This window comes from Microcoleus sp. MOSTC5 (assembly GCF_036701825.1).
GTDB lineage: Bacteria > Cyanobacteriota > Cyanobacteriia > Cyanobacteriales > Microcoleaceae > Microcoleus > Microcoleus asticus.
The window spans coordinates 70,639-114,463 of record NZ_JAUBRK010000021.1; the positions used below are offsets into that span (position 1 = coordinate 70,639).

31 protein-coding genes and 1 pseudogene are annotated in these 43,825 nt (G+C 45.0%); 19 read left to right on the plus strand and 13 right to left on the minus strand.

Features of this window, described 5'->3' with window-relative positions; genetic code table 11:
- Positions 1 to 30: 30 nt before the first annotated feature.
- Together QUA54_RS13795 and QUA54_RS13800 are read left to right on the plus strand one after the other, a co-directional pair.
- Entirely contained in the window at positions 31 to 3,744 is a 3,714-nt protein-coding gene (locus tag QUA54_RS13795) for a hydantoinase B/oxoprolinase family protein (protein WP_333415079.1), read from the plus strand.
- Positions 3,745 to 3,781: 37 nt separating this feature from the next.
- Positions 3,782 to 4,897, plus strand: coding sequence for a three-Cys-motif partner protein TcmP (locus QUA54_RS13800; RefSeq protein WP_333415080.1), 1,116 nt, complete (start codon positions 3,782 to 3,784; stop codon positions 4,895 to 4,897).
- Here QUA54_RS13800 and QUA54_RS13805 read toward each other — a convergent pair.
- Positions 4,875 to 5,663 (minus strand): phage Gp37/Gp68 family protein, encoded by a 789-nt coding sequence (locus QUA54_RS13805; RefSeq protein WP_333302471.1) that lies wholly within the window; start codon positions 5,661 to 5,663, stop codon positions 4,875 to 4,877. The two genes, QUA54_RS13800 and QUA54_RS13805, sit on opposite strands and share 23 nt — an antisense overlap.
- 221 nt (positions 5,664 to 5,884) lie before the next feature.
- On the opposite strand from QUA54_RS13805, the gene QUA54_RS13810 reads away from it, so the two are divergent.
- Positions 5,885 to 6,532, plus strand: coding sequence for a sigma-70 family RNA polymerase sigma factor (locus QUA54_RS13810; protein WP_333415081.1), 648 nt, complete (start codon positions 5,885 to 5,887; stop codon positions 6,530 to 6,532).
- 184 nt (positions 6,533 to 6,716) lie between these two features.
- Positions 6,717 to 7,037, plus strand: a complete 321-nt coding sequence (locus QUA54_RS13815) for a 2Fe-2S iron-sulfur cluster-binding protein (protein WP_333415082.1) — start codon at positions 6,717 to 6,719, stop codon at positions 7,035 to 7,037.
- Positions 7,038 to 7,638: 601 nt separating this feature from the next.
- On the opposite strand, the gene treS is transcribed toward QUA54_RS13815, so the two are convergent.
- Positions 7,639 to 11,022 (minus strand): maltose alpha-D-glucosyltransferase, encoded by a 3,384-nt coding sequence (gene treS, locus QUA54_RS13820; RefSeq protein WP_333415083.1) that lies wholly within the window; start codon positions 11,020 to 11,022, stop codon positions 7,639 to 7,641.
- A gap of 437 nt (positions 11,023 to 11,459) precedes the next feature.
- Between treS and QUA54_RS13825 the strand changes: the two genes are divergently transcribed.
- A complete protein-coding gene (locus QUA54_RS13825) occupies positions 11,460 to 11,690 on the plus strand; it encodes a photosystem II protein, Psb35-related (RefSeq protein ID WP_172186008.1) in 231 nt (76 codons plus the stop codon).
- A gap of 218 nt (positions 11,691 to 11,908) precedes the next feature.
- Here the strand turns inward: QUA54_RS13825 and QUA54_RS13830 are convergent, their stop codons facing one another.
- Positions 11,909 to 14,860: an AAA family ATPase gene (locus tag QUA54_RS13830; protein ID WP_333415084.1), complete on the minus strand. Its 2,952-nt coding sequence runs from the start codon at positions 14,858 to 14,860 to the stop codon at positions 11,909 to 11,911.
- 276 nt (positions 14,861 to 15,136) lie between these two features.
- Between QUA54_RS13830 and QUA54_RS13835 the strand changes: the two genes are divergently transcribed.
- The 3 genes from QUA54_RS13835 (at position 15,137) to QUA54_RS13845 (ending at position 19,573) form a co-directional block, all read left to right on the plus strand.
- Positions 15,137 to 16,552 carry an MBOAT family O-acyltransferase gene (locus QUA54_RS13835; RefSeq protein ID WP_333415085.1) on the plus strand — a complete coding sequence of 472 codons (1,416 nt, stop codon included), beginning with the start codon at positions 15,137 to 15,139 and terminating at the stop codon, positions 16,550 to 16,552.
- Positions 16,553 to 16,557: 5 nt separating this feature from the next.
- Complete coding sequence (locus QUA54_RS13840; protein ID WP_333415086.1) at positions 16,558 to 17,529, plus strand: DUF459 domain-containing protein; 972 nt, start codon at positions 16,558 to 16,560, stop codon at positions 17,527 to 17,529.
- Between the two features lie 268 nt (positions 17,530 to 17,797).
- Complete coding sequence (locus QUA54_RS13845) at positions 17,798 to 19,573, plus strand: hypothetical protein (protein WP_333415087.1); 1,776 nt, start codon at positions 17,798 to 17,800, stop codon at positions 19,571 to 19,573.
- 108 nt (positions 19,574 to 19,681) lie between these two features.
- On the opposite strand, the gene gloA is transcribed toward QUA54_RS13845, so the two are convergent.
- The 4 genes from gloA to QUA54_RS13865 all read right to left on the minus strand — a co-directional run bounded on the left by gloA (position 19,682) and on the right by QUA54_RS13865 (position 23,239).
- Positions 19,682 to 20,110 carry a lactoylglutathione lyase gene (gloA, locus tag QUA54_RS13850; protein WP_333415088.1) on the minus strand — a complete coding sequence of 143 codons (429 nt, stop codon included), beginning with the start codon at positions 20,108 to 20,110 and terminating at the stop codon, positions 19,682 to 19,684.
- Between the two features lie 110 nt (positions 20,111 to 20,220).
- Entirely contained in the window at positions 20,221 to 20,733 is a 513-nt protein-coding gene (locus QUA54_RS13855) for a cupredoxin domain-containing protein (protein WP_333415089.1), read from the minus strand.
- Positions 20,734 to 20,752: 19 nt separating this feature from the next.
- Positions 20,753 to 23,008, minus strand: a complete 2,256-nt coding sequence (locus QUA54_RS13860; protein ID WP_333415090.1) for a heavy metal translocating P-type ATPase — start codon at positions 23,006 to 23,008, stop codon at positions 20,753 to 20,755.
- 36 nt (positions 23,009 to 23,044) lie between these two features.
- A complete protein-coding gene (locus QUA54_RS13865) occupies positions 23,045 to 23,239 on the minus strand; it encodes a heavy-metal-associated domain-containing protein (protein WP_333415091.1) in 195 nt (64 codons plus the stop codon).
- Positions 23,240 to 23,561: 322 nt separating this feature from the next.
- Between QUA54_RS13865 and QUA54_RS13870 the strand changes: the two genes are divergently transcribed.
- The 5 genes from QUA54_RS13870 to QUA54_RS13890 all read left to right on the plus strand — a co-directional run bounded on the left by QUA54_RS13870 (position 23,562) and on the right by QUA54_RS13890 (position 30,669).
- On the plus strand, positions 23,562 to 24,281 hold the full coding sequence (locus tag QUA54_RS13870) for a DUF305 domain-containing protein (protein ID WP_333415092.1): 720 nt from the start codon (positions 23,562 to 23,564) through the stop codon (positions 24,279 to 24,281).
- Positions 24,282 to 24,627: 346 nt separating this feature from the next.
- On the plus strand, positions 24,628 to 24,825 hold the full coding sequence (locus QUA54_RS13875) for a hypothetical protein (RefSeq protein WP_333415093.1): 198 nt from the start codon (positions 24,628 to 24,630) through the stop codon (positions 24,823 to 24,825).
- Between the two features lie 193 nt (positions 24,826 to 25,018).
- Positions 25,019 to 26,974, plus strand: coding sequence for an efflux RND transporter periplasmic adaptor subunit (locus QUA54_RS13880; protein WP_445301556.1), 1,956 nt, complete (start codon positions 25,019 to 25,021; stop codon positions 26,972 to 26,974).
- Between the two features lie 65 nt (positions 26,975 to 27,039).
- Entirely contained in the window at positions 27,040 to 30,153 is a 3,114-nt protein-coding gene (locus QUA54_RS13885) for an efflux RND transporter permease subunit (protein WP_333415094.1), read from the plus strand.
- Positions 30,154 to 30,192: 39 nt separating this feature from the next.
- A complete protein-coding gene (locus QUA54_RS13890; protein WP_333415095.1) occupies positions 30,193 to 30,669 on the plus strand; it encodes a hypothetical protein in 477 nt (158 codons plus the stop codon).
- A 91-nt stretch (positions 30,670 to 30,760) separates the two neighbouring features.
- On the opposite strand, the gene QUA54_RS13895 is transcribed toward QUA54_RS13890, so the two are convergent.
- The 4 genes from QUA54_RS13895 to QUA54_RS13910 form a co-directional block, all read right to left on the minus strand.
- Positions 30,761 to 32,233 (minus strand): ATP-binding protein, encoded by a 1,473-nt coding sequence (locus tag QUA54_RS13895; protein ID WP_333415096.1) that lies wholly within the window; start codon positions 32,231 to 32,233, stop codon positions 30,761 to 30,763.
- 88 nt (positions 32,234 to 32,321) lie between these two features.
- Positions 32,322 to 33,266, minus strand: coding sequence for an FTR1 family protein (locus QUA54_RS13900; RefSeq protein ID WP_333415097.1), 945 nt, complete (start codon positions 33,264 to 33,266; stop codon positions 32,322 to 32,324).
- Positions 33,267 to 33,353: 87 nt separating this feature from the next.
- Positions 33,354 to 34,382 (minus strand): helix-hairpin-helix domain-containing protein, encoded by a 1,029-nt coding sequence (locus QUA54_RS13905; protein ID WP_333415098.1) that lies wholly within the window; start codon positions 34,380 to 34,382, stop codon positions 33,354 to 33,356.
- A 164-nt stretch (positions 34,383 to 34,546) separates the two neighbouring features.
- On the minus strand, positions 34,547 to 35,551 hold the full coding sequence (locus tag QUA54_RS13910; protein WP_333195809.1) for a multicopper oxidase domain-containing protein: 1,005 nt from the start codon (positions 35,549 to 35,551) through the stop codon (positions 34,547 to 34,549).
- Between the two features lie 308 nt (positions 35,552 to 35,859).
- Here QUA54_RS13910 and rppA point away from each other — a divergent pair, with 308 nt between their 5' ends.
- The 6 genes from rppA (at position 35,860) to rpmB (ending at position 41,196) form a co-directional block, all read left to right on the plus strand.
- Positions 35,860 to 36,549, plus strand: coding sequence for a two-component system response regulator RppA (gene rppA / locus QUA54_RS13915; protein ID WP_333415099.1), 690 nt, complete (start codon positions 35,860 to 35,862; stop codon positions 36,547 to 36,549).
- Between the two features lie 86 nt (positions 36,550 to 36,635).
- Positions 36,636 to 36,866, plus strand: coding sequence for a hypothetical protein (locus QUA54_RS13920; protein ID WP_333195806.1), 231 nt, complete (start codon positions 36,636 to 36,638; stop codon positions 36,864 to 36,866).
- Positions 36,863 to 37,210 carry a type II toxin-antitoxin system PemK/MazF family toxin gene (locus tag QUA54_RS13925; RefSeq protein ID WP_333415100.1) on the plus strand — a complete coding sequence of 116 codons (348 nt, stop codon included), beginning with the start codon at positions 36,863 to 36,865 and terminating at the stop codon, positions 37,208 to 37,210. Before QUA54_RS13920 ends, QUA54_RS13925 begins: the two co-directional genes overlap by 4 nt.
- A gap of 20 nt (positions 37,211 to 37,230) precedes the next feature.
- Positions 37,231 to 38,562: a two-component system sensor histidine kinase RppB gene (rppB, locus tag QUA54_RS13930; RefSeq protein WP_333415101.1), complete on the plus strand. Its 1,332-nt coding sequence runs from the start codon at positions 37,231 to 37,233 to the stop codon at positions 38,560 to 38,562.
- A gap of 248 nt (positions 38,563 to 38,810) precedes the next feature.
- Positions 38,811 to 40,799, plus strand: a complete 1,989-nt coding sequence (htpG, locus tag QUA54_RS13935) for a molecular chaperone HtpG (RefSeq protein ID WP_172186028.1) — start codon at positions 38,811 to 38,813, stop codon at positions 40,797 to 40,799.
- A gap of 160 nt (positions 40,800 to 40,959) precedes the next feature.
- Positions 40,960 to 41,196 carry a 50S ribosomal protein L28 gene (gene rpmB / locus QUA54_RS13940; protein WP_006634309.1) on the plus strand — a complete coding sequence of 79 codons (237 nt, stop codon included), beginning with the start codon at positions 40,960 to 40,962 and terminating at the stop codon, positions 41,194 to 41,196.
- An 80-nt stretch (positions 41,197 to 41,276) separates the two neighbouring features.
- Here the strand turns inward: rpmB and QUA54_RS13945 are convergent, their stop codons facing one another.
- Positions 41,277 to 43,343, minus strand: coding sequence for an adenylate/guanylate cyclase domain-containing protein (locus QUA54_RS13945; protein WP_333415102.1), 2,067 nt, complete (start codon positions 43,341 to 43,343; stop codon positions 41,277 to 41,279).
- A 107-nt stretch (positions 43,344 to 43,450) separates the two neighbouring features.
- Positions 43,451 to 43,744: pseudogene (locus QUA54_RS13950) on the minus strand (adenylate/guanylate cyclase domain-containing protein).
- Between the last annotated feature and the right edge of the window lie 81 nt (positions 43,745 to 43,825).

Consider the following 43,825-nt stretch of genomic DNA (forward strand, 5'->3'; position numbering starts at 1 on the left):
GGCTGATTAACATTTATGATGGATAATGATATGAATACTGTTTTTGACGATCGCACTCGCTGGCAATTTTGGATCGATCGCGGTGGCACTTTTACCGATATTGTCGCCCAGAGCCCCGACGGTAAGTTAGTTATTCACAAGCTGCTATCAGAAAACCCAGAACGCTACACAGACGCAGCAGTCCAAGGAATTCGCGAAATCTTGGGAATTGCTGCAGATGTTCCCATACCCGCTGCACAAATTGAAGCGATTAAAATGGGGACGACGGTAGCGACAAATGCTTTGCTGGAACGAAAGGGCGATCGCACAATTCTGTTAATTACTAAAGGTTTCCGCGATGCGCTGAGAATTGGCTATCAAAACCGCCCGAATATTTTCGCCCGCCACATTGTTTTGCCGGAGATGCTGTACGATCGAGTTATTGAAGTTGCAGAACGCTACAGCGCTCAAGGTGAGGAGTTAACTGCTGTCAATCCCGAATTTATCCCGTGTTTGCAGCAAGCATACGATGAGGGAATTCGCAGTTGTGCGATCGTATTCATGCACGGCTACCGCTACTCGGAACACGAAAAACAAGTTGCTAAAATAGCCAGAGAAATTGGCTTTACTCAAATTTCAATATCTCACGAAGTTAGCCCGCTGATGAAATTAGTTTCGCGGGGAGATACTGCGGTTGTCGATGCTTATTTATCTCCGATTTTACGTCGATACGTCGAACAAGTAATCAGTCAGTTAATCGAGGCAGATTCTGGGAACGAGGGATTATTAATGCCCAATGCCCAATTCCCAAGGCCCAATTCCCAATTCCCCAAATTAATGTTCATGCAATCGAATGGCGGCTTAGTGGACGCCGCACAATTTCAAGGAAAAAATAGTATTTTATCCGGGCCTGCTGGGGGAATTGTCGGTGCAGTTCAAACCAGCAAAAAGGCAGGTTTTGATAAAATTATTACCTTTGATATGGGCGGAACTTCCACAGATGTTGCCCATTTTAACGGCGAATACGAACGCGAATTTGAGACGGAAATTGCTGGGGTGAGATTGCGATCGCCCGTGATGGCCATTCACACTGTAGCAGCCGGCGGCGGTTCAATTGTCTTTTTTGACGGGGCTCGCTACCGCGTCGGGCCGGAGTCTGCAGGAGCCAATCCTGGGCCCGCTTGCTATCGCAAAGGCGGCCCCTTGACGGTGACTGATTGCAATGTGATGTTGGGGAAAATTCAACCGGATTTTTTCCCGAAAGTATTTGGATTGAATGCAGATTTGCCGATCGCCCCTGAGGTAGTAAAGCAAAAATTTGGGCAATTAGCGGAGGAAATTGGGGGCGAGAGGACGGCCGAAGAGGTGGCGGAGGGTTTTTTGGCGATCGCGGTGGAAAAGATGGCAAATGCTGTCAAAAAAATCTCGCTTCAGCGCGGTTACGATGTTTCGGAGTATACATTGTGCTGTTTCGGCGGTGCGGGCGGCCAACACGCTTGTGCGATCGCCGATGCTTTGGGGATGAAACGGGTATTTATTCACCCTTATGCGGGTGTGTTGTCGGCTTACGGTATGGGTTTGGCTGATGTGCGGGCTATTCGCGAAAGGGCGATCGAGCAACAATTAAATGCAGAATTATTACCGGGTTTGCATCATATTTTAGCCGAATTGGAGGCTGAGGGAAAGAGGGAATTGAACCGCAGAGGCGCAGAGAACACAGAGAATGAGTCAGAGGTTTTAGTTATTAGCAAGTTGCGCTTAAAGTATCAGGGAAGTGACTCGGTTTTGGCGGTCAATTTGGCTGACAATATTGAGGCGATGCAGGCTGAATTTGAAGCAGCACACCGACAGCGTTACAGTTTTATTATGCCAGAAAAACCGCTGATTGTGGAAGCTGTTTCGGTGGAAGTTGTAGAAAGAATGGATGTGCCGGAAGCATCCACAATTTCCCCCTCTGGTGGGACGCGCATCTTGCCTGTGCAACCAATTTCAACCGTGCAAATGTATGTTGCTGGCGGGTGGCGGGCAACGCCTGTTTATCAGAGAGACGATTTGCGATCGGGCGATTGCATAGAAGGCCCTGCTATGATTGTTGAAGCTACGGGAACTAATATCATAGAACCGGGCTGGGAAGCGGAAATTACCGAAAATAACGATCTAATTTTGAACCGCCGATGCACGCAGATGGACGCAGATAATATCCGCGTTCATTCGGGTTTATCTGCGGTTAAATCAGATCCGGTTTTGCTGGAAATTTTTAATAATTTGTTTCGGGCGATCGCGGAACAAATGGGCGTCACATTGCAAAACACAAGTTCCTCAGTCAACATCAAAGAACGTCTCGACTTTTCCTGTGCAATTTTCGACAAAAACGGGCAATTAGTTGCCAACGCGCCGCACATTCCCGTACATCTAGGCTCGATGAGCGAAAGCGTTGAAGCTTTAATTTTAGCACAAGGCAATGCGATTCAACCGGGCGATGTTTATGTTTCTAACAATCCCTACAACGGCGGCACTCACTTGCCAGATATCACCGTTATTACTCCAGTATTCGATCGTGATTCCTCCCTTCCTTTGTTTTATGTTGCCTCGCGGGGACACCACGCCGACATCGGCGGCATCACTCCCGGTTCCATGCCTCCTAACAGTACAACAGTAACCGAAGAAGGCGTATTGCTTGACAATTTTCTGTTAGTAAGCGAGGGCTATTTTCGAGAAAAAGAATTACTAGAAATTCTGACTGCGGGTAATTTCCCTGTTCGCAATTACGCTCAAAATATAGCCGATTTGCAAGCACAAATTGCTGCTAACAAGCGCGGCGCAGAAGAACTTCTCAAGATGGTAGAGCATTATGGATTAGAGACTGTGCAAGCTTATATGGGCTTTGTGCAAGACAATGCTGAGGAGTCGGTGCGCAGGGTAATTGATGTTTTGCAAGATGGCGAGTTTACTTATCCCATGGATAGTGGCGGACAAATTAAGGTAGCGATTACAATTGACAAATCTGCGCGCAGTGCAAAAATAGATTTTACTGGCACTTCTGCTCAACAATCCAACAATTTTAATGCTCCCGCTGCGGTGTGCAAAGCCGCTGTTTTATATGTTTTCCGGACGTTGGTAGATGACGATATTCCTCTAAATGCGGGCTGTTTGAAACCTCTCGAAATCATCAATCCCGAAGGCTGTATGCTGAATCCTCGCTATCCAGCGGCGGTAGTTGCCGGAAATGTGGAAACATCGCAGAATATTACCGATGCTTTGTATTGTGCTTTGGGAGTGATGGCGGCTTCTCAGGGAACTATGAATAATTTTACCTTTGGAAATCAGCGCTATCAATATTATGAAACTATTTGTGGCGGTTCGGGTGCGGGCGCAAGTTTTGATGGTACTGATGCGGTACAAACTCACATGACTAACTCGCGTTTAACCGATCCCGAAGTATTAGAATGGCGGTTCCCCGTGTTGTTAGAAAGTTTTGCAATTCGCGCTAATAGTGGCGGTAATGGATATCATCGCGGGGGGAATGGAGTTGTGCGACGAGTACGGTTTCGGCAGGCGATGACGGCGGGGATTTTATCGGGGAGAAGGGTTGTTTCTCCTTGCGGTTTGAATGGGGGGGAAGCGGGGAAAGTTGGGCGGAATTATGTTGAAAAGATTGATGGAAAAGTGGAGGATTTGGGGAGTACGGCGACTGTGGAAATGCAGCCTGGGGATGTGTTTGTGATTGAAACTCCTGGGGGTGGAGGATATGGTACTATTATGTAGTATCCGTAAAAGGAACTAGAGTGTAGAGGTAACAGTGATGGCTGACAGTTCTTTCTTTGATGAGTCCAGAGATAATTCTTTAGTGAAATCAGAAATAGTTGCTAAATACTTTTGGGCTTGGGCAAAGGTAATTATACCAAGAGCCAAGAAATGGAATAGTAACATTGCCTATATTGATTTGTTCTCTGGGCCCGGTCGCTATCAAGACGGTTCTAAGTCTACTCCACTACTTATATTGGAACGTGCTATTGCCGATCCAGATATGTCAGAAATGCTAGTAACACTGTTTAATGATAAAGACTCCAATAATACTCACTCTCTCCAACAGGCTATAGCAGCCATCCCCAACATAGGTAGATTACAACATGAACCAAAAGTTTTAAATAAGGAGGTTGGAGAAGAAATCGTCCAAGAAGTTCGGCAAATTAATAATGTTCCTACACTCTTTTTTATTGATCCTTGGGGTTACAAAGGCTTGTCACTTAGACTAATTGGTTCACTAATCATTAGTTGGGGATGCGATTGCATATTTTTCTTCAACTACAACCGGATTAATATGGGGTTGAATAATGCAGCAGTAGAGTCCCATATGAACGCCCTTTTTGGTAAAGAACGAGCAGATCATCTGAGAGAACAGCTTGAGTCGAAGCAACCAGACGAGCGAGAGTTAATAATTGTGGAAGCTATCTGTCAGGCATTGAAAGAAATAGGTGGTTCATATGTACTACCTTTTGGGTTCAAAAATGAGAGCGGCAATAGGACTAGCCATCACCTGATTTTTGTATCAAAGAATGTATTGGGTTATTCAATTATGAAAGGTGTCATGGCTGGAGAAAGCTCTAGTTTTAAACAAGGTGTTCCGTCTTTAGAGTACAATCCAGCGCCACCCAAGTATCCTTTGTTATATGAACTTTACCGACCTCTTGATGAGCTTGAAAATATGCTTATGGATGAATTTGCAGCTCAGACATTAACTAGAGTAGACATTTATAATCGCCATCACGTTGGCAAGCGCTACATTGAGAAAAACTACAGGGAGATTTTGCTTAAACTGGAGGCGGAGGGAAAAATTATCACCGATCCACCTGTTAATAAAAGAAGAAAAAATACACTGGCAGAGACGGTAAAAATCACATTTCCAGCAAAGCAGTAACACCTACGTTGTTGCTTTTTCGATTGGGTTCCAGTGTGTGCTGTTTGCACTTTGTTAAATGCCGATCCAACACATCGGGCATCTCATCCCAAATTTTCCCATCCAACAGTCTCCCAGCAGCTTTAGGTGTTCTACCTCCCCATTGCTTAAAGAAAAACGCGACTCCAGCATCCTGACATTGATCCCGAATACTTTGTGCCCATTCGGCTTGCATCGGACGGTGTTTTTGCCCCGACTCTCCCCCAACTATTACCCAGTGAATTCCTGTTAAATCAAGCTGTAACGGCCCTAAAAGTGGTTCGCAGGATAAAAAGCGTACCTTTGCATTGACTTGTCGCAAATGATCCACACGATGAACATAGTTTTGATTTTCAACAGACACCCCCATCCAAATATTATCCGACCACTCAAGTTGAGGAGCTAACTCTACTAAACGCTCATGTCGCTTCGTAAGAATTTGATAAATGTGGTGAGGAGTTTCACGCATTACATCAAAGACTTGTTTCAGAAATTCAAGAGAAACATCTTCATGGAACAAATCGCTCATTGAGTTAACAAAAATGCGACTCGGCTTTCGCCAACTCTTAGGTTCGTTCAAGCGCTTTGGGTATTCGGTTAAAGTAAACCCGTTAGGAAAATTAGTATGAAACCGTTTTGTTAATGCTTCAGCATAACAATGCGTACAACCGGGACTGACTTTATCGCAGCCAGTTGTTGGATTCCATGTGCGATCGCACCATTCGATACCAGTATTAATGCTAGACATACAATAACCTTACCATTGAAACAACTAATTATTTTTTTAGGTGCGCTGGATACCTAGAGTTTATATGTATTAATTTAGATTAATGCAGCATCACCAACAACTCTATTATATAATTAATTGACTTAAATATCAACAGTTTTTAAGTAGTTGCATCAAATGTAGATCGTAGTGTAGAATCGGGCTGCACCAGCATATATTACCAAAACCGTTACAGAACTATTGTGCAAACACCTAATTTTTCAGAACTCAACCATCCTGTGGTCAAATCCCTGTTCCATCACAGCGACCAGGAATTATTGACTCTGTTTCAAAACCATCCCGATCAGGGTCGCTTCTTCACGGCGATTTTTTGCCGCTACGCTCAAATTGTCCACTCCCTGATTCGCCATTCCGTGCGATCGCCCGTACAAGGAGATTTCCTATTTGCCCACACTTGGCTGCACATCTATCACGAGCTCCGAGGCCTCGATTTGCGCCGCGAACTCCAAGAGTCTGAGGGCGGAAATCTTAGTCTCCAAAACTGGCTGATTAATGTTACAGCTATCTGCATCAATCAAGCCGACTTGCCCCCTGTTGAGTCGATTCACTACTCTTTGCAATCTGCTCCGCCCCCCCTTTGGTGTTACGTCAAACAAGCTTTAGAATTGTTAGCGCCGCTGCCGCGTTTAGTAGTGTTGATGGCTCAGACTTTCCGCTGGAGCGAAACTCGAATTGCAGCTTATTTGCAAGCAGAAGGCGAAGCTATTTCGCCCGCTCAGGTAAAGGCTTTGCTGCAAAAAGGATATCAAACTTTAGAATCCGGTTTGCCGGAGGATATTCGGGCTATTTATCTCGATGAAAATCTCGATTATCAAGAAGAACTTGCTTAGAGATTGGATACAATCGCGCCGAGTTTGTGTAGTCTCGAAAACCCGGTAGTTGGAAAATATCGGGTTTTTTTAGCTATTATATAGAGGGAAGCTGCCCGCTGCGCACCCTAGATTTCGATGTTTTGTGAAAGTTGTAATAATCTAATTTGGTTAAATACAAAAAATCCAAATATAAGAGGTGGAAATGACAATTTATCAAGTTCGGTTGGTGAATGAGGCTCTCGCGCTCGATCGCACGATCGCAGTACCAGACGACCAGTATATCTTAGATATGGCAGAAGATGCCGGCATCCGCTTGCCGAATGGATGCAAGCAAGGAGAGTGTTCTGCTTGCGTTGTCAAACTGCTGAGCGGTGAAATCGACCAAAGCGAACAAAAGTTTTTGAAGCCGTCAGAATTGCAAGCTGGCTACGCTGTTACTTGTGTGGCTTACCCGCTTTCTGACTGCACTTTGTTAACGCATCAAGAACAAGTTTTGTATCAAACAGCTCTTTATTTTAAGTAATAAGTATGGAGCGATTCAAAGATACTCGTGAAACAATCTACTCATTCCAGGATGAATTTCTGGTGCGATGCCCTTGTTGTGATTCATGTGCGATCGTGCGTTGTATCGATCCTGATAAGGTCGATTCGTTTGCTCCTCGCAGATTTTCCTGTACAGCTTGTGGTTCCTCAAAAGATTGGTCTGAGAAGAAGATTGAAAGATGGTATACCGTGGATGACTACTTCCACTATCCTCTGTGGCTTCAAACTTCCTGTTGCGGTAAGACACTTTGGGCTTACAATCTTCGACATTTAGAATTTATTGAGGCGTTTGTTCGGGCAAAGCTGAGGGAACGAAAACCTCATGAACTTCATGGCTGGTCTAATAAGAGTCTGTTCTCTCGACTTCCAAAATGGATACAATCAGGTAAGAATCGAGAAGAAATTATCAAAGCGATCGCAAAGATACGTGAATCAGTTGTCACTCTTACCTAAGATTCGCCGCTGGAAATGGTTGTTCAACCAGATTTCGTGTCATGTAAGGTGCGTGACTCTCAAGAATTGAGCTGCCACTTGAGTGGTTAGAAAGTCACGCACCCTCATGAGTATAGATAAACCCGCCCTTATAAATTCAGCAATTGTACAATCCGCTGAAGCGGAATGTGCGCCCAATCCAAGCGGTAATTAAGTTCGTAGGCTAGCTCGCCAACCGCTTTTTCCAAAATGTAAGCATCCAGCAAAACTTGTAGTTCCGGTATAGATTTGGGCAAGAAATTTGCATCGGCTGCTGTTGCCAAATAGCTCTTAACAAAAGTGAGGCTGACCCAGCGGTGCCAAACATTCGCCCACTGCTGCATCTCCGGGAGATTTTCAGGGCGAATCATGCCGCTTTCTACTTCATTGCGCAGTGCCAAAGTAACAGCGTAACTCAAAGATTGCAGCATTCCCGCAACATCTCGCAGGGGCGACCTCTTCATCCGCCGCTCGCTTAAGGGTCGATTCCGTTCTCCTCCGAAATCAATAATTACGAAGTCTTTGCCTGTATAAAGAACTTGCCCGAAATGAAAGTCCCCGTGACAGCGAATTCTATCAGCCGTAATTCTCAAGTTCAAAATAGACTTGAAACGTTCCATGAGCAAATCTTCGCGGTTGAGGAGCTTTTGCGCCGATTTTTGTATGTCTGGCGGCAGTTTGGTCAGCCGTTTTTTAAGCTCCAGCAAAGTTCTTCCTGCGACATTTCTCATGTGTTGATAGATGGAACGCTGGTAAAAGGAGGTGAAGCTTTCTGGGGCAAAAGCGGGATTTTCTATGTCTGAAGCTAAAGCGAGGTGAAGTTCGGCTGTCCGCTGGCCTAAAAGTTCGGCTGATGCTAAGTAAGAGCCGATGAGTTCGCGAGCTAATGCCGGAATTTCTAGGGATAAATCCGCTACTAGCGAGTTTGGCTGCCGCTGCGTTAGTCCGATCAAAGCGCTCGGTAAATAATTTTCGGGGGAAATAGATAAATTTTCGCCGGAATGCTTTGCTTCTACTGTCATTACTTGCTCGAAATAGTCGCGCAGTGTGTCTAATGTATAAGACCAAGCGTCTACGCTGTCGGGGATTAATTTTTGTAGTATTCCGACTGTAATGACTTGTTTTCCTGGTGTTTGATATTCCAATGCTCCGGCAATTGGAGCGTAGTGTTGGATCGAGTTGCGATCGGTTAAAAAGCGTCCGATTTCTAATTCGGGGTTGATTCCTTCCTCGACTTTTCGCAATATTTTCAGGACGAAGCGGTCGCCGTAAGCTGCGGATGTATTGCTTTGTTCTTTTTTGAACAGGTGAGGTTCGAGGTGCGATAAATCTTGTTCCGATCTGAATTCACCGTCGGCAATTCCTACGAGTTGACCTGCAACACCTCTGTGAGTACGAGAATTGGCGATCGCCCCCAGCAGCGCGCTCAGAAAACCTTTGTCCCCAGCAGCATCAAATAGTACCCCGACTTCCTTGTTGGTTTCTGGGAAGTGCAGGCGCGCGATCGCCCGATCGTCCGCATCGCCTTTCATCTCTTCCCAACCTAAAGGCAAAACGTAAGTTTCCGGCATACCTTCAGTATAATTCAACAGCAAAAACAGAATGTAAACTTTAGATTCCTCCCCGGCACTATCTTTACATTCAACAGGCAAAATCTCACTTATTTCTAATGATTGAATTGTCCTGTCTGTACCGCTATACCAGCGATTTCGCCGCAAGTATTCCGGCAAAATATTTAGCAGCATATCGCTTAACTGACTTGTAGAAAAAGCAGTTTTCCAAGTACCTATGACTGCCAAACTCGGCAAGTCTGTGTGAAAACCGTGCAGCGAAAAATCTTCGTGTTTAGCAGTAAGAGTAAACCAGTAAAATGTGTGAGAACTCAAGCTCAAAAAGTAAGGCGAGTCGCCAACCGCCGGAAACTCAGTACGGCCGAAAATCTCCTCCGGAACAGCACCTTTAAAAGGCGAAAGGTCTAATTCTGCCGTCTGCACGAAGCGCGACAAATTAGCCACTACGAGGATGTGTTGGTCTTGATAAGTGCGCACAAAGGCTAAAACTTTGCGGTTTTCCGGGTACAGAAACTCGCAAGTTCCGCGGCCGAATGCTTGGAAGCGCTGCCGAATTGCAATTAGGCGTTTCATCCACCACCACAGAGAACTCGGATTCGCCCGCTGCGCGTCCACGTTAATAGATTCGTAGTGATATTCAGGGTCAACAATTGGCGGCGCGTAAAGCCGCTGCGGGTTAGCGCGGCTGAAACCGGCATTGCGATCGCCGCTCCACTGCATCGGAGTTCTCACCCCGTTGCGATCGCCCAAATAGATATTGTCTCCCATACCAATTTCATCGCCGTAGTAAAGCACCGGCGTACCCGGAAGAGACAGCAGCAAAGCATTCATCAACTCGATGCGGCGGCGGTTATTTCCCATCAAAGGAGCTAAACGGCGGCGGATGCCCAAATTAATTCTCGCCTGAGTATCTTGAGCGTAAACCCGATACATATAATCTCGGTCTTCATCACTCACCATTTCCAGCGTCAATTCATCGTGATTCCGCAAAAATAATGCCCACTGACAGTTATTGGGAATCTGCGGAGTTTGCTGGAGAATATCGCTAATTGGGAAGCTATCTTCCATATACAAAGCCATAAATAAACGCGGCATCAGCGGAAAATGAAAGTTCATGTGACATTCATCCCCAGCAGCGTAATATTCAACCGCATCCTCCGGCCACTGATTCGCCTCAGCAAGCAGCATCCGGTTCGGAAATTTCTCATCTACGTGCTTGCGCAATTGCTTCAGAAATACGTGAGTTTCTGGCAGGTTTTCGCAGTTAGTACCTTCGCGCTCGTACAGGTAAGGCACCGCATCCATGCGCAGTCCGTCTACTCCCAGTGCCAACCAGAAATCTACCACGTCTAAGATGGCTTGGCGGACGGCCGGATTGTCGTAATTCAAATCTGGTTGGTGGGAATAAAAACGGTGCCAGTAATAAGCTTTTGCTACCGCATCCCAAGCCCAATTAGATGTTTCAAAATCTTGGAAAATAATCCGAGCATCTTGATATTTTTCCGGCGTGTCGCTCCACACGTAAAAATCTCTTTCGTTACTGCCTTTCGGGGCGCGGCGCGATCGCTGAAACCAAGCGTGCTGGTCGGAAGTGTGGTTGACAATTAACTCAATAATGACTCGAATTCCCCGCTGGTGCGCTGCTTCTAAAAGCTCTTTAAAATCCTCTAATGTGCCGTAAATCGGGTTGACGGTGGTATAGTGAGATGTATCGTAGCCGTCGTCTCGGAGCGGCGAGGGAAAAAATGGCAGTACCCAAATTGCTGTTACTCCCAAGTTTTGCAGGTAATCCAGTTTTTCTGTCAGTCCTCTAAAGTCGCCGATCCCGTCTGCATTGCTGTCGGCAAAAGCGCGTACTGGTACTTCGTAAATAATCGCGTCTTTGAACCACAAGGGGTCGTCATTTAACATTGAGTTTGGCATGATTTTTATTGGTGATTGGTAATTGGGAATTAGCCCTTGCAATTTGGTAATTGGGCTTTGTTAGTTCAAACCCAAACTGATAAATCATAACTCATAATTTGGCGGCGATTCCTCATGCCAGCGGCAGACTTTTAATCGTAATTTATTAACGCAAAACTTATAATTTCTTAATTATAAAATTCTAAAAATGTGTTTTGCTATTTCGGATACAGTTCACGATCCGGATACCTATTGGGGCGCGGTGCGCACCCTACATATCGTTGCGCGGTGCGCACCTTAGATATCGTTGCGGGGTGCGCACCCTACAGACTAAGTATTAGGGGCGGTATTTACTACCTGTCGGACGGTTGCCACGACATTACACTACCTTGACTTTGACGGCTAGCTTTTGTTACATTTGTTTACATAAAGCAACAAAAGTTAAGGAAAAAGCAAAAATGGTTCTTGTAATCGCTCTTTTAATCGTCGGTTGGGTCGCAGCAGCATTAATTGGCACTCAAGCATATTTCCTGGGCGAACAGTCAAAGCCCATCCACGAGCGGAATTGGAACGATGAATCTTTTGAAAAATTGGCTGTAGCAATCACAGCAAAAGAGATAGATTACAGCGTTCGCGTTCCCGCCTACAGCATGGATGCTTACGGCAGCCGCACCATCTCGAATTCCTGATATCAAGTAACAGGTTTCACCATTTTCAATAACAGACCCGACGGCCTGTTCCTAATTTTAAATAACAGGCAAGATGCCTGTTCCACAAGAGAATTGATGGTTTGTGGAACAGGCATCTTGCCTGTTCCTAATTTTAAATAACAGGCAGGATGCCTGTTCCACAAGAAGATTTATGGTTTGTGGAACAGGCATCTTGCCTGTTCCTAGCTGTTGGGCAACTACAAACTATTACCTACTAGCGCTGGGCGAAATTCTTTTTTGCGAAATTGCAAAGTGTTATTTTCGCAGTCGATCGCAATTGTATCGCCCTCCACAAACGCATTTTCCAGAATCTTGTTAGCCAGCGGGTTTTCCAGCTCCCGCTGGATAGCGCGTTTCAAGGGACGAGCGCCGTAAACCGGGTCGTAACCGACATCTGTGATATGGTTTTTCGCCGCATCCGACAGTTCCAAAGTGATTTTTTGCTCGGCCAACAAACGCTCGAGCCGCTTGACTTGAATGCTGACGATTTGCCGCAGTTCGATCTTGCTCAAAGTGTGGAACAAAATTGTCTCGTCTACCCGCTGAAGAAATTCCGGCCGGAAGTGCGATCGCAGCGCTGCCATCACTCGTTTTAACATCTGTTCGTACTCTTGATCTGTCTCCCGTTCTTGAGTCAATAAATTTTCATTTTCACTCTTGTTTTCAGCCTTGTTTTCACTCTTAGTTACAGTATCAACATCAACTCGCTGGGCCGACACCTCAACAGTACCGTCGGCAGCCACTTTATAATCTGTCTTTTGACTTGACAAATCTTTCGTTTCCTGCTTCCGACTAGGAGGTTTTTTGACGCTTTTTTCCTTCTTAGTAAACACGTCTAAAATGTGATCGCTGCCGATATTGCTGGTCATCACAATTACGGTATTTTTAAAGTCAACCACTCGACCTTGAGAATCGGTAATTCTGCCGTCATCCAACACTTGCAACAAAATGTTAAATATATCGGGGTGCGCCTTTTCCACTTCGTCAAACAGCACTACCGAATAAGGGCGTCTCCGCACTGCTTCGGAAAGTTGTCCCCCTTCGTCGTAACCGACATATCCGGGAGGAGCTCCTACTAACCGGGAGACGTTTTGCTTCTCCATGTATTCCGACATATCGATGCGGATCATCGCATCATCGCTGTCAAACAAAAACTCCGCCAACGCCCGGGCTAACTCAGTTTTTCCGACGCCTGTGGGGCCCATAAACAAGAAAGAGCCGATCGGCCTCCCGGGGTCTTTCATGCCCGCCCTAGCGCGCCGAATTGCCGCTGCCACGGCTGTTACAGCTTCCTCTTGACCGATGACTTTTTGGTGCAAGTGTTTTTCCAATTGCAGCAATTTTTGGCGTTCGGATTCTAACAATCGGTTAACGGGAATGCCCGTCCATTTGGCGACAATTTCCGCAATATCGCCCTCAGTAACTTTTTCGCGCAGCAGGGAAGAACCTTGAGCTTGCTGTTTCAAAAGTTCCGCTTCTTTCGCTTCGCGATCGCGCACCGCAGTTTCCAACTTCCCATACTTTAACTGTGCGGCCTTATTCAAATCGTAAGCCCTTTCTGCCTGTTCAATTTGGACTCGCAGTTGGTCTTCTTCTGCTTTCAATTTATTGATTGCATCCAACAACTGCTTTTCGCCCAACCACTGAGAGGACAATTTTTCCTGCTTGACTTTTAAAATGTCAATCTCAGATGTGATGCGTTCGACGCGGAAGCCGAGCCCAGGGGCTAGAGCACCTTTTCCTTCGCCTTCGATCGACAATTTTTCCATTTCCAACTGCATCACCCGGCGGTCAATGCCTTCCAATTCCACAGGTTTAGAGGTAATTTCCATTTTCAAGTGGGCGGCCGCTTCATCTACCAGGTCGATCGCCTTGTCTGGCAAAAAGCGATCGGAAATATAGCGAAAAGACAAAGTTGCAGCAGCTACCAAGGCCGAATCAGTAATTTTTACCCCGTGGTGGCGTTCGTAACGGTCTTTCAAGCCGCGCAAAATCGAAACAGTATCTTCAACGCTGGGTTCGCCGACAAATACTTGTTGAAATCGGCGTTCCAGTGCAGGATCTTTTTCAATATTCTTGCGGAATTCGTCAAGAGTTGTAGCGCCGATGCAGCGCAATTCGCCTCTCGCCAACATGGGTTTTAACAAATTTCCCGCATCCATTCCCGAACCGGAACTGCCGCCGCCGCCAGTGCCGACAACGGTGTGCAATTCGTCAATAAATAGGACAATTTGCCCGTCGGAATCGATAACTTCCCGCAGGACAGACCGCAACCGTTCTTCAAATTCGCCCCGGAATTTTGCCCCAGCAATTAAACTGCCCATGTCGAGGCTAAATAGCTGGCGATTTTTCAAAGATTCGGGTACGTCGCCGTTGACAATTCGCTGCGCTAAACCTTCGGCGATCGCAGTTTTTCCGACTCCGGGATCGCCAATTAACACTGGATTGTTTTTTTGGCGGCGGGAAAGAACTTGTACCACGCGGCGGATTTCCTCGTCGCGGCCGATTACTGGGTCGAGTTTGCCGGCTTTGGCGGCTTCTGTCAAATCGCGGCCGTACTTGCTGAGGGCGTCGGAGTTAGCTTCGCCATCTTGATCTTGGGCTTTAGCGCTGCTGCGGCTGCCTTTTCCCGTTTCGGAATTTTTTTCTTGGGTTTTAGCAGTGGCGCGAACTAATTTGATTGCTTCTTCGAGTTTTGGTCGATCGATCGTACCGGCTGGGGGTTTGCGATCGTAACCCGGGCGGCCCGGCGGGCCGTCGCCTTTTGTCAGCAACCTGCGGCCGACTCGTTCGTCTTCTACTAAGCCAATTAATAAATGTTCAACGGCGATAAAATTATCTTGCCAAGTCGCCCTGGTGGCCTCGGCAACATCTAACATCACTTCTAAGCCGCGGCCGAGGTATAGTTGGTCAGCGTTGGCAACTCTGGGCTGTCGTTTGGCAAAAGCATCTAACTGCTGGGCCAACCGGGGGGCATCGACTCCAGCTTTGCTGAGAATGCTGTTTGCCTGACCTTGCTGTTCGAGAAGGGCGATTGCTAAATGTTCAACCTCTAGCTGCTGATTGGCAAAGCGGCGGGCTACATCCTGGGATTTGACAATGGCTTCCCAGGCTTGATCTGTAAATTTGCTAGGGTCTGTTGGCTGCACGTTGCTTCCTCCCAATCAAGGGGATTCCTGTTGTTATCCATTAATACATCGTCTCACAACCATCATAATCTTTAAACAGGATTATGAATTTATGAGTGCGGTTAACTAGGGCGGAAGTTATGACCTAATTGACCTCTTGCAAAAGCTTACAGTCCGCAATCCACCCAAAAATTTGGTGCGGTCAGACCGACTCGGGCGATTCCCTTCGGGATAGCTTCCCTCGTGCTCACTTAGAAAAATATTGCCAGAAACAAGATTTTTTAGCGGCTGAGATTTATGCTATTTCCCACTTACCAATTTTTAGTATTTTTCCTAATTATTTTTAGCGCGATCGTCTCTGTGAAACCCCAAGTCGAGTTGTATAAAATTGTCTTGTTAGTTTCCAGTTTATTATTTTATTCCTTTTGGAGTTTCGACTTTCTCTTGCTCCTCGTTTTCTGTACAGTCTGCAATTATATCATTCTCCGAGTTCTCTGCAACGGTAAATATAAAAAACTTGCTTTAATCTCCGGCTTAATTGTCAACATTGCCTATCTCGGCATCTTTAAATATTGCAACTTCTTTGTAACTTCTTTATTTGAGGTACTAAACCAGCTACAAATTCCAGCCAGCTTTCAAGTTGTGCAAATAATCGCCCCCGTCGGCGTGTCGTTCTACACTTTTAGAATGATTTCCCATTTAATCGACTGCTACCAGCAAAAAATCCCCTGTCCGAAATTTGTAGACTACGCCGCCTACATTACCTACTTTCCGCAAATTGCCTCCGGGCCAATCTCGCGAGCTCGCGAATTTTACTTGCAGCTAAATTCCCCGGAAAAGTACGACTATCAAATCGAAGAAGTTATAGTTTTGATTCTGTCTGGACTCTTCAAAAAATATACTTTAGCCAGCTTTTTGTTTAACTTCACTGACTTGCCATTCAAAGTCCCCCAGCAGTACAGCAGCATCGATTTAATCCTCGCGGCAATTTCCTATTCCTGTTTAATTTACGTAGATTTTAGCGGCTATTCGGATTTAGCCAACGGCATCTCCTGTTTGCTGGGTTTCAAGCCCATTGCCAACTTTAATATGCCATACCGATCGCTCAGCCTGCAAGAATTTTGGAAAAGGTGGCACATCAGTCTCTCCGAGTGGCTGAGGGATTACCTTTACTTTCCCTTGGGCGGCAATAAATACGGCAAGTTGAGAAAGTACCTCAATCTATTTTTAACAATGGCGATCGGTGGATTGTGGCACGGCGCAGGTTTAAACTTTATTTTCTGGGGAGCAATTCACGGTTTAGGATTAATTGTCAACCATTTATGTAAAGATATCCCCCAAGCTATTCACTTTAAATTAGACTATGCCTTTCCCAGATTTGCTAAATTTTGCAGTTGGTTGTTAACATTTAGTTTTGTTACTTGTAGCTGGGTATTTTTCGGCACTTCCAACTGGGAAACTGCGGTGAGTTTTTTTGAAGGAATTGTCCATCCTGCAGTCGCAACTTTTCAATTTAACTTTTGGCAATTGTATTTAGTAATTGCAGTCATCGGCGCGCTCAACTTTTGGGGCGATCGCCTCGCTAAACTATTGCAAACCGTATTGTCATTAAAAAACATTTTCTTTCGGGTTGTCTTAGTTTCCCTACTCGTGTATACTATCTTGATGTTGGGGCCGAGTACCGTTCCGCCTTTTATTTACTTTAATTTCTAAGAAATATGAAAGACCGGGAAATTTTGCTGATTGTTACTTCTGTAATTCTCACTTTAATATTTTCAAACTTATCATTATTTCTCAAAAGCTTTGCTTCAACTCCTTTCGCCAGTCCAGAAATTAAACAAGCCGCAGGCCAGATCGAACTAGACGGTTTCCGAAAATCCGAACAAGATTTTTGGAGCAAAATTAAAGATATTAACTTCGATAGCCTCCCCAAAGAACCAGAGATTTCTCCTGTCGAAACCGAAACAAAAGCGGCCGTTAAACCCCAAAAGCCTGCTAATGCTAAAAAACCAACCCCAGCTAAACCGAAGCTGACCAGACCTTATCGCAGATTTTTATTTATTGGAGATTCCGTAATGTTCGACTTAGGAATTCAACTCCAGTACACTCTTAAGAAAAAATACAATATCGCCGATACAAAAATTGACTACAAGGTCTCGACCGGATTAAATCGGATAGATTATTATGATTGGTATGCCAGAACTCGCAAAATTCTTAATAATTACCAGCCGGATGTAGTGATAGTTTTGTTCGGAGCCAATGACCGTCAAAATATCATTGATTCTCAAGGAAAAGGCTGGAAAATTATGACCAAAGAATGGCAAAAAGCTTATCAAGAAAGAGTTGAAAGATATGCCAATTTACTTGATTCATCATCCGTGAGAAAAGTGTATTGGGTCGGTCAATCGATACCTAACAACTCTTCGTATCTCAAAGCTTTTCCGATCATGAACGCGATTTATAAAAATGCGAGCAAATCTTCTGCCAAAATCGAATTTATTTCTACTTGGGAGACATTTGGACAAGCCGGAAAATTTGTTCCTGTAGTGGCTAATAAATCCGGTAAGCGAGGCTATGTAAAAAGTAATGACGGCTTGCACTTTACCTCCCACGGAGCTCAAATTATCAGCGACTTAATCGTTGACCGAATGGTGAGCGACCAAATATTAAAAGCTCCGAAAAATAAATAACTCTAGTAGGTTGGGTTTCCTGACCCAACCTAAAATTTTGACATTTCACCGACTGCAAAATTATATATTTAGTTTGGTATCCAACTTGGCCTTCTAAACCCGGTTTATAAGAAAAATCTGGGCTTTAGTCAGGATAAATTTACTCATGAAACCGGGTTTTTCGCTCCCTGTCGAGGACTAATATTGACAAAAAGCAGCAATAGATGTAATGCTGAATTCAGCATCAAACAACGCCGTCCATATCTAGCAATTGTCATGGCGACAAATTATGACGAGCAATCTGTGGAAAGTCGATCGCACCAGCATCCCTGAGTCAATAGAATGCAGCGACACAGCGCTAATCTTCACTCTCACTAAATATACTCAACCTTGGCAAAGAATAAACACTGTTGAAAAAATCCTGCGACAGTGCGGGATCGAGCCTTTGGCTGAATTTTTGGGCGTACCGAACAGCGGAATATTAAGGAGAAATATATCGGAACCCCTCAGAAAACCGCATCCGAATTTGCTGTTTCGCGCTTTGGCAATTCAGGCATTTGGGAAGGTGCGAGATGGGCTGATATCAAGTGAGAGAGCGGCTAGAGCAAGCCATTTTAGCAAAAATTTGCTGGCGGCGTTAGAGGTGGAAGCGCGAGGGGGATCGACTCCTTTAATTCGGTGGTCTGCGGCTGTTAGTATTAAGTCAATTTGGTTGGATGAAGCAGGACAAGGACAAGGCAAGGAAGGTGGTGTAAATGTCACAATCAATGCAGGGGAAATTGAGCGACGGGTTGTAGAAGAGCAAATTAAAGCCTTAGCAAGCAACAAATTTGCTTTGGACGACAGCAGCAGAAATGACAGCGGTAAGGAATATGAGAATTGTCTCGATTTTTGGGTGTACGGCCCTAGCTGGCTGCTGCCGAACCTGCCAATGGATTGCGAGGAATATCTGTTTTGGATCGATCGAGTATTTGCTGCGATCGCACTTACGGGCCCGTACAAATTGAGTGCCGAAAACGATGCAGCGGTAACAAACTTTTTGCAAGTTGCGGAAAATAACTTTAATGACTTGGAATTCTCCAAAATACTTGCCAAAATTTTTGAGTTCCTGCACCACCCGGAAGCGAGAGTCAAAAATCGAGCTGCAATTATTTTAGAACCTTACAAAGACAAGCTAAACCGAAAATCGGCGCAGATTATGACAGCACTGGCATATAAATTTAATGTAGAATATCAGCCCTTACAATCTCTGACTATTCCCGAAATTGAGGAGTGCAAAGCCTCACTGTATCTATGTAAAAATGAAATTGACGAGGTGTATAGTGAGGCTTTGTCGCTGTGCGGCGATCGGGATGTCGAGATGGCAAGTTTCTTGTCAGCTAAACAGAGGGAATACCAAAATACTGTAGACGAGCAGATCGACAATCTCAGCAAGTTAGTTAAGTCCATCATAAATTGCCAGAGCTTGTTAGATGCTAATAGGGAACTTTTGTATTTGACTGTAGATCGGCTGGAAAAATGGGATTACACTCTCGACAATAAACTGGCTGCGCACCGCAAAAAACTCCAAAACCTGAGCTTTGACAAAAGCAGCTCCGAGAAGTGCATAAACCTCGACAATGAGCTTAATTATATCAGAGATTGTTTGCAGTCTACTTTGTATGAAATTACATCAAATATTAACAGCAAAATTAGAGAGTTAGAACTTTCGGGGGCCAAAAATAGCAATACAGCAACAGATATGTTTAAGTGGACGTGGATATTGTTCGCGGTAGGGTTTTCAGTAGGGCTGTTTTTGTATTTATCGGATTTAGTAATTAACTGGATATTCGGGATCAGCTACACAAGCGAATTTCTAGTTTATTGGACTATTTTATTTAGTGTGATGGTAGTATTTTTGTTAGTATTAGCTGTATTCTTTTCGGCGATCGCTGTTTTAGACCAGCGCCGAGAATCTAAATTAATTCCTCAATTTGATAGTTTAAGCCAAATAGGCAACAGTTTTTCTATTTTGTGGCAGAAAAGTTACTTGCAGCAGTTTGTACCGTCAGTGCGATCGAATTAAAAGTTTCAGTTGACAGTTGACAGTTGACAGTTGTGGGTACGACTGTTGTCAAAAGGACAACGGAAGAGGGAAGATAGTTTTTCCTTCCCCTTCCCCCTCTTAAGAAAGTTAGGATGCGGTTGTTGCTGCTACTTTCTGGGTATTGGTACCTTGATTTGCCAGTTGAATTAATTCAACTTTATATCCATCTGGGTCTTCCACAAAAGCGATTACAGTTGAACCGTGCTTCATCGGGCCCGGTTCCCGACTAACTTTACCGCCGCGAGCTTTAATTTCTTCGCAAGTACCGTAAATGTCGTCAACCCCGATCGCAATATGACCGTAAGCATCACCCAAATTGTACTGTTCGACGCCCCAGTTGTATGTTAATTCCAAAACTGTAGTGTCTGATTCGTCGCCGTAGCCCACAAAAGCCAGAGTAAATTTACCGTCTGGATAGTCCTTTTGCCGCAGCAACTTCATCCCCAGAACCTCCGTGTAAAATTTGAGGGAGTCTTCCAGGTTGCCGACTCGGAGCATCGTGTGTAGTAGTTGCATTTACCTCACTCCAAATTTTTTAAGCTTTCATCTATTTTAGCTATTTCCTGCGGAAAAAACTCGCCCCTCAACCGTCGCAGTTGCCGCAGGTTGATAACTGTCTATTTGATTTAGCTTTGTACTTCCACCACACCCCGAAACATATTCATGCCGCACGTAAATAGGTATCGTCCAGGTTGGTCAGGGGTAAATTCAACAGCCGTTACCTGATTCAGAGGTAATTCTCGCACTATGTGAAAATCTGGTAACAACACTTTTTCGAGACAACTATTGGGGTCGCGCCTCAAGAAATTGAGCCGGACTAATTTACCCGCTTCCACAACTACAGTGGCAGGCTCATAACCCCCGTCTACAGTAATATTCAACTCTTGTATCCCCTGAATAGATTCAGCTTGCTGCCCTTTAGCTTTACTGAATAAAAACCACCACAATTCCAAACCTATTAATGTCAAACCACCTATTGTTACGCCAACTTTAAAACCTAGCGGCTGTTCAATGCTGCGGAATTGAGTCGTTGAAGTAGAATGCTGGACGGACATTTTGGAAGCTTGAACTCCCGATGCCATTCCCATCACCAGCCCTAAACTCGCGAGACTTCCCCAAATTTGACGATGCTGTAACATTTTTCTAATTCCTCCAAATTTAGGCAATAGATTTTGGGTTAAAATTTCGCAATCGCAAAGCATTACTAACTACAGATACTGAACTGAAAGCCATTGCTGCACCAGCGATAATTGGATTTAGCAGCCAGCCAAACATGGGGAACAAAATGCCCGCCGCGATCGGTATTCCAGCGATATTATAAATAAACGCAAAAAACAGATTTTCGCGGATATTCCGCATGGTGGCGCGGGAAAGTTTAATTGCTGTAACTATACCTTGCAAATCTCCTGAAATTAAGGTAATGTCGCTGGCGGCGATCGCCACATCTGTGCCGGTGCCGATCGCAATTCCCACGTCTGCTAAGGCCAAAGCCGGTGCATCGTTAATCCCGTCTCCCACCATCGCGACAATTTTTCCTTCGCCTTGCAGGGCTTGGATTTGAGCTGCTTTTTGGTCGGGTCTAACTTCGGCAAAAACGCGAGTAATACCCACGGATTGGGCGATCGACTCCGCAGTCGCGCGATTATCCCCCGTCAGCATCGCCACCTCCAAACCGAGTTTTTGAAGTGCTTTCACCGCCTGCGCGGACGATGGTTTGAGGGCATCCGCAATGCCCAGAATTGCCTCTATTTTGCCTTTTACAGCCATCCAAACAACCGTTTTGCTCGCAGCTTCCAAAGCTCTCCCGCGCAGTTCCAGATATTCAGTATCGCAGCCGAGTTCCTGCATCCACCTCAGCGTTCCCAGGGCGATCGACTTTCCACCTACAACCCCGCGCACGCCACTCCCGGCGATCGCCTCAAAATTCTTAACATCCGTCCAATTAACCTCTTGAGATTGAGCGTACCTCACAACAGCTTCCCCCAAAGGATGTTCCGAATTGCGCTCGACTGACGCAGCCAATTGCAGCAACTTTAACTCATTGCTGTCCGCCGTTCCTTTAATTGTCACAAAATCAGTTACAGTCGGCTTGCCTTCTGTGAGAGTTCCAGTTTTATCTAACACGATAATTTGGATTTTGTGAGCCAATTCTAAACTCTCCGCTCCTTTAATTAAAATCCCATTTTCTGCACCTTTACCAGTTCCCACCATCACAGCAGTCGGAGTCGCCAAACCCAAAGCACAGGGACAGGCAATAATCAGCACTTCCACCATTGTCACTGTCGCTAGAGTGAAGTTTCCTGTCGCGTTAAACCAGATAATAAAAGTAGCTAAAGCGATGGCAATTACTGCGGGAACAAACCAACCTGTCACTTGGTCTGCTAACTTTTGAATCGGTGCTTTTGAACCTTGTGCGTCCTGCACCATCTTGACAATTTGAGCTAAAAATGTATCTTTGCCAACTCTTGTCGCCCGAAACTTGAAGCTGCCAGTTTTGTTAATTGTCGCTCCGATAACTTCGTCGCCAAGCTGCTTTTTGACAGGCAAACTTTCTCCCGTAACCATTGCTTCGTCTACAGTCGAAGCACCCTCAATTACCTCTCCGTCTACGGGGATTTGCTCGCCGGGCCGCACCTGCACGATGTCGCCAATTTCCACTTTGGCGATCGGCACTTCCAACTCTTCCCCGTTGCGAATTATCCGAGCAGTTTTTGCTTGCAAACCCATGAGTTTGCGAATTGCCTCCGAAGTCTCTCCCTTCGCCCGATTTTCTAGGGTTTTCCCCAACAAAATTAAGGCGATAACGCTAGCGGCAACTTCGTAGTAAACGCCCGGAGTCAAACCTTGGGCGGTGAATAAACCAGGAAAAAATGTCACAAATACAGAATAAAAGTAAGCAGCGCTCGTACCCAAAGCAATCAGGGTATCCATTGTCGCTACACGCCGTTTTAGGGATTTCCAAGCTCCTACATAAAACGATTTCCCGCACCAGAATTGTACGGGTGATGTCAGCACTAATTGCAGCCAAAAATTGTGCAGCCACGCGGGAATAAATGGCAGGTGCAAGCCCGTCATCGCCGGAATAGCACCCACAACCAGCAGGATGCTGATGATACCTGCTGTCCAGAGTTTCCGCTGCAAGGTTTGAGATTCCGATTTGCGATCGGCTTGTTCGGAATCATCCTCTGTCGCCGGCATTTCTGGAAGTGGCAAAGCTTGGTATCCCGCAGCATCAACAGCCGATTGAATTGTTTCTAAGTTGGTTTGCTTGGAGTCGTATTGGATGGTTGCTTGTTCCATCCCAAAATTGACATGACACTCAATTACGCCAGGAACCGATTGAATTGCTTGTTCGATAGAGGAAGCACAAGAAGCACAACTCATGCCCCGCAATTTAAGTGTGAGATTGTCCATAGATGCCCTCCTAAATTATACAATTACCTCCTGTGTTTAAATGGCTGGATAGCCAGCAGATGCGATCGCTTTCCTAACTTCACTTTCTGGCTTAGCGGTTTGAATCGTGACCAATTTTGTCTTGAGATCCGCCTCAACCGTTGAGGCTGAGTCAATGGCTTGGACTGCTTTTGCGATCGTAGTCGCGCAAGCAGAACAAGCCATCTTAGGCACTTGTAGCTGTAAAGTCATAATTTGAACCTCAGCAGAAACTACTCTGCTCAATCAATGAATTAACTCCATTGTAAAGTCTCCAGTACACAGGAGAGTCAAGGGGAATTGCAAAATAAATCAGGAATTATGAAAAAAGTGGTTTGAGACGCTACCCATAGGGGTAAGGCGCGCACTCTGCACCCTACCTAATTACGTTCAAGAGAGTTCTGTAAATCTTAACTGTGAGTGCGATCGGCTGCATAGTAATAATTCTTTACAAGTCCGATTAAAAAATTTCATCCTAATTTCATTTATATGTGAAAAGCTGAAGATAAATGGTCGTTTTAAGGATATAAGCTCTATGAAACAAATTTCATTAAAAACAGGCTTTGCAGCGCTGATATTGACCGCCACAGCCGCTTTAACCAGCGGAGTGCTTGCAGCTTGTTCCAAAGCCCCTTCCAGCGAAACTCAAGCCCCTAATGTTACGGCTGCAACCGCAGCAAACAACAAGCAAGACGTGGCACAAGGCGGCGGCGTGGGTGGGATGAATCATGGCATGAATCACAATATGTCAATGGATTTAGGCCCTGCTGATGCCGACTACGATTTGCGATTTATTGATGGGATGACAGTACACCATCAAGGTGCTGTAAACATGGCAAAAGAGATGCTGAATAAATCAAAACGCCCCGAAATGAAAAAACTAGCAAATAACATAATTGCTGCTCAGAACCGCGAAATCAATCAAATGAAAGAGTGGCGAAAAACTTGGTATCCCAAAGCCAGCAGTACGCCGATGGCTTATCACGCTCAAATGGGTCACATAATGCCAATGACTCCCGAACAGATGCAAAGCATGATGATGACCATGGATTTAGGTGCTGCTGACGACCAGTTTGATTTGCGGTTTATCAATGCGATGATTCCTCACCACGAGGGAGCTTTAGTGATGGCTGAAGATGCTTTGAAGAAGTCAAAACGGCCGGAAATGAAGAAATTGTCTCAAGAAGTTCTGAGTTCGCAAAAGCAAGAAATTGAGCAAATGAAACAGTGGCGGCAAGCTTGGTACAAACAGTAATTTATATCCCCTGAACAAAACGTGACCAAATCACGAAAATGAGTGACATTAATCACAGTAGTTCAAGAGTTCCGAAAATACTTGCTTCACAAAAGCCATAAATTGAGCAAATGAAAAAGTGGCGACAACCTTGGTAGACAAAGTAATGTAGCTCGACTGTGGCTGTCAGCATTTGTCTGACTCCACCTCAGTTTTCTTAGATTACCTACACATACTGTAGATAATTGAGCCACCCTACCTCTAAAGTAGTAGAAAGTTACGTAAGAATACTGTAGACAATGGATCGGCCCAACCTCTAAAGTAGTAGTAGATAAGTCAGCAAAATGCTATATAGAGGGGGTATTTCATGATCTTGAACAGCTTGGAATTAAACACAACTTATAAATCAAATGCAGCCGTAGAGGAGCTAGTGAGCGCATTAACAAACGAAATTGAAGCGCAAGCAGAGATAAAAAAACCGGAAAAAAATCAACAGCAAAAGCGCTTGTCATTAGGCGAAACTTATCTTCGTATTTTAGAATCCGGTGGGCATCTGGGCTGCTGATGCGAAATTTCATCCTAATTTCATTTGACGGTGAAATACTAGGTTGAGTAGAGCATTTCTAGCTCTCGGTCATTGCTTAGCGGTCGCTTCTTGGAAAATGCTAATAAGTAGCTTTACTTAAGTGTTATCACTTACTTAAATTGGCAAAAGACCAACCGTTAAACCTGTGGCACTCAACCTGATTTCAAGGAAAATGCCAACGATGATATTTCACAAATATGCTCAGTCTCCGGCAATTATTAGCAGCTTTTCTGGAATTTTGTTCAGCCTAATTTTGCTAACTTCTCCCGCCGCAGTTTTTGCCCACGCTGGCCACGGAAATGAATTTCACCAAAGCAGCGAAACACCTCAAACTCCTGCTGCTATTTCTGTGGATGCCGAAACAGCAAAACGGTTAGGAATTAAAATCTCCCCTGCCGCCCGCCAGAGACTAGATATCGGCATCAAAACCACAGGACAAATTGAAACTTTGCCCAACCAAAAAGTAGAAGTGACGGCTCCTGTTGCTGGCAAAGTAGTAGAGTTACTGGTGAAGCCTGGGGACAAAGTATCAAAAGGTCAACCCGTTGCGGTTTTATCGAGTTCAGAATTAGGACAGTTGCGGGTTGAATCTCTCTCGAAACGTGCCGAAGCTGAGGCAGATTTGCAGCAGGCGGAAGGAGATTTCAAACTAGCACGAGAAAATTACGATCGCCAACTTCAAATATCCGCAGCAGAAATCGCCCAAGCCCAAACGCAATTGGCAGCGGTAACTAAGCAGTACCAGCAAGAACAAGAATTAGTAAACAAGCGTTCCGTGGTGCAAGCCGCTCAAGAAAACTATCAGCGTCAAGTTGAAATAGCGCAAGCAGAAATAGCGCGGGCAGAAACGGAATTAACTGTTGCCAAAGAACAGTTCGATCGCGACAAAGAATTAGCGGCATCAGGGGCGATCGCGCGGCGCACAATGCTGGAATCGCAAGCCCATTTCGCCGAAGCAACAGCCACTGTTGCTAAAGCAAAAAGCCGTCCTGAAGTTATCAAAGCCCAAACCGAAATTAAACAAGCCGAAGTAGACCTGCCGATGCGGGAATTGCGCGAATCTCAAGGCAGAGTAGCGGAAGCAAAAGCTCAACTTACCAGAGCTCAGAGTCGCCGGGAAGTCCTAGAAGCTGAGAACCAACTCAAACGCGGCAAAACTGCCGTCGAAGTCGCTCAGTCGCGCCTTCGCTTGGCTGACGCAGCCTATCAAGCGCGGCTGCAACAATTAGGAACGGTTGCCAACGATCGAGGACTCGTTACCGTAGTTGCTTCGATTTCCGGGACGGTAGCCGATCGCGAAATCACCCCAGGAGAGTCAGTAAACGCTGAAAAACCGTTGATGAGTCTGTTAAATGACAGCCGCGTTTTTGCCACAGCCAATATTTACGAAAAAGACCTGAATCAAGTAAAACAGGGTCAGGAAGTCAGGGTAAAAGTCGCTAATTTACCCGATCGCACTTTCAATGGAAAAATCGCCTTAATTGGGTCATCCGTGGAAGGAGAAACGCGGGTTGTGCCCGTGAAAGCAGAACTAGATAATATTAACGGCGAATTAAAGCCGGGACTGTTTGCTGAGTTGGAGATTTTAACCGACAAAACTGCCACAAATATTTTAGCAATTCCGACTGCGGCGGTAGTGGATGTTAGCGGTAAAAAAACCGTTTACGTCCAAAATGGCAATGCTTATCAAGCGGTTGAAATTGAACTCGGTCAAACGGCCGGAGATTTAGTTGAAGTGAAGAGGGGTTTATTCGAGGGAGATTTGATAGTAACGCAGCGAGCACCTCAACTTTACGCACAATCTTTGCGGGGCGGCAGCAAGCCCTCAAAAGACGAGGCAAAAAAAGAGGTCTCTCCAAAGGTAACAGAGGTTAATTTGAATAATTTACCCGTGTCTTTATGGTGGGCGGGAATAGGGGGAGGAGTTGCGATCGCATCCCTGACTTTCACAGCCGGCGTGTTGTGGGGAAATCGGCGCAAATTGCCAGCAATAGCAGCGGATTCTGGAAACTATGCCGCTAACAATAGTTTTTCCGCCTCTGCACCGGCGTTGCAAAATGAACTGCTGTTACACAATGACAACCATCACGTTAAAACTCAAGAGGCAGAAGTCAAGACTTTGAAGTAAGCAATTGCTTGAAGATAGCAACTAAATTTGCCGGAGTATGTATCTATTAACTCAAAGCTAATAAAATGTTCAGCAGTATTCTTAGATGGGTAATTAATCGCCGCTGGCTAGTTGTTATCGCCACCATTATTATTAGTCTTTGGACATTGTATATCATCCCCCAAATGTCCCTTGATGTCTTCCCTCCTTTTGCACCCCCGCAAGTCGAAATTCAAACCGAAGCACCGGGTCTCGCGCCGGAAGAAATTGAGTCTTTGGTAACACTGCCAATTGAAAGTGCGATTAACGGAACTCCTGGGGTGACAGCAGTGCGATCGTCTTCGGCTGTGGGCCTTTCTGCGGTTAAGGTAATCTTTGATTGGGGAACTGAAATTTATCAAGCGCGGCAGTTGATAACAGAACGGTTGCAGCAAGCTCAAAGCAAACTCCCGGCTGGGGTAGAAACACCGCAAATTTCTCCGACAACTTCTCCTGTCGGTACTGTTATTACCTATGCTTTTACGTCAGAAACTACTCCTTTGATGGAAGTGCGCCGTCTGGTTGATTGGCAAGTCACAAATCGGCTTTTGGCAGTTACGGGCGTTGCTCAAGTGGTGGCTTACGGCGGCGAAGAAAGGCAGTATCAAGTATTAGTAGAGCCTGCCAAGTTGAAAGCTTTTAATGTGTCGTTGCAGCAAGTAGCTGAAGCGGCGGCGGCTGCGAATGTTAACGCGCCGGGAGGGTATTTAATTACGCCGGATCGAGAAACTTTAATCCGGGGGGTGGGGCGGATTGAGTCTCTGGAAGATTTGCAGAAATCTGCGATCGCCTCTCGCCACGGAACGCCCGTCAGAATTGGTGATGTAGCTGATGTCAAGATTGGTGCTGCAATCAAGCGGGGCGATGGCAGTTTTAACGGCAAAAAAGCTGTGATTGTGATGGTAAACAGACAGCCAGTTGCTGATACTCCGACGGTAACAAAAGCGGTTGAGGCAGCAATGGCTGAGGTGCAGCAAGCTCTGCCCAAAGATATTAAAGTTACTGTGACTTTTCGACAGGAAGAATATATTAATTCCTCGGTGGAGAATGTGCGATCGGCTTTAGTTGAAGGCAGCATCATCGTCACCCTTATTCTCATCCCGTTTTTGATGAATTGGCGCACTCTGGCGGTTGTTTTGCTGGATTTCTTTCTGACTTGGCTGTTGGCGCTGCTGGCGATGTATTGGCTGGGGCTGGGGCTAAATACGATGACTTTGGGGGGTTTGTCGGTGGCGATCGGCACTGCGATCGACGATGCGATCGTCTATGCGGAAAATACCTACCGCAATTTGAGAGAAAATACGTCTTCTCTTCATCCGCGCCCGGTGATGGATGTGATTTTTGACGGCAGTCAGGAGGTGCGCGATTCGTTAATTGGAGCGACTGTTATTGGGATTGTGGTGTTTTCTCCTATTTTTACTTTGCCCGGTGTAGAAGGTCGGATTTTTACGCCGATGGGGATTACTTATCTGGTAGTTGTTGTGATTTCTAGTCTGGAATCGCTGTTAATATCTCCGGCCCTTTGCGCTATCTTGTTGCCTAACAAACGCATGAGTGCTGCGGAACCTTGGCTGCCGAGATTTTGCAAGAAAATATATCATTTTTTGATAAAATTGTCAATGCGTTATTCGGGAATAATTTTAGCTTTTGCTGCTGCTAGTATGGTGGCGGCATTAATTATTTTGCCATCCTTTGGACGGGTGTTTTTGCCGGAGTTTCAGGAGCAAACTTTGGTGAATACTATTCAGCTTTATCCGGGGGTGTCTTTGGAGACAACAGATAGCGCGGCTTTTGCTATTGAAGATGCACTTAAGGATGATAGGAGGTTTGAATACGTGCAAGTGCGATCGGGCAGAGCTCCGGGAGATGCTGATGCTGCGGGAGTCAATTTAGCTCACATCGATATCGGTTTGAGCGAGGAAGGGATGAAAAATCGGCCGAAAACTTTGGAGTCGCTGCGGCAGGAATTTGCTAGATTGCCGGGAGTTGCACCAAATATCGGCGGTTTTATTTCTCACCGGATGGATGAGGTTTTATCTGGTGTCAGGAGTCAGATTGCTGTCAAAATCTTTGGCCCTGATTTGGATCAACTTCGCAGCATCGGTGCAAAAGTTGAAGAGCAAATGAAAACAGTTGAGGGAATTGTGGATTTGCAACTCGAACCGCAGGTGCCAGTGCAACAAATTCAAATTAAGTTTAACCGCCAAGCTGCGGGTAGATACGGTTTGAAAATCGGAGAGCTTTCTGAAATAATTGAAACAGCTTTGAACGGCAAAGTTGTTTCTCAAGTTTTGGAGGTGCAGCAAACTTTTGACTTAGTTGTTTGGTTGCAGCCTGAAGCTCGAAATAACTTAGAAACTATTCAGAATTTGTTGGTTGATACTCCGAGCGGCAACAAAATTCCTCTGGCCCAAGTTGCTACTGTAAAATACGGTACGGGCCCAAATACGATTAATCGCGAGAATGTTTCTCGCTTGATTGTGGCGGCGGCGAATGCTAAAGGTAGGGATTTGCGATCGGTTGTGAATGAAATTCAAGCTAAAGTAAAACGAGAGGTGCAGTTGCCTTTTGGCTATTTTATCCAGTACGGCGGTCAATTTGAAGCTGAGCAAAGAGCTTCGCAAAATATTATCATATTTAGTGCGATCGCCTTTTTGGTAATTACAGTATTGATGTACTTGTCCGTCAAGTCAATTCCTTCAACTGCTATGATTATGATTAACTTGCCGATCGGATTAGTGGGAGGAGTAATTTCTGTAGCTTTGACGGGCGGTATAATTTCCGTAGCTTCCCTAGTTGGCTTTGTCACATTATTCGGCGTTGCTACCCGCAACGGCTTGTTATTAGTAGACAACTACAACTCTAAGTTTGCCGAAGGACTGCCTTTTAAGGAAGCAATTATTCAAGGCTCGATGGAACGGCTCAACGCCATCCTCATGACTGCTTTAACTTCAGCTTTGGGTTTAGCACCTTTAGTCTTAGAAGGCGGGGCGGGCAAAGAAATCCTCCAACCGCTGTCAGTAGTAGTTTTAGGAGGATTATTTACTTCTACAGCCTTAACTCTGTTAGTTTTGCCAGCTTTGTATGCTCAATGCGGCTATTTATTACGACCTCAACAACCTCAGCCAGTTGTTGAAGACGGGAAGGTAGTTAATGTGTGATATTTTCTAATTACTGTCAGTCAGCAAGGAGTCAAACCAATGAAATCGCTCAAGTCAAATTTAATTGTTCTAGGTAGTGTCGGATTGCTGTTTTTGGGAGCTTGCAGTCAAGGCGACCAAGCAACCCCAAATAGCACTCCAGCATCCCCTCCTGTCGCCTCTCCACCTGCGTCTTCTACTCCCGCCACTGCTCCTGCAACAGCAACTCAAGGGGGGCAAGTGGTGGAGTCTGGAGCTTACCATTTAGAGTTTGTACCTGAAAAAGAAGCTACCGGAACTCATTTAGATGTTTTTTTGCAACAAGGGGATAAAAAGGAACCAGTTCCTAATGCGAAAGTGACGGCTCAAGTGCAGTTGCCGAATGGAAAGCAGCAAACTCTAGCTTTCAAATACGATGCTGAAGGCAAACATTACGCTGTGGTGTTTCCCGGCAAAGATCCAGGAAGTTATCCCGTGAAAGTGACTGCGGATATTAACGGAGAAAAAGTTGACGGTCGTTTTACCTTCAATCAATAGATAGCTGATTGATTAATGCAGTCTTAATAATTTAAATTGTCAAAAATTTGAATCAATTAGTTCAAGTTGCAATTTGAAATCTACCGGGAATTCAAACTGCCTCCGGCATTTCCACTAATCTGCTAGTTTCAAGGCGCTTCTGCGTTATTGGCAGCGAAATTACAAACTCCGTACCTTCTCCAAGTCCCGAAAGGCACTCCAAGCAGCCACAGTGCTTTTCTCGAACAATTTGGCTGCTAATTGATAACCCTAAACCCGTTCCTTTACCGGCGGGTTTTGTGGTAAAAAAGTGATTAAATATTTTATCTTTGACTTCTTCAGTCATGCCAGGGCCGTTGTCGGAAATGCGGATGATTGCCCGATCGCCTTCCGCCACTTCTGTGCTAATCTGAATGCTAGGACAGCTTCTCTGGCTATTCAAAACAGGCGAATTAGAAGTGTCTCGCAAAACATCAATGGCATTACTGATAATGTTCATGAAGACCTGATTTAGTTGCCCTGCATAACATTCAACCAGCGGTAAATCGCCGTACTCTTTAATCAGTTGAATATCTGGGCTTTTGCCATTTGCTTTCAGTCGGTGCTGGAGAATTAGCAGGGTACTGTCTATTCCTTCGTGAATGGAAGCAAAACTCATACCGTCTGTGTCTAAACGCGAAAAATTGCGCATCGACGAAATAATCACGCAGATTCTGTCAGTTCCCACCTTCATTGAACAAAGGAGTTTTGGCAAGTCTTCCCTTAAAAAATTGAGTTCTACTTTCTCAATTTCTTCTTGGATTTCTGCTACTGGAGTGGGATAATATTTGTCATATAAATTGACTAGCCGCAATAAATCTTCAACATAATTGCGGGCGTAGGCGATATTTGCACCAATAAAGTTGATTGGATTGTTAATTTCGTGGGCAATTCCTGCTGTCAGTTCTCCCAAAGCTGATAACTTTTCGGTATGTACTAATTGAGCTTGGGTTTCCTGGAGTTGTTGCAAAGCTAGTTCTAGTTCTTGGGCTTTTTCTCTCAGTTGAAACTCAGATTGTAGCAGCGCTCTTTTGGCTGCTTTCCGCTCTAAAATTTCTTTACTTAAAGAAGCATTTGCTCTGGAAAGTTTTGCTGTTCTTGCTTTCACTCGCTGTTCTAATACTTCTGCTAGTTCAGCAAGTGCTGCCTCCGCTTTACGGCGTTCTGCAATCTCATTTTCTAATGCTAAGTTGGCGGCTTCTAGCTTTGCAGGACTGGGAAGTGCCAGTGCAAAAGGCATCAATGTTAATAGCAACAAAACTGAACTTCCGGCTACGAAAGCTGTAATGGCTTTCATGAACTCTGACACTAAAGATTCAGGAAACCAAACATACCATGTTTCTATGACGTGGATTGTCCCGCAGGTGACCAAGAAAGCTCCAAATACCAGGAACATCCACTGAAAGGGGATATCTCGCCCTTTGTAAAGGGCATAAACTAGCATTGTGGGAATTGCATAATAGGAAACTACGATGATAATTTGCAGCCAGTTCCAACTAGGCATTCCCGAGTTGACTAAAACCGAAGTAATTGCTAAGCCAATCATAAAAATCCTTGATGGTAATCGGGTCAAATTTTACGAAATTATACTCGATTAGATCAATGCACCATTTATTGCGATCGCACTTTCTTTCCTATTTCGTTGCCTGTGTTTTTTTGAATGGGAAAAAGACGCGACCTGCCAGACTTTGGAAGTAGATGCCACCGACAGTACCTAAAAACACTAAATAGGCGATCGCCTGCACTACATAGAGCTTATCCGTGTAGCCAAACAACGCACTCAACAACAAACCGGGAAACTTTTCTTCGGGAAGCAGTTTCGAGGTATTCCACACCATCGGCCCGAGAATGCAAGAGTGCACTTTGGCAAATCTTTCGTAATAGAAACACAGTGCTGCTGACTCGCGATTTGCTTGCGATAAAATATTCACCGCACTGTCAAACAATCCCAAAGTAGATACCACTAAACCCGCTACAATGAAGAGCAATAAAATGCCCATATATTTGAAAAACAGGCGGATATTAATTTTGACTCCCCATTTAAACAGCAGGACACCAAGTCCGGTGGCTGAGAGAATGCCCGCCAAAGCACCCATCGCTGGCATAATCCCTTGTTGAAACTTGGCAACGACAAACAAAACGGTTTCAAATCCTTCGCGTAAAACGGCAATCAAAACTAAACTAAATACGCCCCAGCCGGCATGAGAATTTTGCGTTAAGGCAGCACTTACGGCGCCTTCGACTTCGGCTTTCATAAATCGCGCTTGCTTGGTCATCCAAATCAGCATCCAGCTCAGCATTGCGATTGCTAAAACCCCAAAGGTTGCCTCTAGCAGCGACTCCATAATTGGTGCAAAAGGCTGATTGGATGCGGACAAAATTTGAATAGTCCAGCCGAACAGTACACCTATCAAAGCACTGGCGATAAGTCCTACAGCAACACCGCCGAAAGCCCAAGGATTTAAATAACTTTGCCCTGATTTTTTGAGGCAAGCTAGAACGATTCCGACAACTAAAGCCGCTTCAACTCCTTCGCGGAGAGTAATTACAAATGTGGGCAATGCTTCGCTAAAATTCATCTTTTTCTGGTGGGAATGGAAGTGGTTAATGAGGGAGGTAATTGGCAGATTATTTACCAATTACCGCTCTTGATGAGAGTTAATTTTTTAGGAGGCTGGTTTGAGAACTTTTTGGCTGTCGTTCTCGATCGTTTTAATTAGCTGGCTGACTTGTTCGGTGGTTTTTACGGGGGCTGCAGGCGCGATCGCAGTAGGCCAATTTGCCTTAAGCTCAGTCATGTTGGCAACAATTGCTTTGTCGGTTTCCGGGCTAGTTTTAGCCACTTGAGCCGCAATATCTTTGTACAGCATTTCCGCGTACATGACGAAACCCCGCGAATCTTGGTATTCAATAATTGCGGAAATTTTGCCGTTAGCAACTGCCGCTCCGTATTCAGAATTAGCTGTATCCAGCAAGCCGTTAATCACTTGCAGCACGAATTTTGGATCTTTTCGTTGCGCTTCGGGAAGAGCGGCAATTGCTCCATCTACAGCTTGCATCGATGTGGTAAATTCCGCATTCACTTGCGCCGGATCTTTTGCACCTGCTTTAACTAAATCCTGCAATTTAATTAAAGTAGCCTTAAATTCAGGAATTTTACGCTCGTTGAGCTGATCTTCCACATCGGCATAAATTTCTTCGACTGGATGCCCGATGTGCGGTTCTGCTTGGTCGGGTTTGCCTTGATCCAAGAGTTCTTGGGCTACGAAAAGATGCCCTTTCATCAAGCCGAGTTTAGTCATGTAGTCTACATCTTTGGCTTCGCCTGTGAGTACGATATCCTCAATAGTTACCAAGTCTTTGATTTGGTCGAATTGGGCTTGAGTAATGACATTTTTTGAAACCAATTCTTCGACTTTTCCGTAAGGGCGGCTGGCTTGAATTTTGTTAGAAAGTGCCGGTACTCCTAACTTGGCTTCGAGTTTATCTAACTCTGAAAGAATGGCAGTATTGATGTTGATGCCGCCTTTGCCGCCGTGGTTCATGCTGTGACCGCTTGTGGATGCGGGACTGGCTGTAGCAGCGGGTGAGGGTGTGCTGTCGGTGTTGCTGGCTGTGGGGGAAACGCAACCAGCCAGAGCAACGAGGATGGCTGTAGCAGTGACTGTAGGTAATAAACGAAAAGTTGATAACATGGCAGTTGCTAATTTTTACGTTATGTGCATTTGAGTTCACAAGTTATTAAGAAAAATTCTCAATTATTTGCGAGCTATTCATTTTACCTATTTGCGATCGATCTTGTCAAATAATTTCATACTTTCTTTATTTGAATCGGCGCACCCTGGTAACAGGATTTTGTTTAAGTGATAACTTCAAATACACCCATGCAGCCAGCTTCCGCGATCGCATCTTGATGGGGATGAAACATATATTTTCCGGCGTAGCCGTAAGTAAATTCTAAGATATGTCTTTCAGCTACTCCCATTGTGATGACATCAGTTCTTTCACTGGGAGTTAAAGTCATTCCCGTGCGATATACGTCAAAAAAGTTGGCGTGCAAGTGGAAGGTTACTGCTGCTTCGTACTCAATCAGGTTCAGAACGTAAAGCCGAACTAGCTGATTTTTGTAAATAGGGATCGGGTTGTTCATATAATAATCTGGCAACCCGTTAAAAGCGTAAAGTTCGTTCTTTTCGTCATCGTTTACGTCATATCCACCCATGATTAACATGATTTCATCTGCGGGAGGACGTGGTTTTGGCGGATCGATGATGAACATACCATAAAGTCCTTTACCGACATGGCGAGTTACAGGAGCAATATGGCAGTGATATAGATGCACTCCGTAGGGATTGGCATCGAATTCATAAATAAATACCGAACCGTTTTTCACTGGTTTAACGCCATCCATTTCGCTGGTATGAACGCCGTGAAAGTGCAGCGAATGAGAATGTCCGGCTTTGTTATAAAAAATGACGCGGATACGATCGCCCTCTGTGGCTCTCAATGTCGGCCCCGGCACGCGATTGTTCACGTTCCAGGTGTTGAAGGTGACGGCGCTGTTAAGTTGGACGATCGAAGTATTAGCTTCCAAGCGAAATTCCCGAACCGTGCGCCCGTTTTCGCGCGTCACCGTGCCGTAATCAAAATCCCGCGCAATTTGCATCGGGTTGATATTGCTAACTGCGACTGCATCTGCGGGCATGGGCGGTATTCTCGCGACTGGTGTCGGTTTGCGAGTCAAGTTTTGAAGTGCGATCGCGCCCCCCGCTACCCCAGCACCAGCTATTCCTAGCTGTAGCAGTTGGCGGCGACTCCAGCGCCCAGCCTTTTTAATGGCGGGACGATCGGATAAATCTGTCATACTTATTGATAATTTTTCTCAAAAATTCGCTCGTGGTTGATTATAAGACATTACCAGCTTGTTGTCAATCATTGTCAACTGTTATCTTTTTCTGCGAACCCAATCGATTTTAGATTTTAGATTTTAGATTTTAGATTTATTCCCGTCAGTCAGCCTGCGCGTTGGAATGAATCCGGGGGCTTGCGATCCAATTAGTTTCCGTCATAAAATTTCATGCTGATTTCATCTCAGTATGTGAGCTTAGATGTTGGGGTAGATGCTGCCGATCGCTAACAATGTATAAGGATTTACCGCTATAAATTAGAGTTATGAGAATTTTGCTAGTTGAAGACGAGCCAGATTTAGGGAAAGCGATCGATCGCACTTTAAAGCAGGAAAAATATATAGTTGATTGGGCTTTGGATGGCAGTGAAGCTTGGGAATATTTAGACAGTAACTGGACGCAATATAACCTGGCTATTTTTGACTGGTTGCTACCAGGATTGTCAGGATTGGAACTTCTGCAGAAATTACGTGCTAACAATAGCGTCCTGCCCGTCTTGATGCTAACAGCAAAAGACCGAATGGAAGATAAAGTTGCGGGACTAGATGCCGGGGCTGACGATTATTTAGTTAAACCCTTTGGGATGGCAGAACTGTTAGCGAGATTGCGGGCTTTGCAAAGGCGATCGCCCCAAATTCAACCGCAACAGCTACAGGTAGGAAATCTGGTTTTGGACTGCGGAAATCGAACTGTGCGCCATCTCGATCGAAGTGGCAACAGTCAGATAATTGCTCTAACAAACAAAGAGTTTCAATTGCTAGAATACTTTATGAAACATCCCAACCAAATTATCACTACTGACCAAATTCGGAATCAACTATGGGAGGCGAGCGCAGATACCTTTAGCAATGTGGTAGCAGCTCAAGTACGCTTGCTGCGGCGCAAACTTGAGTCGGTGGGCGGCGCGAATTTAATTGAAACTGTACACGGCGTCGGATACCGCATGAGAAATTAAAGCTGTAGGAGCAACGGCGGGGCGATTATACCTCGTTTCCAGTATCGGGCTATAATATAGAAAACTCCATCAGAAATATAACTGCCATGAAAGATTTAATCCAACAAGAGTTAGAAAAGCTCGATCTAGAACAACTCAAACAAGTATTTGAATTTATTTCCTTCCTGAAATTTCGTGCCAGATTAGTTACTAATCTAGCAGTAGATGAAAGTAACTTAGCCACACTCTACAGCGAATTTGCCGAAGAAGACCGACAACTTGCGGAACTCGGAATTAGCGAATATGCAGAACTCCTAAAACATGAGGATTTGCAATGACAGCCAGACGGGGTGAAATCTGGATTGCAAACCTCGATCCTACACAAGGTTCCGAACAGGCTGGTGTACGTCCCATAATTATTTTCCAGAACGATACTATTTCGAGATACACGACTACTATTCTCAGTATTCCTTTAACAACTAATCTGCGGCGTGCCTCTCTCCCTTCATGTGTTTTCATTCCCAACGGTGAGGGAGGATTGACTCAAGATTCCGTTGCATTGTGCCATCAAATGCGAGTTTTGGATAAAAGACGCTTGCGAAATAAAATTGGTGAAGTTAATTCAGATATCTTGGTACAATTAGAAAATAATGTATTATTTACCTTGGGATATTTACCTTAAAAAAGAGCGCTAGACTCAATGTGAATCAAAATAAACTATTTAACCGAACTCGCTGGCAATTAGCCATTTCCTATGCGGCTGTAATGGGTTTGATTTTGAGCTTGTTGGGATTTGGCGTATATAAGGCGATCGCCCACGCTCACTGGATCGCCATAGACCGCGAATTAGAATCGGTAGCGGGGACGCTACACGACAGCCTCGAAATCAAATTGCAGCAGCCAGGACGCCTAGAACCAATAGTCAATGAACTTTTGCCCAACCTCCGCATAATTGGAGCTAACGGCATTAAAGAACAGTTGCCAGAGCGCCATATTTTAAGCGCTATCAACCAAAGCTATTATTATATCCGTTTATTTGATTATTCTGGGAAATTAATTGCGACCGCAGGCGCTTATCCAGAAGAATTGCCACCAGAATTTAACTCCTATTACTGGCAAACAATAACTGACACCAAAGGCAATGTTTATCACCAAATTTCTGTAGCGCTACACACCCAAACACAGCAAGATTGGGGATATTTTCAAGTTGGCCGTAGCTTGCAAGACTTCAATAATTATCTCAATACAGTGAAATTGGTTTTGAAATTAGGATTGCCTACAGCATTGATTTTGATAGGCTTTGCTAGTTGGTTATTGGCTGGACTGGCTATGAAACCGATTTATTCTTCCTACGGACAAATCCAACAGTTTACAGCGGATGCTGCTCACGAATTGCGGACGCCTTTAGCGGCTTCGCAGGCGACAGTAGAATCAGCGCTGTTGACGCCTCAATTGGATGAAAAAGAAGCGCGGGAAATTTTGCGGACGATCGATCGCCAAAACCGACGGCTGACTCAGTTAGTGGCTGATTTGCTGCTGCTGGCTCGCATGGATAATCAAGCGATAGGCGATCGCCCTCAATTGTGTTGTTTGAATGACCTGGTTAGCGATTTAGTCGAGGAATTGGCAGCAATGGCGATCGCTTCTAAGGTAACGCTAACATCCTCAGTGCGGGTGCAGCAGCAATTAAATGTTGTCGGCAATTCCGACCAACTTTATCGCTTAGTTGCTAATTTAATTGTTAATGCCATTCAATACACTCCGGCTGGGGGAAAAGTAACAGTTATTTTAGATTGCAGCCACCAGGAGGCGATCGTTCAGGTTCAAGATACCGGTATTGGGATAGCAGCGGCAGATTTAGAGCGAATATTCGATCGATTCTACCGAGTCAACAGCGATCGATCGCGCCATACCGGCGGTTCGGGACTGGGATTGGCGATCGCCCAAACCATAGCCCGAGCACACCGCGGCAGCCTCAGCGCCCGCAGCGAATTGGGGCAAGGCGCTACTTTCCTGCTGCGGTTGCCTTTGTGAGCTACTATGTGAGGGAAACCGAATCATCTTTTTGGGGTAATCCCTTTTGCAAAAGGTAGCGCGATCGCCCAAAATCATTAAATAGCTAAGTAGGTAAGGAAAAAAAACATAGTATCTTGTAGGGGCGGGTTTAGCTAAGAATTTATCATACAAGCGAGAAGATGAGTGCACTCACCCGCCCTCTCCATCTAATGTTTATTTGTAACTACCTACTTATCAGCAATTAGCAGTCATCAGAGAGAAAAATTATGACAGTTTTAGAACAGGGAACAATCTCAATCCATACCGAAAATATTTTCCCGATTATCAAGAAGTCGCTATACACCGACCACGAAGTCTTCTTGCGGGAACTAATTTCTAACGGCGTCGATGCCATTGCCAAACTCAAAATGGTTTCCCGTTCCGGCGAATACAGCGGCGACATGGGCGAACCGCAAATCAACATAGCGATCGACAAAGAAAACAAAACCCTCTCAATTTCCGATAACGGCATCGGCATGACTGCCGACGAGGTAAAAAAATACATCAACCAAGTCGCTTTCTCCAGCGCAGAAGAATTTATTCAAAAATACCAAGGCAGCGGCGACGACGCAATCATCGGTCACTTCGGCTTAGGTTTCTACTCTTCTTTCATGGTGGCGAAGAAAGTAGAAATTGATACTCTTTCTTACCAAGAAGGCTCCCAAGCAGTACACTGGTCTTGTGACGGTTCTCCCGCTTTTGAACTATCAGAATCCTCCCGCACGGAACGCGGCACTACTATTACTCTCACTCTCCAAGATGAAGAACAAGAATATGTAGAACCCAGTCGCATTAAGCAGTTAATCAAAACTTACTGCGATTTCATGCCCGTTCCCATCAAATTTGAAGGAGAGGAACTCAACAAGCACAAAGCAATTTGGCGGGAATCTGCCAGCAATTTGCAAAAAGAAGATTACTTAGAACTGTACCGCTACCTTTACCCGTTCCAAGACGAGCCGCTGCTGTGGGTACACTTGAATACAGATTATCCTTTCATTGTCAACGGGATTCTTTACTTTCCAAAACTGCGCCCGGATGTCGATGTTACCCAAGGCAATATTAAGCTATTCTGCAACCAGGTTTTTGTCAGCGACCACTGCGAAGAAATTATCCCGAAATTCTTGATGCCGCTGCGGGGAGTCATTGACAGTACCGACATTCCGCTGAACGTTTCTCGCAGTTCTTTGCAAAGCAATCGGACTGTGCGGAGAATCGCTGATTATATTGCGAAAAAAGTGGGCGATCGCCTGAAAGAACTCTACCGCGACGATCGCGACGAATACATCCGCTGCTGGCAAGATATCGGCACTTTTGTCAAGTTTGGAACTCTCAACGATGACAAGTTCAAAAAGCAAGTCGAAGATATTTTAATCTACCGCAGCACCTACGAACCAACAGCCGAGAAGCCAGAAACTGTGACGCCTGAAGTGCAGGTGCAAACAGAGGAAGGAGATTTGTGGCAAGATGTCACTCCGAAGTCGGAAAATTCTAGTTCCACGCAGCCTTACACGACTCTAAAAGAGTATTTGGAACGCAATCAAAAACGCCACGAAAATCGCGTGTTTTATTGTACCGATCCGGCGTCTCAAGCAACTTACGTTGCTATGCACAAAAGCCAAGGTTTAGAAGTGCTGTTTATGGATTCTTTCATCGACACGCACTTTATCAGCTTCTTGGAAAGAGAATACTCAGATGTCAAATTCTCGCGGGTTGATTCCGACATCGACGAAACGCTAATTGACAAAGAGAAAGAAGCGGAAATTGTCGATCCGGCGACGAATAAAACTCGCAGCGAACAAGTTAAAGAAATGTTCCAAAAAGCTCTCAATAAGCCGAAAGTGAACATTCGCACAGAAGCTTTGAAGTCTGACTCTGCGGAGGCCACGCCACCTGCGATCGTACTTTTGCCGGAAGCTTTGCGCCGGATGCGGGACATGACGGCGCTTTTGCAGCAGCAAGCGGCCGAATTCCCCGAAGAACACGTTTTGCTGGTGAATACGTCTCACCCGCTGATTCAAAATCTGGCTAGTTTGAGTCAGGGTGCGATTATTCAAGGCGGCGGGGAGTCTCCTTCGGCCGAGTTGGCGAGTATGATTTGTCACCACGTTTACGACTTGGCTTTGATGGCCCAGAAGGGTTTCGATGCTGAAGGGATGAAGGATTTTGTCGAGCGATCGAATCAAGTGTTGACAAAATTGACTCAACGTGCAATGTAATTACCCCCCCAACCCCCCCTTGCTAAGGGGGGGAGCAAGAGTTTATTTCTATTGGTAAAGGGATAAGTCAAGCCTTCTTCCTTCTTCCTTCTTCCTTCTTCCTTCTTCCTTCGGGTATAATGAAATGCTGCACGCAAAAAACGGTAATCTGGAGGGCAATATGTCGCGGAAATGTCAGCTAACGGGGAAGAAGGCTAATAACGGTTTTGCAGTTTCTCACTCGCACCACCGCACTCACAAATTGCAAGACGCAAATTTGCAGTGGAAGCGGGTTTGGTGGCCGCAGGAGAAGCGCTGGGTAAGATTGCACCTTTCTACAAAGGCAATTAAAACCTTGCAACACAAGGGTTTGGAAATTATGGCGAAGGAAGCTGGAATTAATCTTTACAAGCTTTAAAAAACTTAGCTAAATTAAAAGGAGGGCGATCGCACACTTGAAAGTGTGCGATCGCCCTTACTTTTAGAGAAAAACCTTTACTAGAGCAATTTTCGGCATTTCAGTAAATAAGTAGTCATCTGACCTTTGCCTTTAACTTCGATCGCGCCGCGGTTTTCAAAGGAATACTTTTCTCGCAATTGCTGATAAGTTATCTCTGTTACCTGAATGCACCCCGGCTTGCCGTGGGATTCCATGCGGGAAGCGGTGTTAACCGTGTCTCCCCACAAATCGTAAATAAATTTTTTAATGCCGATAACTCCGGCGACAACCGGGCCGCTGTTGATGCCGATTCTGATGCTGAAAGCTTGGCTGTGGGTATTGCTGAACTCAGTAATTGCCTGCTGCATATCCAAAGCCATTTCTGCGATCGCTTCTGCGTGATCCGGGCGAGGAATTGGCAGCCCTCCAACTACCATGTAAGCGTCGCCAATGGTCTTAATTTTTTCCAAACCGTGCCTTTCTGCTAGGTTGTCAAATGTCGAAAAGATGTCATTCAGCATGGCTACTAATTGCGTTGGAGAAACTAGGGAACTGAGTTGAGTAAAGCCTACTATGTCGGCAAATAAGACAGTAACGTCAGCAAAAGTGTCTGCGATCGTACTGTCTCCCCGCTTCAACCGATTTGCTATTTCTTCAGGCAGAATATTCAACAGTAAACGTTCTGATTGTTCCTGTTGAACTCGCAGTGCATTTAAAGTATCATTGAGAGCATTAGTTCGTTCTTTCACTCTAAATTCTAACTCTTCATTGAGCTTGCAAAGCGCCATTTCAGCTCGCCTGCGCTCTGTAATATCCGTACCGATTCCCAGCATTCCTGCGAAATTTCCTGCCGCGTCAAACAGCGGTTTATTTGCCCACGATACCCAAACCAGCTCGCCGCTGCGTCGCATACTTTCATTTTCATTTCGCGTGTATTGTTCTGGGTTTTGCAAAATATCTCTCAACTTTGCTCCCAAGTCATTTCCTTTTGTATCTACCTCGGGAATAATTGTTCCCACTGCGTGTTTGCCTATTATCTCTTTTTCGTCGTAACCGAAAAATTTCTGTGCAAATTCGTTAAAAAAAGTAATATTTCCTTCCGTATCTATTTTTAAAATAATGCTGTTAGCATTTTCGACTAATTCCCGATACTTAATTTCGCTTTGCCGCAGTGAATCCTCTGCTGAGGCGCGTTCGGCTACAGTGGCGGCCAACAGCAGCGATGTAACTACAATTACGCTCATAAAAGCCTGCAAAAACAAGATAGCCTGATTAATATTGTCCGCTTTGGCAATAAAGGGGCCACCTCCCTGAGAACCGCCCCAAATTGCAATACTGGATACAATGAAAGATGCTAAAACAGCCCCGCCCTGGCCGAATTGAATGGTTGCCCAAATTACTAAGGGAAATGGCAAGTATTCGAGGGGATAATGGGAGAGATAGCCTTCACTTTTTGAGTTGTATACTAGCCAACTGACTGTTACTAATAACAGCAGGCAGATTACGGCACTGATGCGATTTACAAGAGTTTTAGAACCTGGAATTTGTGAATTGCTTGGTACTTGTTTTTGGTTGTATATAATCAACAGCAGGGGAGTAAAAATTAAAACTCCTAATGTATCTCCGAGATACCAATTCCAGCGAATTTGCCAATATTGGCTCCAGTCAACTAAACCAGTTACACAGAGCCGCAGCGTGCCGATAGTGCAGTTGATTTGGGTGGCAACTAGAGCACCGCAAAAGACTAAATTGACTACATCGATCAGCCGATCGAGTGAGGGGCGAAACTTGAGCTTTTGGAGCAAAGTAAATGCGCACACAGCTTGTAAACAAGCGCAAAAGGCACTAATTGTTGCAAGTGTTAAAGACACCTTAAGGTTAATAGTCTCGTAAAAAAATACGCCTAAAGCTATGCCCGGCCAAAAGCGCCCACCAAATAATAAAATTGCAGCTTGTGCAATTCCTGCGGGCGGCCAGACGCAGGTAGCTAATTTATTTACGCCGGGGATTGAAACTGCTATTTTTGCTCCCAAAGCGTAAGCAAAAGCAATGGCAGCTACTTTGGCTAAGTATTGCCAATTTCTAGGTTGAGTAAATCGCAGAAACAGATTTGTGTTTTGGTTCATACTGAGTTTTATATTTTTAACTAACTATAGCAACCGCACCCGAGAATTTGGAGATTATTAATTTCTGAAACATGAGTTCTTATATTCCTTCTTCATTGTTCCTTATGCTATAAATTGAGACCTGTAATAAAATAAGTGTCCATTTTACCTTGGCTTTTGACTTCAATTCTGCCGCGACTTTGCAATAAATACTTGTCTTGCAATCGCTCATAAGTTGTCGCTGTTACCTAAATGCACCCAGGCGTGCCGTCATATTTCATACGGTAAGCAGTGTTAACGGTGTCTTTCCACCAATCGTAAATAATTTTTTTAAGGCTGATTACTCCAGCGACAACCGGGCTGCTGTGGATGCCTATTCTGATGCTAAAATTTTGATGGTGGCTATTTCTGAATTCAGCAATAGCCCATTGGTAACAAGTTAAGCCTGTATGGCAGTTGTCAAGGGGATTTCAGAAGAAGTATCAAAGAAATATTGGTTCTGG

What these genes read in the sequence shown, in the direction of transcription:
- QUA54_RS13840 (WP_333415086.1), top strand. Translation starts at nt 16,558, where the DNA reads ATGAAAGACCGGGAAATTTTGCTGATTGTTACTTCTGTAATTCTCACT.
- QUA54_RS13885 (WP_333415094.1), top strand. Translation starts at nt 27,040, where the DNA reads ATGTTCAGCAGTATTCTTAGATGGGTAATTAATCGCCGCTGGCTAGTT.
- rpmB (WP_006634309.1), top strand. Translation starts at nt 40,960, where the DNA reads ATGTCGCGGAAATGTCAGCTAACGGGGAAGAAGGCTAATAACGGTTTT.
- QUA54_RS13900 (WP_333415097.1), bottom strand. Translation starts at nt 33,266, where the DNA reads ATGAATTTTAGCGAAGCATTGCCCACATTTGTAATTACTCTCCGCGAA.
- QUA54_RS13800 (WP_333415080.1), top strand. Translation starts at nt 3,782, where the DNA reads ATGGCTGACAGTTCTTTCTTTGATGAGTCCAGAGATAATTCTTTAGTG.
- QUA54_RS13845 (WP_333415087.1), top strand. Translation starts at nt 17,798, where the DNA reads ATGACGAGCAATCTGTGGAAAGTCGATCGCACCAGCATCCCTGAGTCA.
- gloA (WP_333415088.1), bottom strand. Translation starts at nt 20,110, where the DNA reads ATGCAACTACTACACACGATGCTCCGAGTCGGCAACCTGGAAGACTCC.
- QUA54_RS13905 (WP_333415098.1), bottom strand. Translation starts at nt 34,382, where the DNA reads ATGTTATCAACTTTTCGTTTATTACCTACAGTCACTGCTACAGCCATC.
- QUA54_RS13880 (WP_445301556.1), top strand. Translation starts at nt 25,019, where the DNA reads ATGCCAACGATGATATTTCACAAATATGCTCAGTCTCCGGCAATTATT.
- QUA54_RS13870 (WP_333415092.1), top strand. Translation starts at nt 23,562, where the DNA reads ATGAAACAAATTTCATTAAAAACAGGCTTTGCAGCGCTGATATTGACC.
- QUA54_RS13895 (WP_333415096.1), bottom strand. Translation starts at nt 32,233, where the DNA reads ATGATTGGCTTAGCAATTACTTCGGTTTTAGTCAACTCGGGAATGCCT.
- QUA54_RS13910 (WP_333195809.1), bottom strand. Translation starts at nt 35,551, where the DNA reads ATGACAGATTTATCCGATCGTCCCGCCATTAAAAAGGCTGGGCGCTGG.
- treS (WP_333415083.1), bottom strand. Translation starts at nt 11,022, where the DNA reads ATGCCAAACTCAATGTTAAATGACGACCCCTTGTGGTTCAAAGACGCG.
- QUA54_RS13860 (WP_333415090.1), bottom strand. Translation starts at nt 23,008, where the DNA reads ATGGACAATCTCACACTTAAATTGCGGGGCATGAGTTGTGCTTCTTGT.
- htpG (WP_172186028.1), top strand. Translation starts at nt 38,811, where the DNA reads ATGACAGTTTTAGAACAGGGAACAATCTCAATCCATACCGAAAATATT.
- QUA54_RS13920 (WP_333195806.1), top strand. Translation starts at nt 36,636, where the DNA reads ATGAAAGATTTAATCCAACAAGAGTTAGAAAAGCTCGATCTAGAACAA.
- QUA54_RS13825 (WP_172186008.1), top strand. Translation starts at nt 11,460, where the DNA reads ATGGTTCTTGTAATCGCTCTTTTAATCGTCGGTTGGGTCGCAGCAGCA.
- QUA54_RS13855 (WP_333415089.1), bottom strand. Translation starts at nt 20,733, where the DNA reads ATGTTACAGCATCGTCAAATTTGGGGAAGTCTCGCGAGTTTAGGGCTG.
- rppA (WP_333415099.1), top strand. Translation starts at nt 35,860, where the DNA reads ATGAGAATTTTGCTAGTTGAAGACGAGCCAGATTTAGGGAAAGCGATC.
- QUA54_RS13875 (WP_333415093.1), top strand. Translation starts at nt 24,628, where the DNA reads ATGATCTTGAACAGCTTGGAATTAAACACAACTTATAAATCAAATGCA.
- QUA54_RS13795 (WP_333415079.1), top strand. Translation starts at nt 31, where the DNA reads ATGAATACTGTTTTTGACGATCGCACTCGCTGGCAATTTTGGATCGAT.
- QUA54_RS13890 (WP_333415095.1), top strand. Translation starts at nt 30,193, where the DNA reads ATGAAATCGCTCAAGTCAAATTTAATTGTTCTAGGTAGTGTCGGATTG.
- QUA54_RS13945 (WP_333415102.1), bottom strand. Translation starts at nt 43,343, where the DNA reads ATGAACCAAAACACAAATCTGTTTCTGCGATTTACTCAACCTAGAAAT.
- QUA54_RS13805 (WP_333302471.1), bottom strand. Translation starts at nt 5,663, where the DNA reads ATGTCTAGCATTAATACTGGTATCGAATGGTGCGATCGCACATGGAAT.
- QUA54_RS13865 (WP_333415091.1), bottom strand. Translation starts at nt 23,239, where the DNA reads ATGACTTTACAGCTACAAGTGCCTAAGATGGCTTGTTCTGCTTGCGCG.
- QUA54_RS13925 (WP_333415100.1), top strand. Translation starts at nt 36,863, where the DNA reads ATGACAGCCAGACGGGGTGAAATCTGGATTGCAAACCTCGATCCTACA.
- QUA54_RS13835 (WP_333415085.1), top strand. Translation starts at nt 15,137, where the DNA reads ATGCTATTTCCCACTTACCAATTTTTAGTATTTTTCCTAATTATTTTT.
- QUA54_RS13815 (WP_333415082.1), top strand. Translation starts at nt 6,717, where the DNA reads ATGACAATTTATCAAGTTCGGTTGGTGAATGAGGCTCTCGCGCTCGAT.